Below are 57,671 nucleotides of genomic sequence, written 5' to 3' on the forward strand. Positions count from 1 at the left end.
GCTGCCAGCGCTGCTGTAGATGGGTAAAACCGCTTTGCAGATCGTTAAACCAGTCGCTATCGAGCGGTTCCACCGTGGGCAGCCAGAGCAGGTGTTGTTCGATCAGTGTGCGCGCCTGCTCTGTCTGGTCGTTGATCTGTTGTTGGGTGCTGAGAATCTGCGAGCGCACATTGATCAGCTGCTGGCGACTCTGCCGCAGCTGTTCCAGCAGACGTTGACGGCTGTCGATCAGGTCGCGGTAGCGCTGCTGATCGATGGCGTCCAGCGCCAATACCTGGTCCGGTAGACTGTTTTTACGCTGCTGCAGCTCGAAAAGCTCACGATCGCCGCTTAAATTGGCCAGCCGCAGCTGGTTTATCTCGGTCAGACTGGTGGTGGTGTCCAGCGGCCGGGTCAGCTGGCGGGACAGGTGGCGAAGTTCGGCACTGAGTTGGGGGATATCCAGTTCCAGCTGCTGCTGAATCAGTTGTGACTGCTGGTTGATCTTCTCCAGCTGGCCGTTCAGGTTTTTCAACCGTAGATGGCTGCTGTCGATATGCCGCAGCAGTCGGCTCAACTGTTCATTGCTGTCGCGGTTCAGCTGGCGCAGCTGTGCCAGTGGCGTCGGCAGGGCTTCAGAGTCTGGCTCGAGTTCCGCTAGCGACTGCTCCAGCTCAAGGCGACGGCGGTCAAGCAGTGTTCGCTGTACCTCGTCGATATTGGTGGATAGCCGGTCGATCTTGCGCCGGGTTTGGCTCAGCCTCAGCAGGTTCAGTTCCAGCTCGCCTGGCAGCGCCAGCAGCTCCAGTTCAAGCGCCTTGATTCTGGCGGTTTGCTCTTCGGCCAGAACTTCATTCAGGTCTTGGCGGGCGCTCAGCAGCTCCTCGGTACCCTCCACTTCGGGCAGGGCGACCTGCTCCACCGGATTCTGTTTGAGTCGGGTCAGTTGGGTTCGTAGATCGATCATCTGCGCATCGTTTCGGCCGATCGCCTCAGACAGCTGATCCCGGCGCTGCTCCAGTTCCACCAGCTCGCTTCTGGCTTGGGTCAGTTGCTGCTCCAGTTGCTCGTTAGAGTCGGTCGAGGCTACCGGGTTGGGCTCCTCCGGGAGGGGGGAGTCGAGTGCCTGACGCAGGTCGGCCAGGCGTTCGGGTTGTTGCTCGATCTGGTCATTCAACTGCTGCGTATGCTCACGCAGCTTGGACAGGTTCTCCAGAGCACTTTGCGTCTGCTGATACACTTCGCGCAGCGCCTGGGTCGCGGGACTGGTATCCTCTGGCTTGAGCTTGTCGAGCTGCTGGGTCAGCGATGCCGGTGTCGGCAGTGCAGCGTACAGTGGTTGCGTCAGCAATACTGTGCACAGGAGCAGTCCGATGAGGCTGAGACGTATCGAGTAGGCGAGTGAGGGTCGATGCATGGACGGAGTCCGGTCCCGATTCAGGTCATTGACTCTATATTGTCGTTAACAGAGCGCCGATAGGAAAGCAGGATTGAATCAATACAGCCAGTTGGTAGCCGCAGATCAACCGGGTTTTACCGCCGCCCAGGTGCGTGAACTCTTAGCGCCCCAATTCAGTCATGATTGGCAGCGCTCGCAACCCTTCGACGCTTATCTGCGTTGCTACGGTCTGCAATCACTGGTGGACGACAGCCAGTTCAGCATCGCGCGGCTGAGCGTATGCGAAGCCGAACTGGTCGTCCAGCGTTACCGTCAGCGGGGAACGAGCCGGGGAACGGTGCTACTGGTTCATGGCTACATGGATCATGCCGGGCTGACCCGGCCGCTGGCAGAGTTCCTGTTTCAGCAGGGCTGGGATCTGGTGCTGTACGACCTGCCGGGTCATGGCTTGTCCAACGGCGCTCCCCATGCGGTGGATGACTTTTTCCACTACGCCGACCAGTTGGCCGAACTGATACGCCAGTTGCTGCCCGGATTGCAGCTGCCATTGACGTTGATTGGACACAGCACCGGTGGTGCGATCATCACCACCATGCTGCTACGGGAGGCGGACAGTGAGCGCTGGCCACTGACACGCCCGGTGTTGCTGGCACCCTTGTTGAGACCCACCCACTGGCAGAGTATCAGGCGCAAGTATCGCTGGCTCAGGCCTTGGTTGCGGCGTGTGCGCCGGGTCTATCAGCACAACTCCCATGACCGTGACTTTATGACCTTCATCCGTCGTCGTGATCCCCTGCAGCACCCCTGGATTCCGGTACGCTGGATCGGCGCGATGCTGGTGTGGATCGGCTGGATCGAGCAGCAGGCACCCAGCCCACTACAGCCGCTGATCATCCAGGGTACGGAGGATAGAACGGTGGAGTGGCAATATAATCTGGGGGAGTTGCGCCGGCTGTTTCCGCAGGGGGAGCAGTATCTGGTTGAGAGTGCACGGCACAATCTGATCAATGAAGCGAGGCGCTGGCGCAGCCAGGTTTTCAGCCGGGTGCTGCAGTTGCTGGAGCGGGAGTGCGACGAGTCGAGGCGCGTGCCCTAACCGGGGTTGAATAAAGTAAACGCCCGCTCGCGGATGCGAGACGGGCGTTCAGAGGCAAAGCGTTGTGGCTTAGAACAGGCGGCGGCAGCGGATGGTGCCTTCGATCTGGCTCAGCTTCTCCAGCGCCACGTCGGAATAATCCGCATCCACATCGATGACCACGTAACCAACCTTGTCGTTGGTCTGCAGATACTGACCGGAGATGTTGATGTTGTTTTCGGAGAACACGTTGTTGATCTTCGATAGTACGCCGGGGACGTTCTCGTGTACGTGCAGCAGGCGGTGAGCGTTGGGATGCTCCGGCAGTGCCACTTCCGGGAAGTTGACGGAGGTGATGGAGGAGCCGTTGTCGCTGTACTTGACCAGCTTCTCGGCCACTTCATAGCCGATGTTTTCCTGCGCCTCCATGGTGGAACCGCCCACGTGCGGGGTCAGGATCACATTGTCGAACTCGCGCAGCGGGCTGATGAACTCGTCATCGTTGGTGCGCGGCTCTACCGGGAACACATCCACAGCAGCGCCGAGCAGTTTGCCGCTGGCCAGTGCGCTGCAAAGGGCATCGATCTCGACCACGGTACCGCGGGCGGCATTGATGAAGATGGCGCCCTGCTTGATCTGCTCGAACTGGACCTGGCTCATCATGTTCTTGGTGGCCGGGGTTTCCGGCACGTGCAGGGAGATCACATCGCACATGCCGAGCAGTTCCGCCATCGACGCGACCTGAGTGGCATTGCCCAGCGGCAGCTTGGTGACCACATCGTAGAAGTAGACCTGCATCCCCAGTCCTTCGGCCAGTACGCTGAGCTGGGAGCCGATGCTGCCGTAACCGACGATACCCAGCTTCTTGCCGCGGATCTCGTAGGCGTTTTTGGCGCTCTTCTGCCACTCGCCGCGATGCGCCTTGGCGTTTTTCTCTGCCACACCGCGCAGCAGGATGATCGCTTCCGCCAGCACCAGTTCGGCGACGGAACGGGTGTTGGAGTAGGGCGCGTTGAACACCGCGATACCGGCGCGGGTGGCTGCACTCAGATCCACCTGGTTGGTACCGATACAGAAGCAACCGACGGCGACCAGTTTTTCCGCGGCTTCGAACACTTTTTCGGTCAGCTGGGTGCGGGAGCGGATGCCGATGAAATGCACATCGCGGATGCGCTCGATCAGCTCCTCTTCCGGCAGCGAACCGGTATGGAATTCGATGTTGGTGTAGCCCTGGGCATTCAGCGTATCGACCGCCGACTGGTGCACGCCCTCCAGCAGCAGGATCTTGATCTTGCTCTTCTCGAGGGATGTGGGTTTGCTCATCATCTGCAACGGGTTCCTAACTTTCGCCGAGCATGTCGGCCGGTGGTAAGAAAGTGACGCATTCTAGCATACCGCTCGGGTTTTGGGCGTTGGCCAAAAGGCTGAGTAGCGGAAAAATTCTCAGCTCGAGTTGAGCGGGATTGGAGCAGCCGCCGGTCGAGACGACCGGCGGCGACAGGGATCAGCTGTAGAAGCAGAGATAGGCGGTCGGCTTGGTGACTTTCAGGTCGAAAGACTGCTCAGCGGCGATGCTGAACTCGGTGCCGGCCGGGAAGGACTCCCATTCGTTGCTGCCCGGCAGACGAACCACCAACTCACCGCAGGTGACTTTCATCAACTCGTTCTGGCTGGTGCCAAAGGTGTATTCGCCGGGCGCCATGACGCCGGAGGTGACGGGGCCATCCGGGCCTTCGAATGCGATCGACATTACCTTGCCGTCGAAATACTCGTTAACGCTCAGCATATACGCTCTCTCCGCAAAAAAGGAGCATCATAGTGACATCTTGTGTTGCTGTCATGTGCCCAGACGCGATTGCTCACTGGCCGCGTGCTCGAGCAGAAAGTCGACGAAGGCGCGGTTGGCGCGCGACAGGTAGCCATCCCGTCGCCAGGCGATGGAGAGGTCGAGCCAGACCGGTTCCGAGAACGGCCGTGCAACCAGATCCGCATCCTCGGCGATCACCATCGCCAGCAGCGTGGTGATGGCAAACCCATGGCGCACGATCTGTTTGATCAGCGGCAGCAGGTTGGTTTCGAAGCCGATCTGCAACGGGTAGTTGGATTCCTGCGCCAGCCGATCCAGTACCTCGCGGTGAAAATAGCCCTGCTTGAACACCACCAGATCCTCCTTGAAAAAGTCGCCGTAGGCGATACTGGCCTGACCGGCCAGCGGATGGTCCAAGGGCATCACCGCGGTCATCTGGTCGCGCAGGAAGGACCGGGTTTCCAGGTCGTCGGGCGGAGTATTGCTGACGATGACGCCGAGATCGATCTCACCCTCCGAGATCATCTGCTGGATCTTGCGTGCGCCGGACTCCACCACCGTCAGCTGCAGCTTGGGGTAGCGGTGGCGAAATGCCATCAGGATCGGCGGGAAGTAGTAGGAGCCGAGCATGCTGGGGATGCCGATGCGCACTTCACCGCTATCCAGGCCCTGGAGTTCGCGCATCTCCAGCTCCGCATCCTCGGTGGCCTGGATGATGCGGCGGGCGTGGTCCAGCAGGATGCGGCCCTCGTCGGTCAGTTCGATGCCACGGTCGCGACGGTGGAACAGGCTCAACGCCAGGCTTTCCTCCAGCTTGCGGATCGCCATGCTTACCGCGGGCTGAGCCACGTGCAGGCGGCGCGCGGCGGCGGTGAAGCCATTCTCGTCGACAACGGCGAGGAAGTAGCGCAGGGCACGAATCTCGATCATAAGTAGTCCTTATTAATTAGATAAGGATTATATATTTTAATGATTATAGCCCCGGCGCTACTCTTTGCGCAGCGAAACTGATCGAAGAGGGGCTTGCGATGATCGAACTGGGTAATCCGGCGTTCCGGCGCGCGACACTGGCACTTTGCCTGGGCTCTTTCATGATCTTCGCCAATGTCTATCTGACGCAGCCTCTGCTACCCATGCTGGCCGAGGATTTCGGCGTTTCGCCGCTACTGGCGGGCTGGAGTTTCACGGTTACCACACTGATGCTGGGACTGTCGCTGCTGGTTTATGGTCCGTTGTCCGATGCTCTGGGGCGGCGCTCGATCATGCTGATAACCATGACCGGTGCCGCGTTGACCACTCTGGCCCTGGCGCTGGTACGGGAATACCAGGCACTGTTGCTGCTGCGCGCGCTGCAGGGGATCTTTCTCGGTGGTCTGCCGGCGGTGGCCATCGCCTATATGGGTGACGAGTTCAGCAAGCGTGCCGTCGCCGTCGCCGTGGGGCTCTATATCAGCGGTAACAGCCTGGGCGGTATCGGCGGCCGACTGATCGGCGGTTTTGTCGGTGAGTGGCTGGGCTGGAGCAACGCCTTTCTGGTAATGAGTGGCATCAGCCTGGTGTGCCTGCTGGCATTTGCGCTGTTGCTGCCGCCCTCGCAGCACTTTAGCGCCAGGCCGGTGCGGCCGCGGCAGATGCTGGCGGATCTGCTCCATCATCTGCGCAATCCGGTGTTGTTGACGGTGTATATCATCGGCGGGCTGAACTTCTTTATCTTCATCAACCAGTACAGCTATATCACCTTCGTGCTGTCGGACGCGCCGTATGGTCTGTCACCGGCGCTGCTGGGCCTGCTGTTTCTGACCTACCTGACCGGTACCATAGGCTCGACCATAGCGGGACGCGTTGCACTGCACCTGGGCCAGCCCCGCTGTATGGCGCTGGGGATTCTGATCCTGATGACCGGCTCGCTGGTGACGCTGCTTCCGGGCTTGCCCGCCATTGTGCTGGGCCTGCTGATCAACAGTTTCGGCTTCTTCTTTGCCCACTCCAGCGCCAGCAGCTGGGTCAGCCACAATGCCGGCCGGGCCAAGGCGAGCGCCTCGTCTCTGTACCTGGTGTTTTACTACTTGGGTGCCAGCAGCGGTGGTTTCTATCTGCACCCGTTCTGGAGTGCGGCCGGTTGGTCCGGCGTGGTGGCGGGTTCACTGTTGGTCTTCGGGCTGACCCTCGGTTGTGCGCTCTGGTTGGCACGGCAATCCAGTCCGGCACTGGCTGCGTCCTGACGCCGGGGCTATGATGCGATCAGGTGAAAAACATAGAGTCTGAAGGGAGCGGTTATGGGGTATCAGCATAAGATGGCAGACGGTTCGGCGATCGCCCTGCCGGTGGGCAAGGTGGTGTGCATCGGGCGTAACTATGCCGAGCACGCGCGCGAGCTGAACAATGAGGTGCCGAGCGAACCGCTGCTGTTCATGAAACCGTCCAGTGCGCTGAGCCCAATGGAGGAGCCGGTCCGGGTGCCGCGCGATATGGGCAGTGTCCACTTTGAGACCGAACTGGCGGTGCTGATCGGCGAACGCCTGAGCCATGTCGATGAGCAGGCGGCCCAGCATGCGATCGCCGGTATTGGCCTGGGGCTGGATCTGACCCTGCGTGATGTGCAGGACAAGCTCAAGGCCAAGGGACATCCCTGGGAGCGGGCCAAGGCGTTCGACGGTGCCTGTCCGCTATCCGCCTTTCTGACCCCGGCCAGTGTCGGCGACCTGACTGATGTTGAGCTGCGCCTGAGCGTCAACGACCAGGTGCGCCAGCAGGGTAACAGTGCGCAGATGCTGACGCCGATCCTCACGCTAATCAGCTACATCAGCCAATGGTTCACCCTTGAGCCCGGCGACGTAGTGCTGACCGGCACGCCCGCGGGTGTTGGTGCGCTGCAGCCTGGGGATAAGTTGCGCGTGGAGATCGTCGATCTGTTGCGGGTGGACACCTGCGCCGAATAATCCACAGCTGTTGCTGGTGTCTGCTTTGTCTGCCACTCGGTGCTGTGGCAGCCGAGCGCTGGCAACAGCCGGACTATATTCTCGACAGTCTGGTCGAGGTTGGTCTGCGCGCCGAACATGGTCCCGACCCGCTGATCCTGCGTAAGTGGCGTCAGCCGCTTCGGGTCTACATCGAACACCGGGTTGCCGAGCGGTCGCTGCATGAGCAGCTGGTCGATGCCCACCTGACTCAGTTGGCGCAGATCACCGGTCACTCGATTCAACGGGTTGGTTCCAGAGCCGATGCCAACGTGGAGCTATTGCTGCTGCGCCAGCAGGATCTGTTATCGGCCTGGCAGAGCAGAACCGAAGGCGAGCGGATTCCCGAGGGTACGCTGTGTCTGGCGAAAATCTGGGCCAGGGGGGGTGAAATCCGGCGGGCACTGGTGGCGATCCCTGTCGACCAGGCCAGCCAGCATGGCAAGCTGGTCAGCTGTATCGTCGAGGAGCTGACCCAGATCCTTGGGCTGCCCAACGATTCTGAAAAGGTCTTCCCATCCGTTTTCAACGACCGCTCCACCGACCAGTTGCTCAGCGGCCTGGACCTGGTGCTGCTGAAACTGCTGTATGACGCCCGGCTGCAACCGGGGATGGGGCCTGAGCAGGTACGCCAGATTGGCATGCGCGTCATCCGGGAGTTGGCAGCGGATGGGGTGATCGCCGATGCCGCCCGGCAGGTGCGCGAGGGCGAACTCTACCGGATGCTCGGCTATGGCGGTTGATTAGCCGGTGCAGCTGTGGAACAGGTCCAGCTCGGGTTTGTATAGCGCGGTGTTCACCGACATCAGCCCCAGTACCGAGTGGAACAGGTTGTCGTGACTGTAGGCCTGGTGACGCTGCCGGGCCAGACACTCCCGGTCGAGCCGCAGGCCCTGGCTCAGGCTATCGGATAGCCAGACCACCATCGGCACATGTTTCTGCTGCTCCGGTGCAATCAGGTAGGGTACGCCGTGCAGAAATACGCCGGATTCGCCCAGCGACTCGCCGTGGTCCGACATATAGATCAACGCGGTATCGTATTCGTTCTGCACCTGCTGAAGCAGGTCGATGGTTTGGGCCAGGAAATGATCGGTGTACAGAATGGTGTTGTCATAGGCGTTGACGATGCGATTGGTGTCGCAGCTCTGCAGTTCGGCGCTATTACAGACCGGGGTAAAACGGGCGAACGCGTCGGGGTAGCGCTTGTAATAGGCCGGACCGTGGCTGCCTTTCTGGTGCAACACGACCACCCGGTCATGCGGTTTATCTGAGGTCAGCTCCAGGCCACGCAACATCTCCATATCGAAGCATTCGCCGTTATCGCACTTCGCGTCCTGAGTCGACTCGTAAGGAATGCGGTCGCAGGCACCCTTGCAGCCGGAGTTGTTGTCGCGCCAGAGGGTCTCGATACCGGCATGGGTGAGCACGTCCATCAGCCCCTCGGTATAGCGCGCGCTGTCGCCGTCATACTCATCCCGGCCCTGTGCGGAGAACATGCAGGGTACCGATTCGGCGGTGCTGGTGCCGCAGGACCAGACGTTGTCGAAGAAGAGTATGTTTTTCTGGCTCAACTCCGGGTTGGTCAAACGTCCGTATCCGTTCAGAGAGAAGTTCTCTACCCGGGCGGTCTCGCCGACCACGATGATCGTCAGGCGGGGGCGCTCGTCCGCGGCGTGGGTTACCCGGGCATCCGTACCGACAGTGCGCAAGGCATGGTCGCTCTGTGCGTAGGCACCGCTCAGGGTGCGCACACCGTAGTAGAGGTAGTTGGTCGGCACGATCAGGTGGCGCACCTCGCGGTGGTTGCGAAACAGTGAGGCGAAACTCGGATACTGCAGCAGCAACAGGACACCAATCAGCGCCAGGCTCAGGACGCTGCTGAGGCCGCGCATCTTCAGTGTCCGCCACCAACCCTCAGGGCGCAGGGAGAGATGCCCGACCAGCAGCGCCGGCAGCAGGCCGAATATCAGCATCCAGCCAATCAGCCCTGGCGTCATCAGCTCCCGGACCTCGGCCGGATCGGTTTCCAGCGCATTTTGCACCATGGTCTTGTCGATCATCACGCCGTAGGCATTCATGTAGTAGCTGATACCGGCGGCGCTGAGCAGAATCACGATCGCCAGGGGACGCATCAGCACGCGCGGTACCAATAGGGTCAGCAGCAGATTGAGTACGGCGACGAAAAGCAGGAACAGCGCGACAAGAAAACCCACTCCCGCCAGCCCTTCGGCCTGGGGCTGAGACGCAACCATCCGCCAGAGGGGAAGGTTGTACGCGCCGATCAGCAGTGTCGACAGCGCCAGGGTGAATTGTAATACGTTGAGTTTGAACTGTTTGACAGGTAAGCGGAATGGCATCGGGTACTCCGCGTAAAGGACGCTATTACCAAGTTGCCTAGGCTAGGGCACAAAACTTAAACCTTTCTTAACTGTCTTGATTGCATGGCAGCGTGGGATGCCGTCATTCTGAATGGCATACTGGGCGTTTTCGGCCGGGACGCGGTTAAGCGAGTAAGGAGAGAGCATGCTTTGGGTCAAGATGCTGCATATTTTGGCAATGACCAGCTGGATGGCAGGAATTTTCTACCTGCCGCGTATATTCGTACATTACGTCGAGGGGCGCGCGGCGGGGCAGGATGTGACCCGACTGGAGATCATGGCGCGCAAACTGTACGGCTTCATGACCATCATGGCGCTGTTTACGTTGGGCTTTGGGCTGTGGCTCTGGCTGGGATATGGCTTCAGCGGCGGCTGGCTGCATGCCAAACTGCTGTTCGTGCTCCTGCTGATCGGCTACCACCTCTGGTGTCGGGCCTATCTGCAGCAGATGCAGCGGGGGGAGTTGCGTCAAAGCGGACGCTATTTCCGCCTCTACAACGAGTTGCCGCTGCTGATCTTTGTACCGATCCTGATCTTCGTGGTGGTAAAACCCTTTTAGTTGAGGAGGGGCGGCTCAAAGACGGTTGATACGCGCTTCCAGACGGTCGACCGCGTCCCGCAGCTCATCCACCTCGTCGAGGTAGATGTCGATCTCGACGCGGGTCGGTAGCAGACGGGCCTCCTCCTGCAGATACTCCTGAGTATTGAGCACCAGTGAGCGGGCGCTGTCGCGGCCATAGCCGCCCAGCGCGCGCAGGAGTCGAGCCGCCTCGTGCCCGGCGGTATCGCCGAGCAGATTGCCGAGCCAGGCTTCCCAGTCGATCCGGGTATCGGCGAGGATGTTCTGCAACCGGTGGGCGAGTGCCGCATCGCCACGCAGCTCCACACCCCTGCCGAACAGTACCTCGTTACCGGCAATCGGCAGGCGACCCAGCGACAGCGCATCTCCGCTCAGGGTCACGTCCGGCTCACCGGCGAACTGACCGAGCAGATCGATCCCCTCCGAGTGTGGCAGCAGGTACAGCGTGAACGCCGGCAGGCTGGCCTCAATGGCCACCACCTTGCCTCCCAGTTCGCCCAGTCGATCCAGAGTTACAGGATCCTGTGCCAGTATCCGATTCAGGCTCTGCTCGGCAACGGCGACCAGGCTGGCACTGAACATCTGCAACGGCATGGCGGGCCTCCCGGTGGTTAGAGACGGTATCAGGGCTTGATTCCGGTGTGCAGGGCGACGACCCCGCCGGTCATGTTCTGGTAGCGGCAGTTGACGAAGCCGGCATCGGTCATCATCTGCTTCAGTGTCTCCTGGTCTGGGTGCATGCGGATCGACTCGGCCAGGTAACGGTAGCTCTCGGCGTCATTGGCGATCAGCTTGCCCATCTGCGGCAGGATGTTGAACGAGTAGAAGTCGTAAGCCTTGGTCAGCAACGGGTTGTCGGTCTTGGAAAACTCCAGCACCATCAGTTTGCCGCCAGGCTTGAGGACACGCTGCATCGAGCGCAGGGCACTATCCTTGTCGGTGACGTTGCGCAGGCCGAAGGCGATGGTAATGATGTCGAAGCTGTTGTCGGCAAAGGGCAGGCACTCGGCATTGGCCTGCACATACTCGATATTGCCGGCGGCGCCAGCGTTGATCAGCTTGTCACGGCCGACCTTGAGCATGGAGTCGTTGATATCGGCCAGCACCACCTTGCCGGTGGGGCCGACGATGCGGGAGAACTTCTTGGTCAGATCACCGGTGCCGCCGGCGATATCGAGGATCTGCATGCCCGCCCGGGCACCGCTCTGCTCGATGGTCAGACGTTTCCACAGGCGGTGGACGCCACCGGACATCAGGTCGTTCATCAGGTCGTATTTGCCGGCCACGGAGTGGAATACATCGGCGACCCGCTTAACCTTCTCATCGACGGGTACTTCCTGATAGCCGAAATGGGTGGTGTCCTGCTTCTTCTCGCTCATCGTCCGCTCAATTGCCAGGTGGAAAGTTGCTGCATTGTAGCGCCCGTCATGGGCACTTGTCTTGAGTCGCCTCAAGCGGGAGGCCGATCAACCGCGTGCGATCAGCCCGTCGTCACGGCTTTTGCCGGCGTCTTCCAGCTGCTTGAGGTAATTGTCCCAGTAGCTGGCCTGGTTGTGCGCCAGATCGTGCAGATACTCCCAAGTATAGAGACCGGAATCGTGGCCGTCGTCGAAGATGATCTTCAGCGCGTAGTTGCCGGCGGGCTCGACCCCCTTGATCCCGACATGCTTTTTGCCGTGCTGCAGCACGCCCTGGCCGATGCCGTGGCCACGTACCTCCGCGGAGGGCGAGTGGACGCGCAGGAACTCGGCGGTCAGCTCGAACTCGCCGTCGTTATAGACCAGTTCCAGCGTGCGGGACTTCAGGTGCAGGCGGATATCGCGTGGCAGTGGAACCTCAATCATGCTGAGCTCCTTGATAGAGCGGCGCACCGGATCTGTCGATCGGTGCGCCGGTGACCGGAGTTAGAGAATATAGTGGCTCAGGTCCTCATCTCGGCTGACATCGCCGAGCTGGGAGTCTACATAGGCCTTGTCGATGTTGATTCGCTCGCCGCTGCGGTCGGCGGCCGAGTAGGAGAGATCTTCGAGCAGGCGTTCCATCATGGTATGCAGGCGGCGGGCGCCGATATTCTCGGTGGTTTCGTTGACTTGGAACGCCAGCTCCGCCAGGCGGGCGATGCCATCTTCGCTGAACTCGATATTCACCCCTTCGGTGGCCAGCAGCGCGCGGTACTGTTCGGTCAGCGAGGCCTTGGGCTCGGTCAGGATGCGACGGAAATCCTCCGGCGTCAGCGCCTGCAGCTCGACCCGGATCGGCAGCCGGCCCTGCAGCTCGGGGATCAGGTCGGACGGCCGCGCCAGGTGGAAGGCGCCGGAGGCGATGAACAGGATATGGTCGGTACGCACCATGCCGTATTTGGTGCTGACGGTGCAGCCCTCGATCAGCGGCAGCAGGTCGCGCTGCACCCCCTCGCGGGAGACGTCGGCACCGCCGCTGTCGGCGCGCTTGCACACCTTGTCGATCTCGTCTAGGAACACAATGCCGTTCTGTTCGACGCGTTCGACCGCCTGCTGTTTGATCTCCTCCTCCTTGACCAGGCCCGCGGCCTCCTCGTCGGTAAGGAGTTTGAACGCCTCTTTCACCTTGATCCGGCGGCTCTGTTTGCGCCCCTGGCCCAGGTTGGAGAACAGGTTCTGCAGCTGACTGGTCATCTCCTCCATGCCCGGCGGCGACATGATCTCGACGCCGACCTGGGGCTGGGCCACCTCGATCTCGATCTCCTTGTCGTCCAGCTGCCCTTCACGCAGCTTTTTGCGGAAGATCTGGCGGGTGGCGGAGTCGGTCTTGCTCGGTGCGTCACTGTCGAAACCAGTGGAGCGGGCCTGGGGCAGCAGGGCGTCGAGAATGCGCTCCTCGGCCAGCTCTTCGGCACGGAAACGGTGCTTCTCCATCGCCTGCTCGCGCACCATCTTCAGCGACATCTCCACCAGGTCGCGGATGATGGTCTCTACATCGCGGCCAACGTAACCCACTTCGGTAAACTTGGTCGCTTCCACCTTGATGAAGGGGGCATTGGCCAGCTTAGCCAGGCGGCGGGCGATCTCGGTCTTGCCGACCCCGGTGGGGCCGATCATCAGGATGTTTTTCGGTGTTACTTCGGCGCGCAGCTCCTCGTCGAGCTGCATCCGACGCCAGCGGTTGCGCAGGGCGATGGCCACCGAGCGTTTGGCCTCGTCCTGGCCGACGATGTGGCGGTTCAGCTCGGATACGATTTCGCGTGGGGTCATGTTGGACATGGATATCTCCTCAGCTGGCCGCTTCGAGCTGTTCGATGGTCAGATTGTCATTGGTGAAGACGCAGATGCCGGCAGCGATATGCAGGCTCTTCTCCACTATGTCGCGGGCGCTGAGGTCGGTGTTGTCGACCAGGGCGCGGGCCGAGGCCAGCGCGTAGTTACCGCCGGAACCGATGGCGATAACACCGTCTTCCGGTTCGATGATGTCGCCGCTGCCGGAGATCAGGAAGGTCTTGTCCTTGTTGGCCACCAGCATCAGCGCTTCCAGGCGGCGCAGCACACGGTCGGAACGCCATTCGCGAGCGAGCTGGATAACGGCGGTGAGGATGTTGCCCTGGTGCTTGTCCAGCTGCTGCTCGAACAGGTCGCGCAGGGTAATGGCGTCGGCAGTGCTGCCCGCGAAACCGGTAATGACCTGATGCTTGGCCAGTACATTTACCTTGCGTGCGCTGCCTTTCATTACGGTGTTACCGAGCGAGACCTGGCCGTCGCCGCCGACGACGACCTGATTGCCGCGGCGAACAGAAACGATGGTTGTCATGACAGAGGATTCCCTGTTTTGCGTTGAATACAGGGGATATGGATGCACGGTGGGTTATTTCAAGGGGGGATGGCGGAATTCGCGCGGTCGCGGCCGGAGATACGCTCAGTCGGCGCGTATCTCCAGCGGGTGGATATTCAACGTATACAGCTTGTTGGTGGCCTGGTTGACCTCGGCGCGGGTGTTGAACGGACCGGTACGGACACGGTACCAGATGCCGTTGCTGCCTTCGGTGCGACTGGTGGCGACGTTGGGCAGTCCGGCCAAGATCATCTGCGCACGCATCTGCTCGGCATCGTCGGCGTTGCGGAACGAGCCGGCCTGCAACAGGATCCTGCTCTCAAGCTTGGCGGTTTTCGGCGTCGATTTGTAGGCCGATACCTCCGGTGTCTCCACCGTGCTTTTCGGCAGCATCTTGTAGAACTCGAAGCGCTCACCATTGTTTTCGCTGGTGTTGCCGGTTTCGGCGCTTGGCTTCGGCTCAGGCTTGGCGGCCGGTTTGGTCGCAGCGGGCTTGTCGACCTTGGCGACCGGGGCGGCCAGCGGAGCTTTCGCTGCCGGTGCGCCGCCCGGGGTCTGGATCAGCAGGTAGATCAACACAGCCAGGCCGCCGAGCGCGATCAGCGAGATCAGCGCCAGCCCCCAGGGGCGTCGCGGCGGCGGGGGCGGCTGCTTGCGCGGCGGCGCCTTGCGACTTGCGGAGTTGCTGGAGCGGCGTTTCTGTGCGTAGTCCTGTCGAGCCATGGTGGTTTACATCTGCTCCGGTGCGCTGACGCCGAGCAGGGTCAGGCCGTTGGCCAGCACCTGGCGTACGGCCACGCTGAGGGTCAGTCGGGCGTTACGCAGTTCGGCGTCGTCGATCAGCATCTTGTGCGCGTTGTAGTAGGTGTGAAAGTCCCCGGCCAGGTCGCGCAGGTAGTTCGCCAGCAGGTGTGGCTCGTAATTGAGCGCCGCACTCTGTAGCAGCTCCGGATACTTGCCCAGCGTGGTGACCAGATCCTTCTCCGCTTCGGTATCGAGGCGGGTCAGGTTCTTCAGGCCGGCATCCTGTATCCAGGCCATGCCCTGCTCCTCGAGCTTGCGCAGTACCGAGCAGACGCGGGCGTGGGCGTACTGGATGTAGTACACCGGGTTGTCCTTGGACTCGGACTTGGCCAGATCCAGGTCAAAGTCCATGTGCTGGTCCGCCTTGCGGGTGACATAGAAGAAGCGGCAGGCGTCGGCGCCCACCTCTTCGCGCAGTTCACGCAGGGTGACGAAGGAGCCGGAACGGGTGGACATCTGCACCCGCTCGCCGCCACGGTAGAGGATCGCGAACTGCACCAGCTTGACCACCAGCCGCTCCGGGTCGTAACCCAGCGCCTGGATCGCCGCCTTGACGCGGGTGATATAGCCGTGGTGATCGGCACCCCAGATATTCACCACCTGATCGAAGCCCCGCTCGAACTTGTTCATGTGGTAGGCGATATCGGAGGCGAAGTAGGTGGTCTGGCCATTGGCTCGCTTGACCACGCGATCCTTGTCGTCGCCGAACTCGGTGGAGCGGAACCAGAGATTGCCCTCCTTCTCGTACAGATGGCCCTTCTCCTGCAGTGACTGCAGCGCCTTGTCCACGTCGCCGTTGCTGGTCAGCGAACGCTCGGAGAACCAGACCTGGTAGTCGGCACCGAACTCGCCCAGATCCTCGCGGATATCGCTGAGAATGGAGTCGAGGCCGGCATCGAACACCAGCGTGTAGTCCTCGCCAAGCATTGTCTGGGCGCGCTCGATCAGGGCGTCGATATGCAGCTCCTTGTCACCGCCAGCCGGCTCATCCGGGGTGATGTCGGCATACAGTTCGGCAACCGGGCGCGCGAAGCGGTCGCCGTAGCTCTTGTTCAGATCATGCGCGATATCGCGGATATAGTGGCCCTGGTAGCCGTTGGCCGGGAAGGCTAGCTCGCCATCGAGCAGCTCCAGGTAGCGCAGCCAGACACTGACCGCAAGGATGTTCATCTGCCGGCCGGCGTCGTTGACGTAGTACTCACGCTCCACTTGTACACCGGCGGCCTCGAGCAGGTCGGAGACGGTGGCGCCGTAGGCCGCACCGCGGCCGTGACCGACGTGCAGCGGGCCGGTTGGGTTAGCGGAGACGAACTCGACCTGGACTCGCGGGCCGGAGTGCTGCGCGGCGCGGCCGAACTGCTCGCGCTGCTCAAGGATCTGGCCGATCACGGCGTAGGCGGAAGCCTGGGTGATAAAGAAGTTGATGAAGCCGGGCCCGGCGATTTCGGTCTTGTCGAGGCTGTCCGATGCAGGCAGGGCGGCACAGAGCTTCTGGGCCAGCTCGCGGGGGTTGCAGCGCGCCGGTTTGGCCAGGGTCAGGGCAATATTGCTGGCGAAGTCGCCGTGCGCCTTGTCGCGGGTGTTTTCGACCATGATATTGGGCTGAACATCCCCTGGCAGAGTGCCATCGGCGATCAGTGTCTTGAGCGCAGTGTCAATCAGCTGTGCGATTTGTTCTTTCATCAACGTACCCTGAAGGGTGAGTGTGGTTTCGGGCCCTGCGAGCGGCGAAGCTCGGCGTAAATGCTGAAGCCTGCAAGCCAGAATGACGGCCCCGGAAAACCGGGCATTATATCGCCCGTAGGCGGGGGAATGCCAATCGGATTCTGCGGCGATCGAGTGTCATGGTTGGCTTCAATAGTTGTCGATCGGGTCCACATCGAGTACCCAGCGCACACGACGGCCCTGCGGATGTTGCTGGGCCTGGAGAATCAGGGCGTCCAGCCAGGCATGCAGAGCGCTGCGCTGACCTGCGGTGATCAGCAGCTGAGCGCGGAACAGTCCCCCTCGTTTCTCCATTGGCGCCGGAAAGGGGCCGATCAACTGCACCCCCTCGGGAAGCTTGTGCTGCTCGCGGACCTGCTGGCCCAGCTCGCGCAGAAACTGTTCCGCCCAGCCCTGGCGGGTCGCTTCACCGCGCAGCAGGGCGTGATAGGTGAAGGGGGGCAGGGCCGCGGCGCGGCGTAGCCGCAGCTCCTGTCCGGCAAAACTGAGGTAGTTGCTGCCGATCAGGGTTTGCAGCATCGGGTGCTCGGCGTGCAGTGTCTGCAGTACCACCTCGCCGGGGTGTTCGGCGCGACCGGCGCGGCCCGCCACCTGCAATATCAGCTGGGCGGTACGCTCCATACCGCGGAAATCGGCGCTGAACAGGCCGGCATCGGCATCGAGGATGGCGACCAGGGTAACCCGTGGGAAGTGGTGGCCCTTGGCCAGCATCTGGGTGCCGATCAGGATACAGGGCTCACCGCTGTGGACCTGGTGCATGATCTTTTCCAGCGCCGCCTTGCGCGTGGTGCTGTCGCGGTCGACCCGCAATACCGGGGTGTCAGGGAAGTGACGTTTCAGCGCGTCCTCGGCGCGCTCGGTGCCGATGCCGAGTGGTCGCAATTCGCTGCTGCCGCAGTGCAGGCAGGCGCGAGGGATGGGGGTCTGGCGGTCGCAGTGGTGGCAGTGCAGGTGCGGTGGCGTGCGGTGTAGTGTCATGTGCGCGTCGCAGCGGGTGCAGTCGACGATCGTGGCGCACTGGTTACAGATCAGCGAGGGCGAAAAGCCGCGCCGATTCAGAAACAACATGACCTGGGTGCCGGCGGCGAGATGCTGGTGCATGCGCCGGATCAGCTCGTCCGACAGTCCGGCATCAAGTGGTTGCTGGCGGATGTCGAGCAGTTCAAACCGGGGCGCCGTGGCGTTGCCGGCACGCCGGGTCAGGTTGAGCTGCTGGTAACGCCCGCTGTGCGCGTTATGCAGCGTCTCGAGTGCCGGCGTCGCGCTGCCCAGGATAATCGGAATCTGCTCGCGGTTGGCCCGGACCACGGCCAGATCGCGGGCGTGGTAGCGGAAGCCGTCCTGCTGTTTGAACGAGCTGTCATGTTCCTCGTCGACGATGATCAGGCCGGGATTTTGTAATGGGGTGAAGATTGCTGAGCGCGTACCGATGATGATGCGCGCACTGCCCCGGCGTGCGTGCAACCAGGTATCCAGGCGCTCTCGGTCGGTCAGGTTGGAGTGAAGCGCATGCACGGGAACGCGAAAGCGGCTGCGAAAGCGTGCCAGTGTTTGTGGTGTCAGCCCGATCTCCGGCACCAGCACCAGGGCCTGCTTGCCGGCGTTGAGTGTCTGCTCAATCGCCTGTAGATAGATCTCGGTCTTGCCCGACCCGGTAACGCCATATAAAAGGAAGGGGGTAAAGCCTTGGGCGGATGTGATCCTCTCCATCGCGGCTGCCTGTTCATCGTGCAGTGTCAGCTTCGGTTCGCGTAGCACCTGATCGACAGGTATCGTTGCTGAATCGGCGGGTCGGTTCTGGAACGCCTCGGCCAGCTGTTTCTCCGCCAATGTTTTCAGCAGCGGCGTATGTCCGCCCTCGGCGCGGATTGCATCGGGACTGATGCCCTTAGGGTGTTCGAGCAGGATCTGCAGCAGTTCGCGCTGGCGATGGGCTGTGCTGCTGAGTCTGGCTGTTTCGGCTCCTGGAATGGCGCGCCACAGAGTGGCGTGGGCGAATTCGGCCGCTCGGCCCTGGCGCAGCAGAACCGGTAGCAGCTGGATCAAGGCGTCGCCGAGCGGGTGTTGGTAGTAGCGGGCCGCCCATTGTCCCAGTTCGAACAGGGTTGGATCTACGACCGGCTCGAGATCAAGTATTTCATGTACGGGCTTGAGCTTGGCTAGCGGCAGGTCGCTCTGCTCAGGAGTGTCGACGATGAGGCCGATCATCTCACGGGCGCCAAACGGCACGCGAACCCGGCAGCCTCTGCGCGGCGGGGTGCTCAGACTGCTCAGTGGCAGTTGGTAGTCGAACAGCCGGTGTAGCGGCGTGGGCAGGGCGATGCGCAGTATCACGTGGCGGGTTCCAATCTGGCAGGAGGATCGCAGCGCCCTAGTCTAAGTAAGTTTGCCGGTTGATTAAACTCCCGTAATATCTTGCGAGGACCGGAAGGCGTACGTATAATGCGCCGCCTTATCCTTTGTGATGCAGAATAAGCTACAGAGCAGCCATGTCGCTACGACGCTGTTTCTGTCGATCGTGCGGTGCCCGGCGCTGTCTGTCCAATTGGAGATGGGGCGTGACGGGGTGGCGGCACATTAAACAACGAATCGAGGTTTGACATGAAAGCTGGTATCCATCCCGAATACACTGATATCAAGGTTACCTGTTCCTGCGGTAACGTGATGAACACCCGCTCTACCCTGGGTGAAGCAGAGATGCTGGTCGACGTTTGCAGCCAGTGCCACCCGTTCTACACCGGTAAGCAGAAAGAAGCGACCTCCGGTGGCCGCGTAGACCGCTTCAACAAGCGTTTCGGCGCGCGCTCACTGAAGAAGTAATTCGATCAGCCATGCTGCTGATACTGAGAAAGGCACTCCATCGGGGTGCCTTTTTTATTGTCTTTTCATTACTGTCGCCGCTTGTCCTGGCGGAGTGCGTATTGCCGTCCGTCGAGCGCAGGGTGGCGGTCGCCAGTGTGGTCGATGGCGATACATTGCGCCTGGTCGATGGCAATGCGGTGCGCCTGATCGGCGTGAATACGCCGGAGATCGGCCGCGACGGCCGGCCGGATCAGCCCGGTGCTCGAGAGGCTTACCGGATGCTCGACCGCTGGGTTCAGGGGCGGATGCTGGGGGTGGTCGAGGGTGAAGAGCCCAGGGATCGCTATGGTCGATTACTGGCGTACCTCTCGTTGGACGGAGAGGTGTTGTCGGAGCGTCTGGTTCGGGAAGGGATGGGTTACGCTATCGCGATTCCGCCGAACCTGCGCTTGAGCGATTGCCTGTTCGAAGCGGAAAAGCTGGCGAGGATGCGGCGGCTGGGGCTTTGGCGTGATGATCCGGTGCGTTCTGCTGCATCGGTCGATAGCGTTGGGTTTGCTCTGATTGCAGGCGAATTGAGCAAACTGGACTTTACCCGAAAGGCTCTATATCTCGAGGTTGACGACCATTTGGTGCTCAGGATCGATCGTGACCTGATCGGCGACAATGCCGAAACCTGGCTGCGGACTCTGCTGCATCGGAGAGTCGAGGTGCGGGGCTGGGTCGTGGATCGAGGGCGCAATCTCAAGCCAGGTCGAAAGCGCTGGTTGATCGTGGTCAGCGATCTTCGTCATATGAAACTGATCGGCGAGTGACGCGCAGGGGTCTGCGGTTGTCGCTTATATCGCCTTTCTATATGATGCAAGCTCTCCATATGCAACCTTAGTGGAAAAAGCAACCATGTCTCAAGAATTCAAACAAGCGGCTCTTGATTACCACGAGTTTCCTCGTCCCGGTAAGATCAGCGTAGAGCTGACAACACCTGCTGAGACTGCCCGTGACCTCTCTCTGGCATACTCCCCAGGCGTCGCAGAACCGGTTCGTGAAATCGCCAAGGATCCGGATGCGGCTTATCGCTACACCGCCAAGGGTAATCTGGTTGCCGTTATCTCCAATGGCAGTGCGATTCTGGGTCTGGGCGATCTTGGCCCGCTGGCATCCAAGCCGGTTATGGAAGGTAAGGCGCTGCTGTTCAAGCGTTTTGCCGGTGTCGACTCCATCGATATCGAGGTGGATGCCGAAAGTCCTCAGGCCTTCATCGATACTGTTGCGCGCATTGCCGATACTTTTGGTGGTATCAACCTGGAAGATATCAAGGCGCCGGAGTGTTTTGAGATCGAGCGCGCGCTGATCGAGCGCTGCAAGATTCCGGTGTTTCATGATGACCAGCACGGTACCGCCATTGTGACGGCGGCCGGTATGATCAACGCCCTCGAACTGGCCGGTAAGAAGCTGGAAGAGGCAAGGATCGTATGTCTGGGCGCCGGAGCTGCTGCCAGTGCCTGTATGAAGCTGCTGATCAATATGGGTGCCAAGGTCGAAAATATCTACATGATCGACCGCAAGGGTGTGATCCACTCTGGCCGTGACGACCTGACGCCTGAGAAAGCGGCGTTCGCAACCGAAACCGATCTGCGTACGCTGGATCAGGCGATCGAAGGTGCGGATGTGTTCGTCGGTTTGTCCGGTCCGAATCTGCTGTCGGCGGAAAACCTGCTGAAGATGGCGGACAGTCCGATTGTGTTCGCCTGCTCCAATCCGGATCCGGAGATCGCCTACGATCTGGCCAAGGCCACCCGCTCCGATCTGATCATGGCCACCGGTCGCTCCGACTACCCGAACCAGGTCAACAACGTACTGGGCTTCCCCTACATCTTCCGTGGCGCGCTGGATGTCCGTGCGACCGCGATCAATGAAGAGATGAAGGCGGCGGCGGTACGTGCGTTGGCGGATCTGGCCAAGCAGCCAGTGACCGAAGAGGTGCTTAAGGCCTACGGTCTCGAGTCGCTGGAGTTCGGTCGTGAGTACATTCTGCCGAAGGCGACCGATTCCCGTCTGCGTGCAGCAGTTTCCTACGCAGTTGCGCAGGCTGCGATCGACACCGGTGTTGCGCGCCTGCCGCTGCCGGCAAGCTACTCGAACTGATTGCAATCGGTGTTAAAAAAAACCAGCCCTCGGGCTGGTTTTTTTGTGTCTGTCTGTCGGTCGGTTATCCGCCGAGGCCAAATATCTGTTCCGTTGTCGGCGGGGCGAGCTTCTCCTCCGGGCTTTGGGCATGCTCGGTCGGCAGCTGATCGGTGCGGAAGTACTCCCTGATCGCATCGCTCTGTCCCGGGTAAGCGAGCTTGCCGGTGGCGGGGTCGATCAATGCACTGATAACCCCTGCGGGTGCTGAGGGTGCGCTTTCGGGGGTATCCTTCAAGGCGTCACGCATGAAGTCGATCCAGATCGGCAGCGCGGCGCTGCTGCCGTACTCGCGTCTCCCCAGCGGGGCGGGCTGATCGAAGCCGACCCAGGCGGTGGCTACCAGGGTCTGGTTGAAGCCGCTGAACCAGGCGTCTTTCTGGTCATTGGTGGTGCCGGTTTTTCCCGCCAGATCGCTGCGGTTCAGCTCCAATGCCCGACGTCCGGTGCCTCGGGTGATGACATCCTGCATCACGTTGTAGATCAGGAAGGCTGATTCCGGGGTGATGATGCGGGGAGCGGCACCCTCCGTTGTGCTCTGCTGCACAACGGGCCCCGGCCGTTCGCTGCCGGTGTTTTCGCTGTTGCCGGCGATGCCGTAACTGCACTCCGGGCAGGCTCGGAGCGGGGCCGCTTCAAAGAGCGTGTCGCCTTCGGCGCTCTCGAGGCGGTCGATCAGGTAGGGCGCAATTTTGAACCCGCCGTTGGCGAAACTGGCATAGCCGGTCACTACCTGCATCGGAGTCGCGTCGGCGCTACCCAGGGCCAGGGACAGATTTTGCGGCAGGCGCTCGGGCGAGAAGCCAAAGCGCAGAATGAACTCGCGCGCCTTGTCGATGCCGAGCGAACGCATCAGTCGTATCGATACCAGGTTGCGGGAGCGATACAGGGCCTCTCTGAGCCTGGTTGGGCCGCCGAAGGTGCCATTGTCATTCTCGGGCCGCCAGTTGCTCTCGAGACTGACGTCGTGGAACACCACCGGGGCATCGTTGATGATCGATGCTGGAGTAAAGCCATATTCGAGTGCTGCGGTATAGAGGAACGGCTTGATGTTGGAGCCGGGCTGGCGATAGGCCTGGATGGCGCGGTTGAACTTGTTCAGCGCGAAGCTGAATCCACCGCTGAGGGCTCGAATACCACCGCTATTAGGGTCTAGCGCGATGATGGCGCCCTGAACTTGCGGGATCTGGCTCAGCTTCCAGGCATCGTCGGTGTATACGATTCTGACCAGGTCGCCGACGTTCAGGATATCACCCGCTTTCTTGGGTTCGGGGCCGGCGTAGTTGACGCTTTTGTATGGGCTGGCCCAGCGCATCCCCTCCCAGCTAAGCTCGATATCACCCGCTTCCTTGGTCAGCAGAGTCGCTGTATTGGTGCCGACTTTTGTGACCAGCGCAGGGACCAAGCCGCCAAAGGTGGCTGTTTTGTCCAGCAGTTCCAGTTGCTCCTCGTTTGGCATGGAGCTGGTGTCATATTGATGTTCGGGACCGTGGTAGCCATGTCTTTCGCTGTAAGCGATCAGCCCGTTGCGCAGCGCGGACGACGCGCTCTCCTGCAGGCGGCTGTCGATCGTGGTGATCACAGTGAGGCCTTCGGTGTAGAGGTCATCCCCATATTGCTCATACAGCTCGGAACGGACCATCTCCGCGATATAGGGGGCTTGCAGCTCTATGTCGCTACCGTGGTAGCTGGCGGTTACCGGTTGGGTTATCGCATTCTGGTATCGAGTCTGGTCGATGTAGCCGAGGTTGAGCATGCGCCCCAGGATCCAGTCACGACGCTCCAAGGCACGCTTGGGGTTGGATAAAGGGTTGTAGGCCGACGGTGCCTTCGGCAGTCCCGCGATCATTGCTAACTGTGCAAGGCTCAAGTCTTTGATTGGTTGGCCGTAATATACTGTAGACGCGGCCTGTATGCCGTAGGAGCGGTGGCCAAGGTAGATCTTGTTGATATAGAGCTCAAGAATCTCCTCCTTGCTCAGCTCCTGCTCTATGCGCAGTGCCAGCAGGATCTCCATGAACTTGCGGCTGAACGTGCGTTCGCGGGTCAGGAAGAAGTTTTTCGCGACCTGCATGGTGATGGTGGAGCCGCCGCTCTGGATCTGACCGCTGGTGGCGAGCTGGAAGGCGGCACGAAACAGGCCTTTGATGTCGATGCCCATGTGCTCGAAGAAGCGGGAGTCTTCGGCAGCCTGCAAGGCGTGGATGAAGTCCTCCGGGATCTCGTCGTAGCTGATCGGTGTGCGCCGTTTTTCGCCGAACTCCGCTATAAGCTTCCGATCCGCGGAGTAGACGCGAAGGGGCGTCTGGAAACGTACCTCGCGCAGGGTTTCAACGTCGGGCAGTTGAGGGGCGAAATAGTAGTAGATACCGGCGCTGGCTATCAGTAGTGCAAGTAGACCGACGACGGCCAGTGCACTCAGCCATTTGAATATTTTGTGAAAAATTCGCATGCTAGCCCTGATGGGGTGGATTATTCTTGAGCCTGAGCATTATATCGGTACTGAAAGCTTGGCCTCTAGTGAACAACAGTTTAAATTCTTCATCATTGAGACTAAAGTGACGCCTGGAGTGTTGCTTAAAGATATAAGGAAAGTGTCGTGGTCAGCTTGTTCGGTAATAAAAATGCTGGCTGGGTGGGCGTTGACATAGGCTCTTCATCCGTCAAGCTGGTCTCCCTCTCTCAGCATGGGCGCGACTATCAGGTCGATGCGTATGCCGTAGTGCCTCTGCCACCAAGTGCCGTAGTAGACGGTACCGTAGAGAATCAGGGCGAGGTGTCCGATGCCATTGAGCGCGGACTGAAAATCTGTGGTAGCAAACTTAAGCACGCGGTTGTCGCGGTCCCGTCATCGGCAGTCATCACCAAGCGGCTTGAGATCAGTAACGCATTTTCTGATCTTGAACTTGAGGAACAGGTCAAGATCGAGGCTGATCAATTCATCCCCTACGCACTCGATGAGGTCGCTCTCGACTTCGAGGTGGTGGGGCCCGTTGAGCATCATCCGACCTTGAACGAGATCCTGCTGGTGGCGTGTAGGCGTGACGACGTGGCCAGCCGCGAAGAGGCGGTCAACGGAGCTCAGCTGCAGTGCGAAATCGTGGACGTCGATACCTTTGTCATGGAGCGGATGCTGCCGCTGCTGGAAGGTTATACGCCCGAGGCGTTAATCGGGCTGGTCGATATCGGTGCATCGACGCTGACGCTCAATGTGTTCCGCGGCGGCAAGATTATCTACAACCGCGAGCAGGCTTTCGGCGGCAATGAACTGACCAACGCCATTCATCAGCAATATGGTCTTGAAGTCAGTGAGATTGAGCAAAAACTGCGAAACGGCAGTCTGGATGAAGAGATCGTCGAGATGTTGGTGATGCCGTTTCGACAGTCGGTTATCCAGCAGGTGTCTCGTGCATTGCAGTTTTTCTACTCTTCGGGTGCTCAAAATCAGCTATCCGAACTTTTTCTCGCGGGAGGAACTGCGGGGATAGGCGGGTTGGCCGAGCTGATGCAGGAGGAGATCGGAGTGCCTGCAAAGGTTGTCAATCCGTTTTCAACCATTCGCGTTGGCTCGCGCCTGAATCAGGATCGCCTGATCAATGATGCACCGATGCTGGCCAAGGCTTGTGGCCTTGCGCTGAGAAGCTTTGACAGGTAGGGAAGGGATATATGGCGCGTATTAACCTCAGACCCTGGCGAGAGGAACGGGACGCCAGACTGCAGAAACGGTTTCTCGGAAACCTGGCGGCTGCAGCGGTGCTCGGAGCACTGACGGTGTTCGGCATCAGCTATTACTACGATATGCAGCTGGATCGCCAGCAGGTACGCAACAACTACGTGCGATCCGAAATCTCCAAGCTGGATAAGAAGATTGCTGAAATCAAGGAGCTCAAGCGCCAACGCGAGCGATTGCTGGAGCGACTCAACGCGATACAGGAGTTGCAGGGCAATCGTCCGATCATCGTGCGCAATTTCGACGAGCTGGTGCGGGTGCTGCCGGATGGGCTGTATTACAGTTCGTTGTCCCGTAAGGGCGATAGAATTGCTATTGATGGCTTGGCTGAGGTGAACAACGACGTATCCGATCTGATGCGCAATCTGAATGACTCGATCTGGTTTGGTGAGCCGAGTCTGTCCCGAGTTAGGGCGGCAAGGGGGATGCGGGATTTCAACCTCTCGGTACCGCTGACAAAACCAAAGGCTGAGGAGACCGACAAGTGAGTGTCTCGATGGATGGTCTGAAAAACGCCTTTAAGGGGTTCGATCCCAATGATATGGACATCAATTCGGCCGGAAACTGGCCTGTCGGTATCAAGGCGATTGTTTACCTGTTGCTGTTCTCTGCGATTATCGGTGCCGGTATCTACTTTCTGATTCTGGATAAGCACAAGTCGGTGGAGCGTGAAATCGTTAAGGAACGGGAGCTCAAACAACAGTTCGAGTCCAAAGCCTTTCAAGTGGCCAACCTGGCGGCGCTGCGCAAACAGATGGCAGATGTGGAGGGGCGTTTTGCCGAGCTGTTGAAACAGCTGCCGACCGATAAAGAGGTGCCGGGGCTGCTGGAGGATATTACCGCAATCGGCAAGAGCGCTGGCCTGGATATCGACACAATTGCGCTGCAGGCGGAGCGTAAGGCTCAGTTTTATGTGGAGCTGCCGATCAGTATTCAGGTTCGTGGCACCTACCACCAGATGGGCGAATTCGTCAGTGGCGTTGCCGCGATCAAGCGTATCGTGACCCTGCATGATTACTCGCTTAAGCCGTCCGGTAGTGGCCAGTTGACAATGAACATCAGTGCAAAGACCTATCGTTATGATGATACGAAATGAACCCGTGAAAGCACATGGCGTGCGGCATCGTACCTGGCTAGCACTGTCGCTGTCGGCACTGCTGACCACCGGCTGTCTCTGGGTGGAAGATACAGCGGATCTGCGTCAGTTCGTGTCGGCTGCGCTGGCCAAGCCCGGTGGCAAGATCGAGCCTCTGCCGGAGTTCAAGGCCTATGAGAGCTTCGTCTACGAAGGCTCGAGCCTGCGCGACCCGTTTAAACGTTTGGTGCCGGAGTCGGAGGCGGACAAGCTTGCCGGGCCTGATTCCGGTATAAAACCGGATGAGGATCGACCCAAGGATTACCTTGAAGGGTTCGCGATCGATCAGCTCAGCATGGTGGGCACGATTACTCCGCTAGGCTCCCAGGCGCTATACGCCTTGGTGCGAGACAATAGGGGCGAGATCCATCGCGTGACCGTGGGTGATCATATGGGGTTGGACTTCGGCGAAGTGGTCGAAGTGAATAACCAGGCGATAAAGTTGGTCGAGATTATATCGAATGGCCGGGGTGGTTGGATGACTCGTCCACGTAACCTGGCGATGCCGGAGCAGGAATAACGAGGGATGCTGACTGTGAATAGACTCAACGAACATGCAAAAGGTCGGTTGCTGTCCCGCGCCGCGTCTTGGGTTAAAGGGGTGGTTTTCGCTGCACTTGCGGTGTCGTTTACCTCGCCGGTTTGGGCCCAGGACGCGCAGCTCAAGGACTCCTCCTTCGTCGCTTTGCCTGGCAACAAGCTTGAGGTGCGGTTTGATTTCGATCAACCGCCGCCTGCACCCAAGGCCTACATGATCGACAGCCCGCCCCGGTTTGTTATGGATTTCTGGGGTGTCAGTAACGAGCTTGGCGTGCGTCAGATGGACGTGCAGTCAGGTCAGGTAGATTCACTGAGCTTCGCACAAGCCGAAGGGCGGTTGCGTGTCGTCACCAATCTTAATGAGCTGGCTCAGTACCGTACCTTTACTGACGGAAATAGCCTGTTTATCGAGTTTTCTACTACCGGCAGCACCGTTCTGGCCGAGGCGCCGATTGCCCCATCGAAGCCGGTTGCAGGCCCCCGTATGCCGGCGATGCAGGATGATCGCACCCGCGTGCAAGGCATCGATTTCGAGCGTATCGAAGGTGGTCAGGGGCGAGTCGTGATCACCATGAGCGATGACGAAGCCGGCCTGGATGTGTTTGAAGAGGGCAATAATGTCGTTCTCAATCTGATCGGTGCCGGGCTATCCGATAATCTGGAGCAACGTGTCGATGTGCAGGACTTCGCGACCCCGGTGATGTTTATCGACTCCATGGTCAGCGGCGAAAATACCACTATCCTGATCAAACCCTCCGCTGAACCCTATGACTATATGGCGTACCAGACGGGTAATCAGCTGTTCGTCGATTTCAAACCTTTGACTGCTCAGGAACAGGCCGATACTAGTGACCTCTTCCCCTATAGCGGCGAGAAGATCGACCTGAACTTCCAGGATGTGTCTGTGCGCTCGATTCTGCAGATCATCGCAGAAGTGGCGGAGATGAACCTGGTGATTAGCGATGCGGTGGATAGTAGTGCCGGCAATATTACTCTTCGTCTGAAGAACGTGCCCTGGGATCAGGCGCTCGATATCATCCTCAAGACCAAGGGCTTAGATAAGCGCGAAGTGGGCAACGTGCTGATGATCGGTACCTCCAGTGAGATCGCTGCAAGGGAGAAGGAGGAGCTGGAGAGTCAGCAGCAGGTTCAGGAACTCGCACCGCTGGTGACCGACTATGTACAGGTCGATTTCCGCCGAGCCTCGGAGCTGAAGAACTACATCGAGACCGCCAAATTGATCTCCGAGCGTGGCTTTGTGCTCGCCGATGATCAGACCAACGTACTGATGATTCGGGAGACCGCGGCGCAGATCGAGGAGATTCGACGTACCCTGCGTAAGTTCGATGTCGAGGTGGCGCAGATACTGATCGAGGCGCGTGTGGTTACCGCCTCTTCAAATTTCGAGAAGAACCTGGGTATCCGTTGGGCTGGTTTTGCAGTCGGCAGCATCAATGGCAATGAAACCTATATAACCAATGCGGTTAACAACAATGATATGTTGGTCGATCTCGGCGTGTCGGCCACATCCGGATTCGAAGTCGGTTTCATCAGTAGTAACTTCGCAATCGCCGCGGAGCTTACCGCTCTGCAGAGCGATGGTGTTGTCGAGATCGTGTCGCAGCCGAAGGTGATTACCACCAACGGCACCGAGGCGACCATCGAGTCCGGTCAGGAGGTGCCCTATCAGGTTGTTGAAGAGGACAAGACGACCATCGAGTTCAAGGATGCCTTGTTGAGCCTGAAAGTGACACCTCAGGTTAACCCGGGCGACCGCATTTCGCTGGACCTGGTAATTAATGAGGATTCCCTCGGTCAGATTCTCGAAAACGGTGAGCGCGCGATCAATAAAAACCAGGTCGAGACATCGGTTGTGGTGAATGATGGTGATACAGTGGTACTCGGTGGCGTGTTCCGCAAAGAGACCCGCAATACCGTGAACAAGGTTCCACTGCTTGGCGATATCCCGGTGGTGGGCAACCTGTTCAAGAGCCGGCAGCAGTCAGACTCCAAAGAGGAGCTGCTGATCTTCATCACTCCGAAACTGGTTCGTGAGTCACTGACGGTCAGGTAGTCGTAAAAGGTAAAGCTGTAGTTGAACGTTTTTCTTATTGGCCCTATGGGCTCTGGAAAGAGCACCATAGGGCGTTTGCTTTCAAATGAGCTTGGTCAGGAATTTATCGACTCGGATAAGGCTATTGAGGAGAGGGCCGGAGCTGATATTCCCTGGATCTTCGATGTCGAAGGAGAGACGGGATTTCGTAATCGCGAACAGGCGGTTATCGACCAGCTTACGCAACAGACCCGGATCGTACTGGCTACGGGAGGCGGTGCGGTTCTGCGTCCAGAAAATCGACACCACCTTCAGTCGCGCGGCTTTGTCGTGTATCTCCAGACGTCGGTCGAACAGCAGCTTGAACGCACAGCGCGGGACCGGAACCGGCCGCTGCTGCAAAATGACGACCCCCGTGGAGTATTGGAAAAATTGATGGTTGAGCGCGATCCGCTCTATCGTGAATGCTGTGATCTGATCGTAAGAACCGACCGGCGCCACCCACGAAGCGTGGTTTCCGAGATCGTACGTCATCTCAATAAACAGACCGCTTTGTCCCCCCCCGTATGACCCATATACCCGGAGATGTTCCGACCATGCTGACTTTGACTGTTGATCTTGCGGATCGCAGCTATCCCATTTACATCGGCAACGGCCTGCTGGATGACGAGCTGCTGGCTAAGCACGTGCATGGGCGCCAGGTCATGATCGTCAGCAATGAAACGGTGGCGCCTCTATATCTACAACGGCTGGTCAATCAGCTGGCGGATTTCAGTGTCGATACCCTGATCCTGCCGGATGGCGAGAAGTACAAAGATCTGGATCACCTGAATTTGATTTTCGATGCCTTGTTGGAAAAAAGGCATAACCGAACCACCACGCTGATCGCGCTCGGAGGCGGCGTGGTCGGCGATATGACTGGGTTTGCGGCCGCCAGCTATCAGCGTGGCGTCAACTTTATCCAGGTGCCGACGACGCTTCTGTCCCAGGTCGACTCGTCGGTCGGCGGCAAGACCGGCGTTAACCACGCCAAAGGTAAGAATATGATCGGTGCCTTTCACCAGCCGGTGGCGGTGTTGGCGGATACCGGGGTGTTGGCAAGTTTGCCAGAGCGGGAACTCTCGGCTGGGCTGGCGGAAGTGATCAAGTATGGATTGATCTATGACCAGGAGTTCTTTAATTGGCTTGAGCAGAATATGGACAGATTGCGTGCTCAGAACACCGAGGCATTGACCCATGCGATTTACCGCGCTTGCCAGATCAAGGCCGAGGTTGTTGCACAGGATGAGCGTGAATCGGGCATTCGTGCACTGCTCAATCTGGGGCATACGTTCGGACACGCCATTGAAACTGCTCAGGGGTACGGCACCTGGCTGCACGGCGAGGCTGTAGGTGCCGGTATGTTGATGGCGGCGGATCTTTCCGCGCGCTGTGGCTGGTTGTCGTCCGAGGATGTTGAGCGAGTGCGAAGCCTGATCGTCGCGGCTGGCCTCCCGGTGGCGGCTCCGGCTGATATGACACCCGACGAGTTCAAGCAGCTCATGTCGGTCGACAAGAAAGTGTTGGATGGCCGTATCCGTCTCGTTCTGATGCGCGCTATCGGCGATGCATTGGTGACGGAAGCGTTCGATTCTAAGCTTCTGAATGAAACACTTGGCGCGGGCCCGCGGCTCGGCCAGCTTTAATCCAGGGTATTAGTTTATGGATTCCGCGGCGCGTTACTTTGAGCCTGTGTCACGAGTACAACTGGCATCGAAAATGCGCCACCTTCTGCGTTTTTCCGACCTTATGCTGCTCATCGTCGGTGCGGATGGCAGTGGTAAAACCACCCTGCTCCAGCAGCTTGAGGTTGATGAACGCACAGATGATATTCGCCAAGCTTTGATCTCCTGCGACGATACGGTGGACGTGACGCGTCTGTTGTCGACGCTCGTGTTGGTATTGCAGATCGACTGCCCGGACGATGCCGATAATCGTGCGAGACTCAGAGCGCTGCATGGCTACAGCCGGAAGCTTTACGAAGCAGGTGTGCCGCTGGTTTTGATAATCGACGATGCGGATTATCTGACCAACAACGCGCTTGAGCTGATGACTAACTTTGCCTTGCTCGATGAAGGGGCGCCCAGGGTTGTACTGACCGGTACGCAGGAGTTCGAGCAGCGTTTCATTGGCAACGGTCTCGATCAGCAGCTCGATGGCAGGTTGCATGTGCAGTTGCTGAGCGCCTTCGAGCCGGAAGAGTCGCGCGAGTATATAGAATCGCTGTTACCTGCAGGGGCCGAGCTCTCCGCACGCAAGATGCGCCGCCTCATCGAGGAGTCGCATGGCCTGCCTGGACGACTTGCGGCTGGAGTGCGGCGTCAGATCCAGCAGGGTGGAGTGACTCGCGGCGGGACTCGATCTTTGCCCCTGCCGGGTTTCCATACACTGGCGGTCGGCGGCGTGCTCCTGGCCATTCTTGGTGCCTCGATCTGGTTTTATCTTCCGGAGCCTGAGCCCCAGTCTGTGCAGACAGCACGGGTGGTGATGCCGATCGATATTCCTGCCGCTGCGGCGGTAGATGATGTGGTCGAGGTGGTCGACGTGCGTTCCGAGCTGCAGCAGAAGCTGGCCGAACAGGAGCGTCGTTTGGGGCCGCAAGTGGCTGATGCCGAGCCTGTTGTAGTCGAGTCTCCGCCAGCAGTAGCCGAAGAGGCTCAGGCAGCATCTGCTGCAGTGGAGGATAAGCCGGACGATACGACAGATGCTGTAGCCGGGCGAACGTCGGGGGCTGACCAACAACCTAAGAGCTCGATACCTGTCGAGCCGGTTGAAGTCGCTTCGATCAAGACGGATAGTGAACCGGTTCCGCAGAGTGACGGTTCGGTCGCAGGTGTTCGGTCTGCAACGACCGAAACGAAAGCGAAGCCTGCAGTCGAATCAGCGAAACCCGGTGCGAGCGCGCTGCTCCGGAGCGAGGAGTTGCTGCAGTGGCCGGAAAAAGGATATACGCTGCAGTTGCTTGGCGCTCGAGAAGCCGGCAGTGTTGAGAAGTTCATTTCGGCGCAAGCAAACCCGGAGCGTTTCTATTATTTTAGAACGATCTACAAGGGCGCCCCTTGGCATGTTGTGGTCTACGGTCAATTTTCCGACCGCGCGTCGGCAATGGCGGCGGTGCAGACACTGCCTGATAACTTGCGTAAGCTTAGACCCTGGGCCAGGTCCGTTGCGGGTGTAAAGTCCGATATCCGTAAACAATAGTTCGCTGAGGGTAAAGCACGGTTGAGGTTGATAAAAGCAAAATAACTAATCGACTCCAGCGCTAACATCAGAAAATATCCCCTTTTTAGTCTTTGTAGGCAAAGGCTTTTGCTTCTGTCTGTCCTGGTCAAAATTTGTCCCGGCGCTTGTCCGCGTGTAGAATTGCTCTCCCTTTTCGTCCGTGTAACCTGAGATCGGGAAAAGAGATAGAAGTTAATATATTGATTTTTTTGGTTTTTTAGTGGGATTGGCTTATGAGCAAAGGTCTGTATCGCCCCGGTGAATTCAAGGATAACTGTGGCTTTGGCTTGATGGCCCATATGCAGGGCAAGGCGAGTCACAGTGTGCTTGAGAAAGCGATCGAAGCGCTTGCCTGCATGACGCACCGCGGCGGGATCGCTGCCGATGGCAAAACCGGTGACGGTTGCGGTCTGCTTATGCAGATGCCGCAGAGCTTCATGCGCACAGTTGTTCGTGAAGAGTTAGGCGTCGAGTTGGCCGAGCTCTTCGCGGTTGGTATGGTGTTCCTGTCGCGCGAGGCCGGTCAGGCGCAAGTTGCGCGAGACACCCTTGATCGCGAGCTGAAAGCGCAGGGGCTGGATGTCGCCGGCTGGCGAGTCGTACCAACCGACCAAGCCTGCCTCGGACCGATTGCCCGCGATACCCTGCCGCAGATCGAGCAGGTGATCGTCAACGCCGCGGACAAGAGCGAGCGGGAACTGGTGGTAGGCCTGTTCACGGCTCGCCGCAAAGCCGAGATCGCATTGGCCGAAGATCCCGATTTCTATATCTGCACCCTGTCCCACAAGGTAGTGGGTTACAAGGGGCTGATGATGCCGGTCGATCTGCCGGCGTTTTACAAGGACCTGGCTGACTCCCGTCTCGTGACTGCGGTGTGTACTTACCACCAGCGCTTCTCCACCAATACCGCGCCGCGCTGGCCGCTGGCGCAGCCGTTCCGTTTCCTGGCCCACAACGGTGAAATCAATACCGTTGAAGGCAACCGCAACTGGGCACGTGCACGTGCGCCCAAGTTCGTCACACCTGAACTGCCGAACCTGAGCGAGTTGCAGCCGATCGTCAACACCACCGGTTCCGACTCGTCCAGCATGGATAACATGCTGGAGTTCCTGCTGGTCGGTGGCATGGACCTCTACCGTGCCGTACGCATGATCGTACCGCCGGCCTGGCAGAACGTGGATACCATGGACTCCGAGCTGCGCGCGTTCTACGAGTACAACTCCATGCACATGGAGCCCTGGGATGGCCCCGCCGGAATGGTGATGACCGATGGTCGCTATGCGGTATGTATGCTGGACCGCAATGGCCTGCGTCCGTCGCGTTGGGTGATGACCAACGACGGCATGATCTGTACCGCGTCCGAGATCGGCGTATTCCAATATGAACCCGCCGATATCGTCGCGCAGGGCCGTGTAGGACCGGGCCAGATTCTGGCTATCGATACCCAGACCGGTGAGGTGTTGCACACCGCCGATGTGGACAGCCGTCTCAAGACCGCCAAGCCCTACAAACAGTGGCTGAAGGAGAACTCTCTGCGTCTTGAGAACACGATGAACCTGACCGAAGAGTCACGCTCCTTCCCCGAGATGAGCACCGAAGAGGTGCGCACTCATATGAAGATGTTCAACGTGACCTTCGAAGAGCGCGATCAGATTATCCGCCCGCTCGGCGAAACCGGGATGGAAGCGGTCGGCTCCATGGGCGATGACAAGCCGATGGCGGTGCTGTCGCAGCAGATCCGCTCACCCTATGATTACTTCCGCCAGCAGTTCGCGCAGGTGACCAACCCGCCGATCGATCCGCTGCGGGAAGCGATCGTCATGTCGCTGGAAACCTGCCTGGGTCGTGAGCGTAACGTATTCGAGGAGACGCCGGAGCACGCCCGTCGCGTGATCCTGACCATGCCGGTGCTCTCCGCCAGCAAGTTCAACCGCATTCGCGACAACAACATCGAAGGCTTTGAGCCGGTAATTCTGGATCTGAATTATGATCCGAGCCAGCTTAACCTGAAGCAGGCGATCGAGAATCTCTGCGATGCGTCCGAGAAAGCCGTACGCAACGGCAAGGTGATCCTGATCCTGTCCGATGCCAACATTCGCCAGGGGTATCTGCCGATCCATGCTGCCATGGCGACCGGTGCCGTGCATCATCGCCTGGTCGACCAGGGCCTGCGTACCGATGCCAACATCGTGGTCGAGACCGGTAGTGCCCGCGATCCGCATCACTTCGCGGTCCTGTTCGGCTTTGGCGCGACCGCCGTTTACCCCTACCTGGTATACCGGGTGCTGAACGACCTGTGCCGTACCGGCGAGTTGCTGATGGCACCGCTCGACAGTCATGAAAAATACCGTAAGGGGATCGACAAGGGGCTGTTCAAGATCCTGTCCAAGATGGGGATCTCCGCCATCGCCTCCTACCGCGGTGCGCAGCTGTTCGAAGCGGTGGGCCTGAGCTCAGAGATCGTCGATCTCTGCTTCAAGGGCGTGACCAGCCGCATCGAGGGTGCCCGTTTCGAGCACTTCCAGACCGACCAGGCCGAGCTGGCCAAAGAGGCCTGGACCGCGCGCAAGCCGATCCGTCCCGGCGGCCTGCTGAAGTACAAGTTCGAGGGCGAATACCACGCCTACAACCCGGATGTGGTCAAGACCATCCACGAAGCGGTCAGCACCGGCAGCAAAGCGGCCTACCAGCGCTATGCCGACCTGGTCAACAACCGTGGTATTGCCACCCTGCGTGACCTGTTGACCTTCCGCAAGGATATCAAGCCGATCTCCATCGACCAGGTAGAGCCGGTTGAGGCGATGTTCCCGCGCTTCGATTCCGCGGCGATGTCGCTGGGCGCCCTGTCGCCGGAAGCGCACGAGGCGCTGGCGATGGCGATGAACGAACTGGGTGGGCGCTCCAACTCCGGTGAGGGCGGCGAAGATCCGGCCCGTCACGGTACCAACAAGCGCTCCAAGATCAAGCAGATCGCGTCCGGCCGTTTCGGCGTAACTCCCGAGTACCTGGTCAACGCCGACGTCATGCAGATCAAGGTAGCCCAGGGCGCCAAGCCCGGTGAGGGTGGCCAGCTGCCGGGCGGCAAGGTCAACGACCTGATCGCACGTCTGCGCTATTCAGTGCCGGGCGTGACGCTGATCTCGCCGCCGCCGCACCACGATATCTACTCGATCGAGGATTTGGCGCAGCTGATTTTCGACCTCAAACAGATCAACCCGGACGGTCAGGTGTCGGTCAAGCTGGTATCCCGTCCGGGCGTCGGCACCATCGCCTGCGGTGTGGCCAAGGCCTATGCCGACCTGATCACCATCTCCGGTTACGATGGCGGTACCGCGGCATCGCCGCTGACCTCGATCCACTACGCTGGCTCTCCCTGGGAACTGGGTCTGGTCGATGCGCACCAGTCGCTGCGCGCCAACCACCTGCGTGGCAAGATCCGTCTGCAGACGGATGGTGGTCTGAAGTCCGGCCTGGACGTGGTCAAGGCCGCGATCCTCGGCGCCGAGAGCTTCGGCTTCGGTACCATGCCGATGGTCGCTCTGGGCTGTAAGTACCTGCGCATCTGCCATCTGAACAACTGCGCTACCGGTGTCGCCACACAGAACGACGACCTGCGTCGCGACCACTTCCGTGGTACTGTGGAAATGGTCAAGAACTACTTCCGCTTCGTCGCCGAAGAGACCCGTGAGTGGATGGCCAAGCTCGGCGTGCGTACGCTGGAGGAGCTGGTCGGCCGTGTTGACCTGCTCGAGGCGCTGGAAGGCGTTACCGAACGTCAGCGTGGACTGGACCTGTCCGGCCTGATCAGCGATGCCGGCATCCCTGCCGAGTACCCGCAGACCGTGCAGCAGCACCGCAACGAGCCGTACGATACCGGCGCGTTGAACACCAAGATGCTGGAGCTGGCAAAAGACTCCATCGAGCACAAGTCCGGTGGCAACTGGGAGCTCGAGATCTGTAACTGTGACCGTTCCGTTGGTGCCCGCACCTCCGGCGCCATCGCCAAGCTGTTTGGCAACCTGGGCATGGTCGACACGCCGATCGAGTTCAACTTCCGCGGCCATGCCGGGCAGTCTTTCGGTGTCTGGAACGCCGGCGGTCAGAACCTGCTGCTGGAAGGCGACGCCAACGACTATGTCGGCAAGGGTATGGCCGGCGGTAAGATCGTGATCCGTCCGTTCAAGGAGGTCAGCTTCAAGTCCAACGAGACCGCGATCATCGGTAACACCTGTCTGTACGGCGGTACCGGCGGTAAGCTGTTCGCGGCTGGTACCGCGGGCGAGCGCTTCGCGGTGCGCAACTCCGGCGTACACGCGGTGATCGAAGGTGCCGGTGATCACTGTTGTGAATACATGACTGGCGGTATGGTCACCGTGCTCGGCCCGACCGGCTACAACTTCGGTGCCGGTATGACCGGAGGCTTCGCCTACGTACTGGATCTGGATCGCAGCTTCGTCGACAAGTACAACCACGAACTGGTCGAGATCCACCGTATCCACACCGAACAGATGGAGCAGTACAAGAACCACCTGCGTTCGGTGATCATCGAGTTTACCCGGGAAACCGGCAGTGCCTGGGGCCAGGAGATCGTCGAGAACTACATCGATTACATCGGTCTTTTCTGGTTGGTCAAACCCAAGGCCGCCAGCCTGAACCAGCTGCTCGACAGCATCCGTAAGCGTCCGGAATAAACAGCGCACGCCGATACGATTTGGTTTTCCGTAATATTGATCGCCCGGGCGGGAGCCCGGGTGAGCTGAAAGAGGTGGGACTATGCCTAACCGTCTGAGTAACGATTTTCAGTTTCTCGATGTGTCCCGTGAAGGGCCGAGCAAGATCCAGGCAGAGGTGCGCAAGCGTGAATTCGCCGAGATCTATGAGCCGTTCCGTGCCGTCGATGCCGCCGATCAGGCGCATCGCTGCCTGGAGTGCGGTAACCCCTACTGTTCCTGGAAGTGTCCGGTACACAACCATATTCCGAACTGGTTGAAGCTGGTTTCCGAGGGCAACATCATTGAAGCGGCCGAACTGAGCCACCAGACCAACAGCCTGCCCGAGGTGTGTGGTCGCGTGTGCCCGCAGGATCGTCTTTGCGAAGGCGCCTGTACGCTGAATGACGGCTTTGGTGCCGTCACCATCGGCCCGGTGGAGAAGTACATCAGCGATACCGCCTTTGCCATGGGCTGGCGCCCGGATATGTCCAGCGTCACCTGGACCGACAAGCGGGTCGCGGTGATCGGTGCCGGACCTGCGGGCCTTGGCTGTGCCGATATTCTGGTGCGCAACGGCGTCAAGCCGGTGGTATTCGACCGTAACCCGGAGATCGGTGGTCTGCTGACCTTCGGTATCCCCGAGTTCAAGCTCGAGAAGGATGTGATGGTCAACCGTCGCGCCGTGTTCGAGGAGATGGGCGTCGAGTTCCGCCTCAGCACAGAGGTGGGCAAGGATGTCAGCATGCAGCAGCTCGAGCAGGAGTTCGATGCGATCTTCCTTGGCATGGGCACCTACACCTACATGAAGGGTGGCTTCCCGGGCGAAGACCTGGACGGCGTCTACGATGCGTTGCCGTTCCTGATCTCCAACGTCAACCACTGCCATGGTTACGAGAAGGATCCGTCCGAGTACATCAGCGTGGCCGGCAAAAAAGTGGTCGTGCTCGGTGGTGGCGATACTGCGATGGACTGCAACCGTACCTCCATCCGCCAGGGCGCGACTAGCGTAACCTGCGCCTATCGCCGCGACGAAGAGAACATGCCGGGCTCCAAGCGCGAGGTGGAGAACGCCCGTGAAGAGGGTGTGCAGTTCCTGTTCAATCGTCAGCCGGTGGAAGTGGTCGGCGAGGATGGCAAGGTGGTCGGCGTCAAACTGGTCACCACCCGCATGGGTGACCCGGACGAGCGCGGTCGCCGTCGCGCTGAGGTAGTAGAAGGCTCGGAAGAGGTGATCGATGCCGACGTGGTACTGGTGGCCTTCGGCTTCCGTCCGAGCCCGGCACCCTGGTTCGCCGATTTCGGTATCGAGCTGCATGAGGATGGCCGCATTAAAGCCTCCAAGCAGGTCGAGAAGGGGCGCTTCCCGTTCCAGACCAGCAACGCCAAGATCTTCGCTGGCGGCGATATGGTACGCGGTTCTGATCTGGTGGTGACCGCGATCTATGAAGGGCGCGAAGCGGCTGAAGGGATTCTCGACTTTCTTGAGGTGTAAGCTCGAAGTCTAACTTCGCGTCGTTCAGCTTGCTGCAGAAGGCCATCGGTATATCCGGTGGCCTTTTTCTTTGTTTGTCTCAGATCTGTTCATCCAGCTTTTTCATCCGATAAGCCAGGCGCGAGCGGGTAAGGCCCAGCAGGCGGGCCGCTGCCGACAGATTGCCTCCGGCCTGCTCTACTGCTTCTCGTACCAGTCTTGCCTCAAGCCTGTCCAGCGACGGGCCCTCCTTACCTGCGGGGGCAAAGCGTTGAAACTGTTCCAAGGCCGAGACTTCGTTACCGTCGCTGGCCAGTTCACCCTCAGAGCTGATCGTAAACAACAGGTTACGTGTGGTTTCCTCGTCACGGAACAGATGGGGCAGATCGATAGGAGAGTTGTCCTCGGCGGCGATCACGCCGCGTTCGACCAGGTTCTGAAGTTCGCGCACGTTGCCTGGGAAGTGATAGTTGAGCAGGGCGCGCATCGCCTTCAGAGTGAAGCCGGTGATCGAGCGCTCGTGCAGCTGGTTGTAGTGGCGCAGAAAGTGGGACAGCAGCAGCGGGATATCGTCGCGCCGCTCGCGCAGCGGCGGTAGCGGGATCGGGAAGACATTGAGGCGGAAGAACAGATCTTCACGAAACTCGCCTCTGGCTACGGCGTCCCGCAACTCCACATTGGTGGCTGCAACGACACGAACATCCACGGCGATCTCCTTGATGCCGCCGACACGCTCGACGACACCCTCCTGCAGCACCCTTAGTAGCTTTCCCTGAGAGCTGGGGCTCAGGGTCCCGATCTCATCCAGAAACAGTGTGCCACCATTGGCACGCTCGAAGCGCCCGGGCCTGGAGATTGTGGCGCCGGTGAAGGCGCCGCGCTCAACGCCGAAAAGCTCGGACTCGATCAGCGTGTCGGGGATGGCGGCGCAGTTGATCGCCACAAAGGGTTTGGCCTTGCGTGAGCCTATCTCATGCAGCATGCGTGCAAACAGCTCCTTGCCGACGCCGGATTCACCGGTAAAGAGCACCGTGGCGCGGGTGGTCGCGACCCGGCGCAGCATATGACAGGCGGCAATGAAAGATGACGATACGCCGATCATCTGGCGTTCGCCCAGTGGTGGGAGTTCGTTGCTTCCCGAGTCGGGAAGTGGCGTTGCCGATACCAGGGGTAACGAGCTGTGAGAAACGAAATCCTCCGCGTTCAGGTAGCGCAGATCCTCCTCCACGTCGCCCCAGAGTTCCACGGTTCTACCGATGACGCGGCAGGTGGTATGCCCCATGGAGCGGCACTCTACCTCGCGGAACACGGTCATGCGGCCCAATAGCGTAGTGACATAGCCCATGGCGTAACCGAGCTGCATCCAGCAGGCAGGCTCCGTACCTATACCGTAGGCGGCGATATGCTCGTCATCCTCGCTGGAGTGGTGCCAGAGAAATTCGCCGTCGTAGGTGCCCTTGCGTGGGTCGAACTCGAAATGCACCGTTTCCACCTGCACCACCCCCTCTAGCGAGTGCAGCTGGGTGCCGGCGTAGAAGATCGCTTCCGGATCGGCATCGGGCCAGCGCTCGCGTACCAGCTGCGCATCGCGCACCCCTGAACTGTAGCCCGCCCGGGTCAGCAGACCGCGCGCGCGTTCCAGGCCCAGGCGCTCTATCAGCTCTCGGCGCAAGCTGCCCAATGAGGAGTTGTGCATAAGCACCATGCGCTGGCCGTCCAGCCATATGCGGCCATCACTGGGAGAGAAGAAAAGACACTCGGACAGATCGTGGACGCTTGGTCCTCGGGCAGTGCCGAGGTTGTCGCTGTCGCCGGCCGGCATCTCATTGGCTTGGAGCAGAGAGGCGGCTGTGTATCCGGGGGGAGGCGAGGACATGTGAGGGCCTCATGTGCGTGTGTGAGTGAATAAAAATACTAACGCCATCCTGGAGATTTAACAAAATTATCAACTGTTGATATGTAAATCTGTTTTTGTGCACTGCAGTTTTTTGGTCTGAGTTTCTTGCGAAAACCGACTTGGCTGGTGCTGAAGCGCTCATGCTGTGGTGCAGCAAGGGGGCATGCAATTCTGTTTGGCACGTCGATTGCCCTATTGAGTAGACAAAAAGAAAGGCTTGCTTTGGGTTCCGAGCGGGCACTTAACAACTCAGTGGAGGTATGTATCGTGTCAGTCACAGAAGAGGCGGGTCTGCTGGATGCAGCCACCTGGAACGGGCGGATCTTCGACGGTAGCTGGCGAGTAGCCAACGGTGGCAGTGCTGCGGTGGTGGAGCCGGCGACCGGCGAAGAGCTGACTCGAGTCGGGATGGGTGATGCTGCCGATATCGCGATAGCCGCGCGCGCCGCATCCGAAGTGCAGGCCGCCTGGGCGGCAATGCCCCCCCGCGAGATGGCGGCCATATTCACGCGCGCTGCCAACCTGATCGAAGCGGAGACGGAATCGGCACGGATGTGGATCGCGCGCGAAAGCGGCGCCATCTTCGCCAAGGCCGAGCATGAACTGCGTGAAGCGGCCGTCATTTTGCGCCGTTCCGCCGGCATGCTGCTCGACCCGCACCACGGTCTGGTGCTGCCCTCGGCACCCGGTGCGCTGTCGTACGCCAAGCGCACGCCGTTGGGCGTGGTCGGCGTCATTTCTCCTTTCAACTTCCCGTTGATCCTGTCGATCCGTGCGGTGGCACCGGCATTGGCGGCGGGCAACAGTGTCGTCCTCAAGCCCGATCCGCGTACGCCGATCAGCGGCGGTTTCCTGATTGCGCGGCTGCTGGAGAAGGCTGGGCTGCCGAAGGGCGTTCTGCATGTAATACCGGGGCAGGGCGATGCCGGGGAGGCGCTCTGTACCGATCCGCATGTGCGGATGATCGCGTTTACCGGCTCCACCGCCGTGGGGCGTCGCGTAGGCGAGCTGGCCGGACGACACCTGAAGAAGGTGATGCTGGAGCTGGGCGGCAAGAACCCGTTGATCATCGCCGAGGATGCCGATCTGGATCTGGCAACCAGTGCCGCCGCGTTCGGGGCCTGGTTCCATCAGGGTCAGATCTGCATGGCCTCGGGGCGGATCATCGTCCACGAGTCTATAGCACCGCAGCTGATCGAGCGTCTGGTGACGAAAGCGAACCACCTGCCGGTGGGCGATCCCGCCGGAGGTCAGGTGGCACTGGGGCCGATCATCAACGACTCCCAACTGGCACGTCTCGATGCCATCGTGCAGGACAGCATCGCTGCCGGGGCGGTGCTGGAGGCCGGCGGTACCCACGAGGGGCGTTTCTACAAACCGACCGTGCTCTCCGGCGTCAAGCCGGGGATGCGTGCCTACAGCGACGAGTTCTTCGGTCCCGTCGCCAGCATTATCAGCTACGCCACCGACGAGGAGGCGATCGCCATCGCCAACGACACCGAATACGGGCTGTCGGCAGGCGTCATCTCCGGCTCCCTCGGGCGGGCGCTGGCGATCGGCGATCGGCTCGATGCCGGCATGGTGCATATCAACGACCAGACCGTAAACGACGAGTGCACCAACCCGTTCGGCGGGCGCGGCGCATCGGGTAACGGCGGCAGCATCGGCGGACCGGCCGACTGGGACGAGTTTACCCAGTGGCAGTGGTTCACGGTGAAGGAGGCGCCTAGGGCCTATCCGTTCTGACAGATTTCGATTTCCTGCGACCGGTCGGATCTTCCCCCTTCGTTCCGCCCCCTCGCAGGGTTGTTAACAAGCCAAGGAGTAAAATATGAATAACAATGCTCGCTTAAGGCCTCTTGCCGTCGCCGTAGCCCTGGGGTCGGCCCTCTGGTTGCCTCAGGCGCAGGCGTTCAAACTCGACACCGACAACTCGGATGTCAGCCTGCGCTGGGACAACACCTTCAAGTACAGTACGGCCTTCCGTCTGCAGGACAGGTCCGATGTGCTGGTCAACGACGTCAACTACGACGACGGCGACCGCAACTTCGATAAGGGGCTGATCTCCAACCGGGTCGACTGGCTTAGTGAGTTCGACGGTCGCTACAAGAACCTCGGTTTCCGTGTCAGCGGTGCGGCCTGGTATGACGACGTCTATAACCAGAGCAACGACAACGACTCCCCGTTCACCAACAACGCCACCAGCGTCGATTCGGACGAGTTCACCGACGAGACCCGCGATGTGCACGGTCGCAAGGCCGAACTGCTCGATGCCTTTGTCTACGGCAACTTCGATCTCGGCGAGATGCGCAGCAACCTGCGTCTGGGCCGCCACTCGCTGGTTTACGGCGAAACCCTGTTCTTCGGTGCCAACGGTATCGCCGATGCTCAGGGACCAGTCGATCTGATCAAGCTGCTGTCGGTGCCCAGCTCCCAGTTCAAGGAGGTGCTGCGCCCCGTCAATCAACTCTCCGCAACGCTGCAATTGAACTGGGAGACCTCGATCGGTGCGTACTACCAGTTCGATTGGGAGGAGACCCGGCTGCCGGGCGTCGGCAGCTATCTGTCCAATATCGACTGGGCCGGCCCCGGTACCGAGTCGCTGATCGCCGGTCCCAGCGTGATCTGGAACCATGCCTCCGATGTCGAGCCGGAGGATGAAGGGCAGGGCGGTATCCAACTGCGTTATGCGCCCGAAGACAGCAGTATCGAGTATGGGCTCTACTTCGCACGTTACCACGCCAAAACGCCCTCCGGCTTCTACTTCAATCCGGTCGATCAGACGATCCGCACCGTGTATCACGAGGGCATCCGCACCTACGGTGCCAGCGCGACAACATCGATCGGTCAGTTGAACCTGGCAGCGGAGGTGTCGATCCGCGACAACGCACCGCTGAACAGCGATCCGGTCATCGTGCTGCCGGGCATGGCGGCCGATAACGACGACAACGCGCTCTACGCCGTGGGTAGAACGGCACACGCCAACCTGTCCGGTATCTACGTGATGCAGCCGAACAGCCTCTGGGATGGCGGTGCGCTGATCGGTGAGTTGGCCTGGAACCGGGTGCTGTCAGTCACAAAGAACGAGAGCGCACTGGACCCCAACGCCACGCGCGATGCCTGGGCGATGCGGATGATCTTCAATCCGGCCTACTTCCAGGTACTGCCGGGGCTGGATATCGAGCTGCCGATCGGCCTCGGTTACAACTTCAAGGGCCGCTCCGGCGCAGTGGCCAACATGAATGGCGGCGCCACCCACGGCGGCGACTTCAGCATCGGCGTCAACGGCACCTACCAGAACAGCTGGAAGTTCGGGGCGAGCTACGTGAACTTCTTCGGCGACGAGTTCAGCTTCGTCACGCCGCAGAACAATCCGGCCCCGGCGCTCTCCTTCCAGCAGACCCGTGGCGATCGCGACTTCATCTCGCTGTACGTTCAGCGCACCTTCTAATCGAACTCGGTGGAGATAAAAATAATGAAATTGACAGTTCAAGCATTGGTGGCCGGTGCCGCTCTCAGCCTGTCGGCGTCGATGGCGCTGGCTGCAGTGGATGCGCAAACGGCAGATCAGCTTAAATCCAATCTGACCCCCTTTGGTGCCGAAAAGGCCGGTAACGCCGAGGGTACCATTCCCGCCTGGGACGGCGGCTATACCAGCGTCGCGCCGGGCTATGAGAACGGAGCGCCGCGCCCCGATCCTTTCGCCGGCGAAAAGCCGCTGTTCTCGATCACCGCGGCCAATATGGCCGAGTACAGCGACAAGCTGAATGATGGTGTAAAGGCGCTGTTCGCGAAAAATCCGGACTTCCGCATGGATATCTATCCCAGCCACCGTACCGCGGCCGCGCCGCAATGGGTCTATGACAACACCTTCAGCAATGCGACCAGTGCGCAGATGGGTGCGGACAAGAACTCGGTCAGCGGGGCCTTCGGTGGTATCCCCTTCCCGATCCCGGCCGATGGTACCGAGGCGATGTGGAACCACCGCTTGAGCTGGTTCGGCGAGTCGGTGCGCTATGCGTTGCGCACCTTCATCGTCACCGCCGACGGCAACCGGGCGCTGGCCAGCGAGGGCGAGGAGCTGATCCAGGCGCCCTACTACTACAAGGGCGGCAGCGCCGAGTCCTATGATGGCAACTATCAGTTGGGCCGCTTCATCGTCTCCGGGCCGGCGTCGAAGGCGGGCGAAGCGATCCTGGTACATGACACCTCCGCCGAGGGCAAGAAGCGGAACATCTGGCAGTACCTGGTGGGTCAGCGCCGGGTGCGCAAGGCGCCCTCCGTCGCTTACGACACGCCCGACTTCGTCACCTCCGGCGTCGGTCTGTTCGACGAGGCGTTCATGATGTTCGGCCCGATCGACCGTCATGACTACACCTTGGTCGGCAAGCAGGAGCTGTATATCCCGTACAACAACAACGGTGCCGCACTGGCGGATATCGACGAGTTGATGGGCGAGCACTACCTCAATCCGGACAAGGTGCGCTGGGAGCTGCACCGGGTCTGGGTGGTGGACGGCAACCTGAAACAGGGGCAGCGCCATACCGTGCCCAAACGCCGCTACTACATCGACGAGGACAGCTGGCACATCGTGCTGTTCGACGGCTGGGATGCCAAGGGCGATCTGTGGCGCATGAACTACTCGCTGACCTACCTGGTACCGGAACTGCCGGCGCTGGTCACCAACGTGATGTGGGGTGGCTACGACCTGCAGACCGGCGCCTACTACTTCAATGCGGCGATGAACGGCGGTACTCCGCACTACGAGATCAGCGAGCCGATCTCCGAGAACAACTGGAGTCCGGTCGAGCTGGCCAACCGTGGTGCTCGTTAACAGCTGAGACAGTCCGATGAGACCGTCTGAAAAGTCCCGTCCCGTGGCGCCGGAGGTTTCCGGCGTCACGCGGCACGGAGGGAGAGTGAGTTATGACCGGATTTGGCACTTCATCAGTATTAACCACTTCAGTATTAACCAGAGTATTGCCGGTGTGTGCGGCATTGCTGTTGGGCGCGCCGATCTGGAGCGCCACGGCCCTGGCCGCCACCGGCTACAGTGGTTTGGACAAGCCGGCACAGATCTCGCCGCTGGCGTTGCACAAGTCGATGCTGGCGGTCGCGCGCGCCAGCGAGCGTCTGGTGGCGGTCGGCGAAGAGGGCACGGTGCTGCTGTCGGACGACAACGGCGTCTCCTGGCGTCAGGCCCAACAGGTGCCGACCTCGGCGGCGCTGACCGCGGTGCAGTTCGTCGATGCCGACAAGGGCTGGGCCGTTGGCCATCTGGGTGTGGTATTGACCACCGACGACGGCGGCCAGAGCTGGCGCAAGCAGCTGGACGGTATTCAGGCGGCACAGCTCGCGCTGGAGCACGCCAGGGCACGGGGCGACGAATCGGCGTTGAGTTCAGCGCAGTATCTGGTCGACGACGGCCCCGACAAGCCGTTCCTGAACCTGTTTTTCCTTAACGAGCGCACCGGCTTCGTGTTCGGTGCCTATAACCTGATCTTCCGTACCGACGACGGCGGCGACAGCTGGACACCCTGGCTGGATCGCGTGGAAAACCCGATGGGGATGCATTTGTACGGCATGGCCCAGTCCGACGGCGTGCTGATGCTGGCGGGTGAGCAGGGCAGTCTGGTGCGTTCCAGCGACGGCGGACAACACTTCGACGCGATCGACTCCCCCTACGAGGGCAGCTACTTCGGCATTATCGCCGAAGCGGATGGCGCATTCGTCGCCTACGGTCTGCGCGGCAACGCCTTCCGCAGCGAGGATGGCGGCGAGAGCTGGGTTGCATTGGATACCGGACAGGGCGAAACGCTGACCGCGGCGACCAACCTTTCCGACGGCCGCCTGCTGCTGACCAGCCAGGCCGGTGGCGTGCTGGTCGATCGCGACGGACAGCCTTTCACACGACTGCCCGATCTGCCGCCACTGCCGCTGTCCGGCGTGGTGCAGGCCGCCGATGGCGCGCCGGTGGTCACCAGTCTTGCCGGGGTTCACCGTTTCGACGCGGTAGAGGAGTAGAGTCTTGAGTACCGACAATAAAAACCGCTCCGGAGCCGGCGCAAGCCATCTGGAGGATTTCGATCTGCATTCGGGGTCGCCGTTGGAGCGGCTAATATTCAACCGCCGTGCACTGGTTCTGATCCTCTGTCTGATCGCCAGTCTGGTGCTGGCCTGGCAGGCTTCGAGCCTGCGTCTGAACGCCAGCTTCGAAAAGATGATCCCGACCGGTCACCCCTATATCGCCAACTTTCTGGACAACCGCGCCGAGCTGTCCGGGCTGGGCAACTCGATGCGGATCGCGGTGGCGGTGAAGCAGGGCACGATCTTCAGCGACGACTACCTGCGTACGCTGGCCGGTATCAACGACGAGGTCTACCTGCTGCCGGGCGTCGATCGTCCCTACATGAAATCGCTGTGGACCCCGGCCACGCGCTGGATTGCGGTGACCGAAGAGGGGCTGGAAGGTGATACTGTCATTCCCGGTGACTATGACGGTTCCGAACGTAGCCTGGAGCAGGTGCGCCTGAACGTGCAGCGCTCCGGCGAGATCGGCCAGTTGGTATCGCCCAACTTCCAGTCCAGCGTGATCTACTTACCGCTTCTGGATACCAACCCGCAGACCGGCGAGCCGCTGGACTACGGCGCGCTGTCGCGGCAGATCGAACAGATCCGCAGCAAGTATCAGGGCGGCAACATCGAGATCCATATCACCGGTTTCGCCAAGATCGTCGGCGATCTGATCGAGGGGCTGCAGCAAGTGCTTGGCTTCTTCGCCATCGCCGTCGCCGTGGCGACCGCCGTGCTCTACGGTTACACCCACTGCCTGCGCAGCGCACTGCTGGTGATGGGCTGTTCGCTGGTCGGCGTGCTCTGGCAACTGGGACTGCTGGCGCTGCTCGGCTTCGAGCTGGATCCCTACTCGATCCTGGTGCCCTTCCTGGTGTTCGCCATCGGCATCAGTCACGGCGCGCAGAAGATGAACGGCATCATGCGCGATATCGGTAGCGGGCTGCACCGCTATGTCGCTGCGCGCCACACCTTCCGTCGTCTGTTCCGTACCGGCATGGCGGCGCTGATTACCGATGCCGTCGGCTTTGCCGTACTGCTGGTGATCGATATCGGCGTGATCCGCGAACTGGCCATCGCTGCCAGCCTCGGTGTCATGGTGCTGATCCTGACCAACCTGGTGCTGCTGCCGGTGCTGCTCTCCTTTATCGGCGTGACACCGCGCGCCGCGGCCCGTGCCGTGCGTAGCGAACCCGTCGGTGACGAAGAGGTCGAGCAGGGCCGGATCTGGCGCTTCTTCGCACGCTTTACCCAGCGCCGTTGGGCCTTGGGCGCACTGGGTGTTGCCGCGTTGATGGCGCTGTCCGCCGGGTTCGTCAGCCGTGATCTGCAGATCGGCGATCTGGATGCCGGTGCACCGGAACTGCGCGCCGACTCGCGCTACAACCGGGACAACGCCTTTATGGTGGCGAACTATGCCGCCAGCTCCGATATCTTCGTGGTGATGGTGCAAACACCGGTGGACGGCTGTACCCGTTACAGCGTGCTGTCCAAGGTGCGTGCGCTGACCTCCGAGCTGGAGCGGTTGCCCGGTGTAGAGTCGACCAACTCCATGGCACGGCTGTCGCGTTTTGCCATGGTGGGCTACAACGAGGGCAACTTCAAATGGCTGGAGCTGATCCCGAACGATGCCGCCCTCGGTGCGGTACAGACCCGCGCCCCGCGTGAACTGTTCAATCAGGAGTGCAGCCTGCTCTCGGTGTACGCCTATCTGAAGGACCACAAGGCGGCCACGCTGGAGAGCGTCGTGGCCACCGTCGAAGCCTTTGCCGCCGAACACAACGACGACGAGACTCACTTCATGTTGGCGGCCGGCAACTCCGGCATCGAGGCGGCGACCAATATCGTCGTCGAGCAGTCGATGGATCGGATGATGTATCTGGTCTACGGCGCCGTGATCCTGCTGTGCTGGATCACCTTCCGCACCTGGCGTGGCGTTGTGGCGGCGGTGCTGCCGCTGATGCTGACCTCGGTGATCGGTCAGGCGCTGATGGTTGAACTCGGCATCGGCATCAAAGTCGCGATTCTGCCGGTGATCGCACTGGGGGTCGGTATCGGCGTCGACTACGCACTCTATGTGCTGTCGGTACTGCTGATCGGCCTGCGCGATGGCCAGTCGCTGGGCGATGCCTATCGTTCAGCGCTGCGCCAGACCGGCCGTATCGTGATGCTGACCGGTGCGACCCTGGCGGTGGCCGTGGCCACCTGGGTGTTCTCGCCGATCCGCTTCCAGGCCGATATGGGAATCCTGCTGGCGTTCATGTTCCTGTTCAATATGCTCGGTGCGTTGATACTGCTGCCGGCGCTGGCGCACCTGCTGTTCCGGCCCGAGCAGGTTGAACGCTCTGGCTCAGAGCGAGAACAGACTATTGAGCAAAACGAAAGCCGCGTAGCCAAGGCGCAGTCCGACGCCTCCGCCTATGCGCTGACCGGAGATTGATGCCATGTTAGATCCACAGATCCGGGCCCTGCTTGAGCAGGCCCGAGAGGCCGGGGCGCCCGACTTTGCCGACCTGCCGCCGGCGGTGGCCCGCGAGATGTACAGCCAGATCCTGGCCGCTACCGACCTGCCGGTGCCCGCCGAGGTGGCGCTCAGCGAGCGCACGATGGCTGGGCCGGGCGGCGAGCTGATATTGCGCTGCTACCGCCCTGCGAAGGCCGAGGTGCGGGGGGCAGTGCTCTACCTGCACGGCGGCGGTTTCGTTGTCGGTACGCCAAGCGATTATGACGGCGTCGCCGGCACCATCGCGGCACTGAGCGGCTGTCTGGTGGTGCAGGTCGACTACCGCCTGGCCCCGGAGCACCCCTTCCCGGCGGCGGTGGAGGACAGCTACGCCGCCTTGGTCTGGCTGCGCGAACAGGCAACTGAGTTGGGGATAGATCCGGCCCGTATCGCCATCGCCGGCGACAGCGCCGGCGCCAACCTCAGTGCCGTATGCGCGCTGCTGGCGCGCGACCGTGGCGGCCCTGCTTTGGCGTTGCAGTGCCTGATCTACCCGGCGACCGCCAACGGTCAGGTGCAGTATGACTCCTACCGCCGTTTCGGTGCGGGCTATACCCTGACCAGCCGCGCCATGAGCTACTTCATGGGACATTACCTGACCGGCAGCGACGCACCGGCGGATATGCGCATGGCGCCGCTGAGTGCGCCCGATCTCTCCGGGCTGCCGCCGGCACTGGTACAGGTGGCGGGGTACGACCCGTTGCGCGACGAGGGGATCGCCTATGCCGAAGCGATGGCTGCGGCCGGTACCTCGGTCACGCTGGTGGAGTACGCAAGCCTGGCGCACGGTTATATCAGTATGGCCGGGATCAGTGCAGGGGCGCGGCTGGCGCTGGAGCAGGTAGCGACGGCGTTACTTCGGGCAGTGGCCTGACTAGGATTTGGTAATCGCTTTACGATCGTCGGCGGAGCGAATCCGGCCCCGCCGACGACAAACAATAATAAAGGAGTCTTGCCATGAAAATTCGTGCTGCCGTGGCCCGTGAAACTCACGGGCCGCTGAGTCTGGAATCCCTGGAGATCGACGATCCACGCGCCGACGAGATCCTGGTACGCGTCGTCGCCACCGGCGTCTGCCATACCGATATCGTGGTGCGCGACGGCATGCTGCCGACGCCGCTGCCGGTGGTGCTCGGCCACGAGGGCGCGGGTGTGGTTGAGCGGGTCGGCTCCGCCGTGACCAAGGTGGTGCCGGGTGACCACGTGGTGATGACCTTCGCCTCCTGTGGCGGATGCCCAAGCTGTCAGGATCATGCACCGAGCTACTGCCACGCGTTCTTCCCGAAAAACTTCTTTGCGGTTCGCGGCGATGGTTCCACGGCGCTGTCCAGCGGCGATGAAGTTATCCACAGCCACTTCTTCGGCCAGTCCTCCTTCGCTACCCACGCCATCTGCGATCAGCGCAATATCGTCAAGGTGCCGCAGGATGCACCGCTCGAACTGCTCGGCCCGCTGGCCTGCGGCGTACAGACCGGCGCCGGTGCGGTACTCAATGCATTGCGGGTCGGTGCCGGCAGCAGCTTCGCCGTGTTCGGCACCGGCTCGGTGGGGCTGTCGGCGGTGATGGCGGCGCGGGTCTGCGGCGCCACGACCATCGTCGCGGTGGACATGAACAACGAACGACTGGCGTTCGCCAAGGAACTGGGCGCTACCCATACCCTGAACCCGACCAACGGCGACGTGACCGAGGCGATCATGGCGATCACCGGCCACGGCCTCGATTACGCGCTCGATACCACGGGGCTGAGTCAGGTGATCAAGGGCGCGGTACTGAGTCTGGCGCCGCGCGGCAGCTGCGGCATCCTCGGCGCCTCGGCGCCGGGCAGCGAGATCGTACTCGACGAAGTGCATTTCATGAGCGGCGGCCGCCGCCTGATCGGCATCGTCGAAGGGGAAGCCAACCCGGACACCTTTATCCCGATGCTGATCCGCCTGTACCAGCAGGGACTGTTCCCGTTCGACAAGCTGGTGAAGTTCTACCCGCTGGAGCAGATCAACCAGGCGATCGCCGATTCGGAGTCGGGCATCACTATCAAACCGATCGTTCGCATGGAAGGCGGCAGTTAAAGCACCTCTGTCGTTTTCCGGCCTCGTCTGCGTCTCTCAAGGCGCAGTTTTATACGTCATCAGCGCCTTGCTATTACCCCCTGCGTTGATGGCGTTTTTTTTATGTACAGGATGTACGGTATCCCGCGGGCGCAAGGATGCGCAGGAGCGGGATATGGTGTTTCAGGATGTATGGTATCCCGCGGGCGCAGGATGCGCAGGTAACGAAAAAAGCGCCGTGGGGACGGCGCAAATCGGAGGGCATCGAATGGAGACCCACCCGGTTGCCAAACACGGGTGGGGTGTAGCAACGGGTTACAGCTTGCGCAGCATCTCGTTGTGTTGCTCGATCACGGCCGCTTCCGGCTCGTTGGTGGACAGGGTCACGACGACGATTGCAACGGTGGCGAAGATGATCCCCGGCACGATCTCGTACACGTCGAACAGGCCGCCGGAAAGCTGTTTCCAGACCACCACGGTCAGTGCGCCGACCACGATACCGGCCAGGGCGCCGTTACGGTTCATGCGCGGCCAGTACAGGCTCAGCAGCAGGGCCGGACCGAAGGCGGCGCCGAAGCCTGCCCAGGCGTAGGAGACCAGTCCCAGTACGGTGGAGTCCGGATTGAACGCCAGCAGCAGGGCAACGAAGGAGAGTGCCAGTACGGCGATACGGCCGACCATGACGATCTCCTTCTGGCTCGCATCGCGGCGGAACAGCTGCTTGTAAAAGTCCTCGGCCAGGGCCGAGGAGGAAACCAGCAGTTGGGAATCCGCGGTGCTCATGATCGCCGCCAGGATCGCGGCCAGCAGAATACCGGCGATGACCGGGTGGAACACGGCGTTTACCAGCACCATGAAGATCTTCTCGCCATCGGCGATATCACCGGCCATATGGCCGTTGACGTAGACCAGACCGGCCAGGCCGACCAATACGGCGCCGGCCATGGAGATCCCGCTCCAGGTCACGGCGATGCGGCGAGCGGTGGGGATATCCTCGTTGCTGCGTGCAGCCTTGAATCGGGCCAGGATGTGCGGCTGACCGAAGTAGCCCAGTCCCCAGGCCATCAGCGAGACAATAGCGATCAGGCTCAGTGATTCACCGGCATTGTCCCGGGTGATGGTCAGCAGTTCCGGGTTGATCTGCTCCAGAGAGTCGAACATGGCGCTCCAGCCGCCATCGACCTGCATCACCATGATCGGCACGATCAGCAGTGCCGCGGCCATCAGCAGGCCCTGCACCAGGTCGGTCCAGGACACCGCCAGGAAGCCGCCAAACAGGGTGTAGGAGACCACGCAGATGGTGCCGACGATGACGGCGGTGCTGTAGTCGAGGCCGAACACGGTCTCGAACAGCTTGCCACCGGCGACCAGGCCGGAGCTGGTATAGAACAGGAAGAACAGCAGGATGAAGAACGCCGAGATCACCTGCAGCGCGCGTGAATTATCGCGGAAGCGGTTGGCGAAAAACTCGGGCAGGGTCAGTGAATCGTTGGCCACGATACTATAGGTACGCAGGCGTTTGGCGGTGATCAGCCAGTTGCCCCAGGTGCCCAGCAGCAGACCGCCCGCGAGCCAGAGCGATTCCAGACCGGAACCGTAAGCGTAGCCGGGCAGACCGAGCAGCAACCAGCCGCTCATATCGGATGCGCCGGCCGAGAGTGCCGCGGGCCAGGGGCCCAGAGAGCGGCCACCGAGGAAGTAATCGGAGGAGCTGGCGGTACGCAAATAGGCGTAATAACCGATTGCCAGCATCAAGACCAGATAAACGGCAAAGGTGCCGTAGATTGCTAAGTTATTATCATTCATGAGCTCATGTCTCTATCACGTTGAGTTACTTGGAACCTGATTCCAGCATCCGTCCGCACCGATCTCCGAACGCGGGTCGAGAGGGCTCGGCCTGAGCCTCGACAGACGCTGTCTACAGGCATGGCGGCGGTTTCAGGCAGTGCTGCCCAGTTCCAGCAGGGTGGCGTTACCGCCCACAGCGGTGGTGTTGATGGTGCGCGTTTTCTCGGTAACGAAACGGTGCATGTGATCTGGCTGCAGCAGGGTCGAGCAGCCTTCGGCATCGGTCTCTGCGACCAGTTGCACCAGTAAGCCCTGACGCTCGGCCAGCTGGCGCTGAAACAGGATCTGCTCCTCGGCACGACAGACCGGTGCTACCAGCGCCAGTTTAGGCAGTGCCAGCAGCGCTTCGAGCGGTTCGCTTTCGACGAAGGTCAGCACGCCGCGGGGTACGCCGATCTGGTGCAGCAGCATGACCAGGCGGTTGCACCAGGCGGCTTCCACCTGGCCACTGAGGATCACCGGATTGCCGCAGGCCAGGGCGCTGAACACCTGGCCAGCCAGGGCTACCGGGCTGGCACCCGAGGTGCCGAACACCAGTACGTCGCCGCGACCGCTCAGGTACAGCTCGTTGCTCTCGCCGGTGGGGCCGGGCAGCGGCTGCACCCTGCCCATATGCTGGGCACGGTCCAGCAGCAGCGGGATCAACCGCAACTGTTCCTCATGGTCACCGGCCAGCGGCAGTTGCTCCAGCGCAGCGTGCAGCAGCTTGCAGCGATAGGTGAAGCCACGGCGATTCCAGTTCTCGAATACGGCGGCATGGTCGGCGCCGAAAAGTGCGTGATCGGTCATCGGTTGCTCCTCCAGTTACTGCGCGTTGGTCGGAATCAGACGGGTAAAGCGGGGCAGGTAGTGCGGACCGCCCGCTTTCGGTCCGGTACCGGACAGGCCCTGACCGCCGAATGGCTGTACCCCGACCACGGCACCGATCTGGTTACGGTTGATGTAGGTGTTGCCGATCCGGGCGCGGGCCTCGATATGGGCCGCGGTGCGTTCGTTACGGCTGTGGATACCCAGGGTCAGGCCGTATCCGGCGGCGTTGATCTGGTCGATCAGCTGGTCGAGATGGCGCGCTTCGTAACGGAGGACATGGATAATCGGGCCGAACTGTTCACGGCCGATCTGGTCGATGCGGTCGATCTCGACAGCGGTCGGTGGCACAAAGGTGCCGCGTTTGGCCTTGCCGGGCAGCGGTGTCTGCGCCAGTAGCTTGGCGTACTCCTTCATCCGCTCGATATGGGCGAGCAGGCCCGATTGGGCGGACTCGTCGATCACCGGGCCGATGTCGGTGCTCGGTAATGCCGGGTCGCCGATGCGCAGCTCGGCCATCGCGCCCTTGAGCAGCTCGATGATGCGCTCGGCGATATCCGACTGCAGGCAGAGCACGCGTAGCGCGGAACAGCGCTGGCCGGCCGAGGCGAAACCGGAGAGCACGGCATCCTTGACCACCTGCTCGGGTAGTGCAGTGGAGTCGACAATCATCGCGTTCTGACCGCCGGTTTCGGCGATCAGGGTTGCCGGCTCCCTGGCATCAGCGCCGTCGCGCAGGCTCAGCGCGCGGTTGATACGTTGCGCAGTTTCGGTGGAGCCGGTGAAGGCGACACCGGCGATACGAGGGTCGGCGGTCAGCGCCGCGCCCACGGTGGCGCCGTCACCGGGCAGAAACTGGATTGCGCCGCCGGGTATACCCGCTTCGAGCATCAGTTCGATGGCGCGGGCTGCGATCAGGCTGGTCTGCTCGGCCGGTTTGGCGATAACGCAGTTGCCGGCCACCAGCGCGGCACCGACCTGGCCCAAGAAGATCGCCAGCGGGAAGTTCCACGGGCTGATGCAGACGAAAATGCCGCGACCCTGGCGCTGCCATTTGGCGAGCCCGCCGTCCAGCCTGTGCAGATCCAGGTGCTCGGAAAACAGCTCCTCGGCGCGTGCCGGGTAGTAGCGGCAGAAATCCACCGCCTCGCGTACTTCGTCGATGCTGTCCTGGATGGTCTTGCCCGCTTCCTGGTGGCACAGGGCGACGAACTCCTCCAGATGTGCCTCAAGCAGGTCGGCCAGCCGGCGCAGGGCGTCGGCGCGCTCAGTCACTGCGGTCTGCTGCCAGGTCGGCAGGAAGCGCTCCGCCGCGTCAATCGCTTCGATCACCTGCCCCTCGCTGGCATACGTGACCTGGCCGACCAGGTTGTCTCGGTCCGCCGGAGAACGAACATCACTGTGCAAGGCGGTTCCGGCGACCGTCTTGCCGGCGATGATCGGATCGGCCTGCCAGCATTGATTGAGATAGGCGTTGACTTGCTCCGCAAACGGCCCCCATTCACTCTCGATCAGGATGTTGGGGCCAGATGAGGCTTTACGCTCAGCGCCGTAGATCTCGGTGGGCAGCGGGATATTCGGGTTGTGCAGGCTGTTGCGGCTGTGCAGTAACTGCCAGGGGTGCTGAACCAGGTCGGTGATCGGACAGCGCTGGTCGACCAGGCGGTGGACGAAGGAGGAGTTGGCGCCGTTCTCGAGCAGTCGGCGTACCAGATAGGGCAGCAGATCCTTATGGTTGCCGACCGGTGCGTAGATACGCACCGCCACGCCGGCCTGCTTCAGCACCTGATCATAGAGTGCATCACCCATGCCGTGCAGGCGCTGGAACTCGAAGTCCGCGTGCTCGGCCAGGGTCATGATCGAGGCTACGGTATGCGCGTTATGGCTGGCGAACTGCGGCCAGATCAGGCCGCGTAGCTGCTCGCTGAGCAGGAAGCGGGCGCAGGCCAGATAGGAGACATCAGTACCCTCCTTACGGGTGAACACCGGATAGCCGGCGAGCCCTCGCTGCTGGCACAGCTTGATCTCGCTGTCCCAGTAGGCGCCCTTGACCAGGCGCACCGGAATACGGTCGCCAACCTCCTGCGCCAGTGCGGCCAGCCAGGCCAGCACCGGCAGGGCGCGCTTGGAGTAGGCCTGTACCACCAGGCCCAGACCATCCCAGCCGCGGTTCTCCTCGCTACGGTAGAGCTTTTCGAACAGGCGCAGGGACAGCTCCAGGCGGTCGGCCTCCTCGGCATCGATGGTCAGCGCCACGTTCAGTGGTCGTGCGCGGCGGATTAGCAGCAACACGCGCTCGGCCAGCTCACTCATTACCCGCGCTTCCTGCAACACCTCATAGCGTGGGTGCAGGGCCGACAACTTGATCGACACGCTGGGCTTGGGTGAGCTGCCGACCTGGGGCATGGAGCCGACATGGTCGATGGCACGGGTGTAGTCGGTGTAGTACTTGTTGGCATCCGCTTCGGTTAGCGCCGCTTCGCCGAGCATGTCGAAGGAGTAGGTGTAACCGCGCTCGCGGTATTCGCGACCGCGCTTGGAGGCCTCCGGCATATCGCGGCCGAGCACGAACTGGTGGCCCATGATCTTCATCGCCTGCTGCATCACCTTGCGGATCACCGGCTCCGACAGGCGGTTGACCAGGCGGTTGATGACGCCCGACGGGGTGCCGTCTTCCCGCTCGTCAAGGCTGACCACCTTGCCGGTCAGCAGCAGGCCCCAGGTGGACGCATTGACCAGCAGCGAATCGGACTGGCTCAGGTGACGTTTCCAGTCGGCGATGCTCAATTTGTCGCGGATCAGGGCGTCGGCGGTTTCGGAATCCGGAATGCGCATCAGCGCTTCGGCCAGGCACATCAGCAGGATCCCTTCGCGGGTGTCCAGGCTGTACTCCAGCAGCAGGGCGTCGATCATATGGATCGCACCATCATCGGCACGCACCTGTTCGATCAGATTGGTGGCGCAGGCCTCGGTGGTCGCCAGCTCATCGCTACTTGGCTCGGCCAGGGCCATCAACTCGCGCAGAACCTGATCTTCATCGGCGGCATAGAGCGGCGAAATCAACTGCCAGATCTGGCTCAAAGGTTGACGGATAAAACCGGGGTCGAGTACGTCGATAGCCTTGAACATAGCGATCTCCTAACCTGTGCTGTGCCGGATTGATACAACGGGAGGGCTCGGCTTTCAGGTCCGATGCAGATTGCTCGAAAAGTACTCATTACTGTAGACCCTGCCCAATCTACCTGCAGGTTAAGGAAGTTTGTTGGTTTGGGTCTTTCCCCAGGCTCCGGGGTTTTTGTCCCGTTCTACGGAGTTGGCTCGGTGGCGCAGGTTAACGCTGATGGGTGCGGCGATAGCGCAAGGGGGATGTGTCGAAACGGCGGCCGAAGGCACGGGTCAGATTGCTCTGGCTGGCAAAACCGAAACGCGCCGCCAGCTCCGAGATGCCGCAGTCGGTATTCGCCAGCGCGGTGGCGACGGACTGCAGCCGACGCTCCATAACATATTGTTGCGGGGTCTGTCCGGTCTGGTCGCGGAACAGGGCGAAGAACTGGCTCTCACTCAGGCAGACACTGCCGGCGAGTTCCGCGACGTCGATGCGACGTTCGATATGCAGGTCGATATAGGTGTCGATCAGGGCCAGGTTCAACCGGCCCATACGGCGGGGCTGGCTGTGCTGCTGTTCCAGTTGCCGTTGCAGGGCGCACACCAATGTGCTGGCACAGGCATCCTGCAACAGGGTGTCGGACGGGTTCTGCTGCATCTCCCGGCTCAGGGCGTTAAGCAGCAGCTGCATCTGCGGTGCGCAGTTGAAGTAGTCGGGACGTTTGAACAACTGCTCTATTCGTTGTTGCAACGGCCGGTCTTCGCCCTCGGTGGGCAGATTGACCACGACGATACGGTTATCGCCCAGGCCGTGGAAGGCGTGTCCCGTCGCCGATGGCAGCAGGCAACCCCAGCCGAAGTTGACCGGGCGGCAGTAGCCGGCCAGATCGAATTCGGTATCGCCTTCCAGGCCGAACACCAGCTGATGATAGCCATGATCATGCTGGTCGGCGCTGTCCGGCAGGGAGATAACGCTGGTCTCTTTACGCATGATGCCGAC

At 60.7% G+C, this 57,671-nt stretch carries 44 protein-coding genes (1 of these 44 only partly in view); 25 read left to right on the plus strand and 19 right to left on the minus strand.

Features of this window, described 5'->3' with window-relative positions; translation table 11 throughout:
* Positions 1–1,396: the start of a mechanosensitive ion channel domain-containing protein gene (locus tag IEX40_RS12820; protein WP_188748884.1), read on the minus strand. 1,865 nt of this gene lie to the left of the window's left edge; 1,396 of the gene's 3,261 nt are visible here — the first part of the coding sequence; the start codon lies at positions 1,394–1,396; the stop codon falls past the left edge of the window.
* A gap of 73 nt (positions 1,397–1,469) precedes the next feature.
* Between IEX40_RS12820 and IEX40_RS12825 the strand changes: the two genes are divergently transcribed.
* Positions 1,470–2,474 carry an alpha/beta hydrolase gene (locus tag IEX40_RS12825; RefSeq protein ID WP_188748886.1) on the plus strand — a complete coding sequence of 335 codons (1,005 nt, stop codon included), beginning with the start codon at positions 1,470–1,472 and terminating at the stop codon, positions 2,472–2,474.
* A 69-nt stretch (positions 2,475–2,543) separates the two neighbouring features.
* Here IEX40_RS12825 and serA read toward each other — a convergent pair whose 3' ends face one another.
* The 3 genes from serA to IEX40_RS12840 all read right to left on the minus strand — a co-directional run bounded on the left by serA (position 2,544) and on the right by IEX40_RS12840 (position 5,187).
* Positions 2,544–3,776 (minus strand): phosphoglycerate dehydrogenase, encoded by a 1,233-nt coding sequence (serA, locus tag IEX40_RS12830; RefSeq protein WP_188749397.1) that lies wholly within the window; start codon positions 3,774–3,776, stop codon positions 2,544–2,546.
* Between the two features lie 181 nt (positions 3,777–3,957).
* A complete protein-coding gene (ppnP, locus tag IEX40_RS12835; protein ID WP_188748888.1) occupies positions 3,958–4,239 on the minus strand; it encodes a pyrimidine/purine nucleoside phosphorylase in 282 nt (93 codons plus the stop codon).
* A gap of 51 nt (positions 4,240–4,290) precedes the next feature.
* A complete protein-coding gene (locus IEX40_RS12840; protein ID WP_188749399.1) occupies positions 4,291–5,187 on the minus strand; it encodes a LysR family transcriptional regulator in 897 nt (298 codons plus the stop codon).
* A 101-nt stretch (positions 5,188–5,288) separates the two neighbouring features.
* On the opposite strand from IEX40_RS12840, the gene IEX40_RS12845 reads away from it, so the two are divergent.
* Genes IEX40_RS12845 through IEX40_RS12855 form a run of 3 tightly spaced genes read left to right on the plus strand, consistent with a single transcriptional unit; the run spans position 5,289 to position 7,960 of the window.
* A complete protein-coding gene (locus tag IEX40_RS12845) occupies positions 5,289–6,482 on the plus strand; it encodes an MFS transporter (RefSeq protein WP_188748889.1) in 1,194 nt (397 codons plus the stop codon).
* A gap of 54 nt (positions 6,483–6,536) precedes the next feature.
* The gene (locus IEX40_RS12850; RefSeq protein ID WP_188748892.1) at positions 6,537–7,199 is read left to right on the plus strand and encodes a fumarylacetoacetate hydrolase family protein; all 663 of its coding nucleotides are present in this window, start codon (positions 6,537–6,539) and stop codon (positions 7,197–7,199) included.
* 44 nt (positions 7,200–7,243) lie between these two features.
* Positions 7,244–7,960 (plus strand): DUF2927 domain-containing protein, encoded by a 717-nt coding sequence (locus IEX40_RS12855; protein WP_188748894.1) that lies wholly within the window; start codon positions 7,244–7,246, stop codon positions 7,958–7,960.
* Here IEX40_RS12855 and IEX40_RS12860 read toward each other — a convergent pair whose 3' ends face one another.
* Positions 7,961–9,574 (minus strand): phosphoethanolamine transferase, encoded by a 1,614-nt coding sequence (locus tag IEX40_RS12860; protein WP_188748896.1) that lies wholly within the window; start codon positions 9,572–9,574, stop codon positions 7,961–7,963.
* Between the two features lie 166 nt (positions 9,575–9,740).
* Between IEX40_RS12860 and IEX40_RS12865 the strand changes: the two genes are divergently transcribed.
* A complete protein-coding gene (locus IEX40_RS12865; RefSeq protein WP_188748898.1) occupies positions 9,741–10,154 on the plus strand; it encodes a CopD family protein in 414 nt (137 codons plus the stop codon).
* Between the two features lie 15 nt (positions 10,155–10,169).
* Here IEX40_RS12865 and IEX40_RS12870 read toward each other — a convergent pair whose 3' ends face one another.
* The 8 genes from IEX40_RS12870 to IEX40_RS12905 all read right to left on the minus strand — a co-directional run bounded on the left by IEX40_RS12870 (position 10,170) and on the right by IEX40_RS12905 (position 18,839).
* Entirely contained in the window at positions 10,170–10,769 is a 600-nt protein-coding gene (locus IEX40_RS12870) for a ubiquinone biosynthesis accessory factor UbiJ (protein ID WP_188748899.1), read from the minus strand.
* A 29-nt stretch (positions 10,770–10,798) separates the two neighbouring features.
* The gene (gene ubiE / locus IEX40_RS12875; RefSeq protein WP_188748901.1) at positions 10,799–11,554 is read right to left on the minus strand and encodes a bifunctional demethylmenaquinone methyltransferase/2-methoxy-6-polyprenyl-1,4-benzoquinol methylase UbiE; all 756 of its coding nucleotides are present in this window, start codon (positions 11,552–11,554) and stop codon (positions 10,799–10,801) included.
* An 87-nt stretch (positions 11,555–11,641) separates the two neighbouring features.
* Positions 11,642–12,019: a gamma-butyrobetaine hydroxylase family protein gene (locus IEX40_RS12880; RefSeq protein ID WP_188748903.1), complete on the minus strand. Its 378-nt coding sequence runs from the start codon at positions 12,017–12,019 to the stop codon at positions 11,642–11,644.
* Positions 12,020–12,079: 60 nt separating this feature from the next.
* Complete coding sequence (gene hslU, locus IEX40_RS12885) at positions 12,080–13,414, minus strand: ATP-dependent protease ATPase subunit HslU (RefSeq protein ID WP_188748905.1); 1,335 nt, start codon at positions 13,412–13,414, stop codon at positions 12,080–12,082.
* A 10-nt stretch (positions 13,415–13,424) separates the two neighbouring features.
* Positions 13,425–13,955 carry an ATP-dependent protease subunit HslV gene (gene hslV, locus IEX40_RS12890; protein WP_188748906.1) on the minus strand — a complete coding sequence of 177 codons (531 nt, stop codon included), beginning with the start codon at positions 13,953–13,955 and terminating at the stop codon, positions 13,425–13,427.
* Between the two features lie 105 nt (positions 13,956–14,060).
* Positions 14,061–14,699: an SPOR domain-containing protein gene (locus tag IEX40_RS12895; protein WP_188748908.1), complete on the minus strand. Its 639-nt coding sequence runs from the start codon at positions 14,697–14,699 to the stop codon at positions 14,061–14,063.
* Between the two features lie 6 nt (positions 14,700–14,705).
* Entirely contained in the window at positions 14,706–16,463 is a 1,758-nt protein-coding gene (gene argS, locus IEX40_RS12900; RefSeq protein ID WP_188748910.1) for an arginine--tRNA ligase, read from the minus strand.
* A gap of 171 nt (positions 16,464–16,634) precedes the next feature.
* The gene (locus IEX40_RS12905) at positions 16,635–18,839 is read right to left on the minus strand and encodes a primosomal protein N' (RefSeq protein ID WP_188748912.1); all 2,205 of its coding nucleotides are present in this window, start codon (positions 18,837–18,839) and stop codon (positions 16,635–16,637) included.
* A gap of 267 nt (positions 18,840–19,106) precedes the next feature.
* On the opposite strand from IEX40_RS12905, the gene rpmE reads away from it, so the two are divergent.
* From rpmE to IEX40_RS12920, 3 genes are all read left to right on the plus strand, one after another.
* A complete protein-coding gene (rpmE, locus tag IEX40_RS12910; protein ID WP_188748914.1) occupies positions 19,107–19,325 on the plus strand; it encodes a 50S ribosomal protein L31 in 219 nt (72 codons plus the stop codon).
* A 101-nt stretch (positions 19,326–19,426) separates the two neighbouring features.
* Positions 19,427–20,122 carry a thermonuclease family protein gene (locus tag IEX40_RS12915; protein WP_188748916.1) on the plus strand — a complete coding sequence of 232 codons (696 nt, stop codon included), beginning with the start codon at positions 19,427–19,429 and terminating at the stop codon, positions 20,120–20,122.
* Between the two features lie 85 nt (positions 20,123–20,207).
* Positions 20,208–21,452 carry a malic enzyme-like NAD(P)-binding protein gene (locus IEX40_RS12920; RefSeq protein WP_188748918.1) on the plus strand — a complete coding sequence of 415 codons (1,245 nt, stop codon included), beginning with the start codon at positions 20,208–20,210 and terminating at the stop codon, positions 21,450–21,452.
* Between the two features lie 64 nt (positions 21,453–21,516).
* On the opposite strand, the gene IEX40_RS12925 is transcribed toward IEX40_RS12920, so the two are convergent.
* Positions 21,517–23,943 (minus strand): penicillin-binding protein 1A, encoded by a 2,427-nt coding sequence (locus IEX40_RS12925; RefSeq protein WP_188748920.1) that lies wholly within the window; start codon positions 23,941–23,943, stop codon positions 21,517–21,519.
* Positions 23,944–24,090: 147 nt separating this feature from the next.
* On the opposite strand from IEX40_RS12925, the gene pilM reads away from it, so the two are divergent.
* The 10 genes from pilM to IEX40_RS12975 all read left to right on the plus strand — a co-directional run bounded on the left by pilM (position 24,091) and on the right by IEX40_RS12975 (position 38,414).
* Positions 24,091–25,146, plus strand: coding sequence for a type IV pilus assembly protein PilM (gene pilM / locus IEX40_RS12930; protein ID WP_188748922.1), 1,056 nt, complete (start codon positions 24,091–24,093; stop codon positions 25,144–25,146).
* Positions 25,147–25,157: 11 nt separating this feature from the next.
* Entirely contained in the window at positions 25,158–25,709 is a 552-nt protein-coding gene (locus tag IEX40_RS12935) for a PilN domain-containing protein (RefSeq protein ID WP_188748924.1), read from the plus strand.
* Positions 25,706–26,317 carry a type IV pilus inner membrane component PilO gene (locus IEX40_RS12940; RefSeq protein ID WP_308421607.1) on the plus strand — a complete coding sequence of 204 codons (612 nt, stop codon included), beginning with the start codon at positions 25,706–25,708 and terminating at the stop codon, positions 26,315–26,317. Before IEX40_RS12935 ends, IEX40_RS12940 begins: the two co-directional genes overlap by 4 nt.
* Positions 26,301–26,876, plus strand: coding sequence for a pilus assembly protein PilP (locus IEX40_RS12945; protein WP_229680751.1), 576 nt, complete (start codon positions 26,301–26,303; stop codon positions 26,874–26,876). Before IEX40_RS12940 ends, IEX40_RS12945 begins: the two co-directional genes overlap by 17 nt.
* Positions 26,877–26,882: 6 nt before the next feature.
* Entirely contained in the window at positions 26,883–28,970 is a 2,088-nt protein-coding gene (locus tag IEX40_RS12950) for a type IV pilus secretin PilQ (protein ID WP_188748926.1), read from the plus strand.
* A gap of 45 nt (positions 28,971–29,015) precedes the next feature.
* Positions 29,016–29,519, plus strand: a complete 504-nt coding sequence (gene aroK / locus IEX40_RS12955; protein WP_188749405.1) for a shikimate kinase AroK — start codon at positions 29,016–29,018, stop codon at positions 29,517–29,519.
* Positions 29,520–29,545: 26 nt separating this feature from the next.
* Positions 29,546–30,634 carry a 3-dehydroquinate synthase gene (gene aroB, locus IEX40_RS12960; protein ID WP_188748929.1) on the plus strand — a complete coding sequence of 363 codons (1,089 nt, stop codon included), beginning with the start codon at positions 29,546–29,548 and terminating at the stop codon, positions 30,632–30,634.
* A 73-nt stretch (positions 30,635–30,707) separates the two neighbouring features.
* A complete protein-coding gene (locus tag IEX40_RS12965) occupies positions 30,708–32,189 on the plus strand; it encodes an SPOR domain-containing protein (protein WP_188748931.1) in 1,482 nt (493 codons plus the stop codon).
* Positions 32,190–32,443: 254 nt separating this feature from the next.
* Complete coding sequence (gene gltB / locus IEX40_RS12970; RefSeq protein WP_188748934.1) at positions 32,444–36,901, plus strand: glutamate synthase large subunit; 4,458 nt, start codon at positions 32,444–32,446, stop codon at positions 36,899–36,901.
* Positions 36,902–36,983: 82 nt separating this feature from the next.
* A complete protein-coding gene (locus IEX40_RS12975; protein WP_188748936.1) occupies positions 36,984–38,414 on the plus strand; it encodes a glutamate synthase small subunit GltD family protein in 1,431 nt (476 codons plus the stop codon).
* A gap of 79 nt (positions 38,415–38,493) precedes the next feature.
* Here IEX40_RS12975 and IEX40_RS12980 read toward each other — a convergent pair whose 3' ends face one another.
* A complete protein-coding gene (locus tag IEX40_RS12980) occupies positions 38,494–40,269 on the minus strand; it encodes a sigma-54-dependent Fis family transcriptional regulator (protein ID WP_188748938.1) in 1,776 nt (591 codons plus the stop codon).
* 288 nt (positions 40,270–40,557) lie between these two features.
* On the opposite strand from IEX40_RS12980, the gene IEX40_RS12985 reads away from it, so the two are divergent.
* From IEX40_RS12985 to IEX40_RS13015, 7 genes are all read left to right on the plus strand, one after another.
* A complete protein-coding gene (locus IEX40_RS12985; protein ID WP_188748940.1) occupies positions 40,558–42,036 on the plus strand; it encodes a benzaldehyde dehydrogenase in 1,479 nt (492 codons plus the stop codon).
* Positions 42,037–42,121: 85 nt separating this feature from the next.
* On the plus strand, positions 42,122–43,741 hold the full coding sequence (locus IEX40_RS12990) for a DUF1302 domain-containing protein (RefSeq protein WP_188748941.1): 1,620 nt from the start codon (positions 42,122–42,124) through the stop codon (positions 43,739–43,741).
* A 24-nt stretch (positions 43,742–43,765) separates the two neighbouring features.
* A complete protein-coding gene (locus tag IEX40_RS12995; RefSeq protein WP_188748943.1) occupies positions 43,766–45,124 on the plus strand; it encodes a DUF1329 domain-containing protein in 1,359 nt (452 codons plus the stop codon).
* A gap of 152 nt (positions 45,125–45,276) precedes the next feature.
* A complete protein-coding gene (locus IEX40_RS13000; protein ID WP_229680752.1) occupies positions 45,277–46,314 on the plus strand; it encodes a WD40/YVTN/BNR-like repeat-containing protein in 1,038 nt (345 codons plus the stop codon).
* 4 nt (positions 46,315–46,318) lie between these two features.
* Complete coding sequence (locus IEX40_RS13005) at positions 46,319–48,802, plus strand: efflux RND transporter permease subunit (protein WP_188748948.1); 2,484 nt, start codon at positions 46,319–46,321, stop codon at positions 48,800–48,802.
* A gap of 4 nt (positions 48,803–48,806) precedes the next feature.
* On the plus strand, positions 48,807–49,739 hold the full coding sequence (locus IEX40_RS13010) for an alpha/beta hydrolase (protein ID WP_188748950.1): 933 nt from the start codon (positions 48,807–48,809) through the stop codon (positions 49,737–49,739).
* A gap of 83 nt (positions 49,740–49,822) precedes the next feature.
* Positions 49,823–50,932, plus strand: coding sequence for an NAD(P)-dependent alcohol dehydrogenase (locus IEX40_RS13015; protein ID WP_188748952.1), 1,110 nt, complete (start codon positions 49,823–49,825; stop codon positions 50,930–50,932).
* Between the two features lie 294 nt (positions 50,933–51,226).
* Here the strand turns inward: IEX40_RS13015 and putP are convergent, their stop codons facing one another.
* The 4 genes from putP to IEX40_RS13035 form a co-directional block, all read right to left on the minus strand.
* A complete protein-coding gene (gene putP, locus IEX40_RS13020) occupies positions 51,227–52,717 on the minus strand; it encodes a sodium/proline symporter PutP (RefSeq protein WP_188748955.1) in 1,491 nt (496 codons plus the stop codon).
* 132 nt (positions 52,718–52,849) lie between these two features.
* Positions 52,850–53,548 (minus strand): hypothetical protein, encoded by a 699-nt coding sequence (locus tag IEX40_RS13025; RefSeq protein ID WP_188748956.1) that lies wholly within the window; start codon positions 53,546–53,548, stop codon positions 52,850–52,852.
* Positions 53,549–53,563: 15 nt separating this feature from the next.
* On the minus strand, positions 53,564–56,695 hold the full coding sequence (gene putA, locus IEX40_RS13030; protein WP_188748958.1) for a bifunctional proline dehydrogenase/L-glutamate gamma-semialdehyde dehydrogenase PutA: 3,132 nt from the start codon (positions 56,693–56,695) through the stop codon (positions 53,564–53,566).
* Positions 56,696–56,897: 202 nt separating this feature from the next.
* A complete protein-coding gene (locus IEX40_RS13035; RefSeq protein ID WP_188748959.1) occupies positions 56,898–57,662 on the minus strand; it encodes a helix-turn-helix domain-containing protein in 765 nt (254 codons plus the stop codon).
* Positions 57,663–57,671: the final 9 nt, after the last annotated feature.

It is taken from the genome of Marinobacterium zhoushanense (genome assembly GCF_014641945.1).
GTDB lineage: Bacteria > Pseudomonadota > Gammaproteobacteria > Pseudomonadales > Balneatricaceae > Marinobacterium_D > Marinobacterium_D zhoushanense.

Excerpts from the sequence above, each read along its gene's own strand:
- serA (WP_188749397.1), bottom strand. The coding sequence starts at position 3,776 with ATGAGCAAACCCACATCCCTCGAGAAGAGCAAGATCAAGATCCTGCTG.
- ppnP (WP_188748888.1), bottom strand. The coding sequence starts at position 4,239 with ATGCTGAGCGTTAACGAGTATTTCGACGGCAAGGTAATGTCGATCGCA.
- IEX40_RS12845 (WP_188748889.1), top strand. The coding sequence starts at position 5,289 with ATGATCGAACTGGGTAATCCGGCGTTCCGGCGCGCGACACTGGCACTT.
- IEX40_RS12850 (WP_188748892.1), top strand. The coding sequence starts at position 6,537 with ATGGGGTATCAGCATAAGATGGCAGACGGTTCGGCGATCGCCCTGCCG.
- IEX40_RS12860 (WP_188748896.1), bottom strand. The coding sequence starts at position 9,574 with ATGCCATTCCGCTTACCTGTCAAACAGTTCAAACTCAACGTATTACAA.
- IEX40_RS12865 (WP_188748898.1), top strand. The coding sequence starts at position 9,741 with ATGCTTTGGGTCAAGATGCTGCATATTTTGGCAATGACCAGCTGGATG.
- IEX40_RS12870 (WP_188748899.1), bottom strand. The coding sequence starts at position 10,769 with ATGCCGTTGCAGATGTTCAGTGCCAGCCTGGTCGCCGTTGCCGAGCAG.
- ubiE (WP_188748901.1), bottom strand. The coding sequence starts at position 11,554 with ATGAGCGAGAAGAAGCAGGACACCACCCATTTCGGCTATCAGGAAGTA.
- IEX40_RS12880 (WP_188748903.1), bottom strand. The coding sequence starts at position 12,019 with ATGATTGAGGTTCCACTGCCACGCGATATCCGCCTGCACCTGAAGTCC.
- hslU (WP_188748905.1), bottom strand. The coding sequence starts at position 13,414 with ATGTCCAACATGACCCCACGCGAAATCGTATCCGAGCTGAACCGCCAC.
- hslV (WP_188748906.1), bottom strand. The coding sequence starts at position 13,955 with ATGACAACCATCGTTTCTGTTCGCCGCGGCAATCAGGTCGTCGTCGGC.
- IEX40_RS12895 (WP_188748908.1), bottom strand. The coding sequence starts at position 14,699 with ATGGCTCGACAGGACTACGCACAGAAACGCCGCTCCAGCAACTCCGCA.
- argS (WP_188748910.1), bottom strand. The coding sequence starts at position 16,463 with ATGAAAGAACAAATCGCACAGCTGATTGACACTGCGCTCAAGACACTG.
- rpmE (WP_188748914.1), top strand. The coding sequence starts at position 19,107 with ATGAAAGCTGGTATCCATCCCGAATACACTGATATCAAGGTTACCTGT.
- IEX40_RS12920 (WP_188748918.1), top strand. The coding sequence starts at position 20,208 with ATGTCTCAAGAATTCAAACAAGCGGCTCTTGATTACCACGAGTTTCCT.
- IEX40_RS12925 (WP_188748920.1), bottom strand. The coding sequence starts at position 23,943 with ATGCGAATTTTTCACAAAATATTCAAATGGCTGAGTGCACTGGCCGTC.
- IEX40_RS12935 (WP_188748924.1), top strand. The coding sequence starts at position 25,158 with ATGGCGCGTATTAACCTCAGACCCTGGCGAGAGGAACGGGACGCCAGA.
- IEX40_RS12945 (WP_229680751.1), top strand. The coding sequence starts at position 26,301 with ATGATGATACGAAATGAACCCGTGAAAGCACATGGCGTGCGGCATCGT.
- IEX40_RS12950 (WP_188748926.1), top strand. The coding sequence starts at position 26,883 with ATGCTGACTGTGAATAGACTCAACGAACATGCAAAAGGTCGGTTGCTG.
- aroK (WP_188749405.1), top strand. The coding sequence starts at position 29,016 with ATGGGCTCTGGAAAGAGCACCATAGGGCGTTTGCTTTCAAATGAGCTT.
- aroB (WP_188748929.1), top strand. The coding sequence starts at position 29,546 with ATGCTGACTTTGACTGTTGATCTTGCGGATCGCAGCTATCCCATTTAC.
- IEX40_RS12965 (WP_188748931.1), top strand. The coding sequence starts at position 30,708 with ATGCGCCACCTTCTGCGTTTTTCCGACCTTATGCTGCTCATCGTCGGT.
- gltB (WP_188748934.1), top strand. The coding sequence starts at position 32,444 with ATGAGCAAAGGTCTGTATCGCCCCGGTGAATTCAAGGATAACTGTGGC.
- IEX40_RS12975 (WP_188748936.1), top strand. The coding sequence starts at position 36,984 with ATGCCTAACCGTCTGAGTAACGATTTTCAGTTTCTCGATGTGTCCCGT.
- IEX40_RS12980 (WP_188748938.1), bottom strand. The coding sequence starts at position 40,269 with ATGTCCTCGCCTCCCCCCGGATACACAGCCGCCTCTCTGCTCCAAGCC.
- IEX40_RS12990 (WP_188748941.1), top strand. The coding sequence starts at position 42,122 with ATGAATAACAATGCTCGCTTAAGGCCTCTTGCCGTCGCCGTAGCCCTG.
- IEX40_RS12995 (WP_188748943.1), top strand. The coding sequence starts at position 43,766 with ATGAAATTGACAGTTCAAGCATTGGTGGCCGGTGCCGCTCTCAGCCTG.
- IEX40_RS13010 (WP_188748950.1), top strand. The coding sequence starts at position 48,807 with ATGTTAGATCCACAGATCCGGGCCCTGCTTGAGCAGGCCCGAGAGGCC.
- IEX40_RS13015 (WP_188748952.1), top strand. The coding sequence starts at position 49,823 with ATGAAAATTCGTGCTGCCGTGGCCCGTGAAACTCACGGGCCGCTGAGT.
- putP (WP_188748955.1), bottom strand. The coding sequence starts at position 52,717 with ATGAATGATAATAACTTAGCAATCTACGGCACCTTTGCCGTTTATCTG.
- IEX40_RS13025 (WP_188748956.1), bottom strand. The coding sequence starts at position 53,548 with ATGACCGATCACGCACTTTTCGGCGCCGACCATGCCGCCGTATTCGAG.
- putA (WP_188748958.1), bottom strand. The coding sequence starts at position 56,695 with ATGTTCAAGGCTATCGACGTACTCGACCCCGGTTTTATCCGTCAACCT.
- IEX40_RS13035 (WP_188748959.1), bottom strand. The coding sequence starts at position 57,662 with ATGCGTAAAGAGACCAGCGTTATCTCCCTGCCGGACAGCGCCGACCAG.